General features: G+C 68.1%; 56 protein-coding genes and 2 pseudogenes (1 of these 58 running past the window's edge). 42 read left to right on the top strand and 16 right to left on the bottom strand.

From position 1 onward, the window contains the following. Together bioD and IPG63_08745 are read right to left on the bottom strand one after the other, a co-directional pair. Positions 1–411 carry the 5' portion of a dethiobiotin synthase gene (gene bioD, locus IPG63_08750; protein ID MBK6727330.1) on the bottom strand. It extends 291 nt beyond the left edge of the window, so 411 of the gene's 702 nt are visible here — the first part of the coding sequence; its start codon is at positions 409–411; its stop codon lies beyond the left edge, outside the window. Beyond that, a complete protein-coding gene (locus tag IPG63_08745; GenBank protein ID MBK6727329.1) occupies positions 408–1,151 on the bottom strand; it encodes a DUF1211 domain-containing protein in 744 nt (247 codons plus the stop codon). The genes bioD and IPG63_08745 overlap by 4 nt, the downstream gene beginning before the upstream one ends. 62 nt (positions 1,152–1,213) lie before the next feature. On the opposite strand from IPG63_08745, the gene IPG63_08740 reads away from it, so the two are divergent. From IPG63_08740 to IPG63_08730, 3 genes are all read left to right on the top strand, one after another. After that, positions 1,214–1,726: a GAF domain-containing protein gene (locus IPG63_08740; GenBank protein MBK6727328.1), complete on the top strand. Its 513-nt coding sequence runs from the start codon at positions 1,214–1,216 to the stop codon at positions 1,724–1,726. Continuing rightward, a complete protein-coding gene (locus IPG63_08735; protein ID MBK6727327.1) occupies positions 1,723–2,148 on the top strand; it encodes a TfoX/Sxy family protein in 426 nt (141 codons plus the stop codon). Before IPG63_08740 ends, IPG63_08735 begins: the two co-directional genes overlap by 4 nt. 75 nt (positions 2,149–2,223) lie before the next feature. Next, entirely contained in the window at positions 2,224–2,874 is a 651-nt protein-coding gene (locus IPG63_08730) for a hemolysin III family protein (GenBank protein ID MBK6727326.1), read from the top strand. 147 nt (positions 2,875–3,021) lie between these two features. On the opposite strand, the gene IPG63_08725 is transcribed toward IPG63_08730, so the two are convergent. Beyond that, positions 3,022–3,783 carry a DUF3800 domain-containing protein gene (locus IPG63_08725; GenBank protein ID MBK6727325.1) on the bottom strand — a complete coding sequence of 254 codons (762 nt, stop codon included), beginning with the start codon at positions 3,781–3,783 and terminating at the stop codon, positions 3,022–3,024. Between the two features lie 147 nt (positions 3,784–3,930). On the opposite strand from IPG63_08725, the gene IPG63_08720 reads away from it, so the two are divergent. Together IPG63_08720 and IPG63_08715 are read left to right on the top strand one after the other, a co-directional pair. After that, entirely contained in the window at positions 3,931–5,334 is a 1,404-nt protein-coding gene (locus tag IPG63_08720) for an MBOAT family protein (protein ID MBK6727324.1), read from the top strand. A gap of 1 nt (position 5,335) precedes the next feature. Further along, the gene (locus IPG63_08715; protein MBK6727323.1) at positions 5,336–6,451 is read left to right on the top strand and encodes a hypothetical protein; all 1,116 of its coding nucleotides are present in this window, start codon (positions 5,336–5,338) and stop codon (positions 6,449–6,451) included. A 1-nt stretch (position 6,452) separates the two neighbouring features. Here the strand turns inward: IPG63_08715 and IPG63_08710 are convergent, their stop codons facing one another. The 4 genes from IPG63_08710 to IPG63_08695 form a co-directional block, all read right to left on the bottom strand. Next, a complete protein-coding gene (locus IPG63_08710; protein ID MBK6727322.1) occupies positions 6,453–7,037 on the bottom strand; it encodes a TIGR00730 family Rossman fold protein in 585 nt (194 codons plus the stop codon). Positions 7,038–7,086: 49 nt separating this feature from the next. Then, entirely contained in the window at positions 7,087–7,593 is a 507-nt protein-coding gene (locus IPG63_08705) for a hypothetical protein (GenBank protein ID MBK6727321.1), read from the bottom strand. Between the two features lie 92 nt (positions 7,594–7,685). Then, positions 7,686–8,054: a rhodanese-like domain-containing protein gene (locus tag IPG63_08700; GenBank protein ID MBK6727320.1), complete on the bottom strand. Its 369-nt coding sequence runs from the start codon at positions 8,052–8,054 to the stop codon at positions 7,686–7,688. Positions 8,055–8,067: 13 nt separating this feature from the next. After that, positions 8,068–8,373, bottom strand: coding sequence for a winged helix-turn-helix transcriptional regulator (locus tag IPG63_08695; protein MBK6727319.1), 306 nt, complete (start codon positions 8,371–8,373; stop codon positions 8,068–8,070). Positions 8,374–8,533: 160 nt separating this feature from the next. Between IPG63_08695 and IPG63_08690 the strand changes: the two genes are divergently transcribed. From IPG63_08690 to IPG63_08660, 7 genes and pseudogenes are all read left to right on the top strand, one after another. Continuing rightward, the gene (locus tag IPG63_08690) at positions 8,534–9,805 is read left to right on the top strand and encodes an FAD-dependent oxidoreductase (protein MBK6727318.1); all 1,272 of its coding nucleotides are present in this window, start codon (positions 8,534–8,536) and stop codon (positions 9,803–9,805) included. A gap of 33 nt (positions 9,806–9,838) precedes the next feature. After that, entirely contained in the window at positions 9,839–10,042 is a 204-nt protein-coding gene (locus tag IPG63_08685) for a DUF2892 domain-containing protein (protein ID MBK6727317.1), read from the top strand. 11 nt (positions 10,043–10,053) lie between these two features. Next, the gene (locus tag IPG63_08680; GenBank protein MBK6727316.1) at positions 10,054–11,118 is read left to right on the top strand and encodes an efflux RND transporter periplasmic adaptor subunit; all 1,065 of its coding nucleotides are present in this window, start codon (positions 10,054–10,056) and stop codon (positions 11,116–11,118) included. Beyond that, positions 11,115–14,352: pseudogene (locus IPG63_08675) on the top strand (efflux RND transporter permease subunit). Before IPG63_08680 ends, IPG63_08675 begins: the two are co-directional and overlap by 4 nt. Continuing rightward, the gene (locus tag IPG63_08670) at positions 14,349–14,963 is read left to right on the top strand and encodes a DUF3365 domain-containing protein (GenBank protein ID MBK6727315.1); all 615 of its coding nucleotides are present in this window, start codon (positions 14,349–14,351) and stop codon (positions 14,961–14,963) included. Before IPG63_08675 ends, IPG63_08670 begins: the two are co-directional and overlap by 4 nt. Further along, positions 14,960–15,331: a carboxymuconolactone decarboxylase family protein gene (locus IPG63_08665; GenBank protein ID MBK6727314.1), complete on the top strand. Its 372-nt coding sequence runs from the start codon at positions 14,960–14,962 to the stop codon at positions 15,329–15,331. Before IPG63_08670 ends, IPG63_08665 begins: the two co-directional genes overlap by 4 nt. A 19-nt stretch (positions 15,332–15,350) precedes the next feature. Continuing rightward, entirely contained in the window at positions 15,351–15,716 is a 366-nt protein-coding gene (locus IPG63_08660) for a hypothetical protein (protein ID MBK6727313.1), read from the top strand. Between the two features lie 7 nt (positions 15,717–15,723). On the opposite strand, the gene IPG63_08655 is transcribed toward IPG63_08660, so the two are convergent. The 4 genes from IPG63_08655 to IPG63_08640 are packed head-to-tail and all read right to left on the bottom strand — an operon-like array spanning position 15,724 to position 19,451. Next, entirely contained in the window at positions 15,724–16,446 is a 723-nt protein-coding gene (locus IPG63_08655; GenBank protein ID MBK6727312.1) for an ABC transporter ATP-binding protein, read from the bottom strand. Next, entirely contained in the window at positions 16,439–17,653 is a 1,215-nt protein-coding gene (locus IPG63_08650; GenBank protein ID MBK6727311.1) for an ABC transporter permease, read from the bottom strand. Before IPG63_08650 ends, IPG63_08655 begins: the two co-directional genes overlap by 8 nt. Then, positions 17,650–18,843: an efflux RND transporter periplasmic adaptor subunit gene (locus IPG63_08645; GenBank protein MBK6727310.1), complete on the bottom strand. Its 1,194-nt coding sequence runs from the start codon at positions 18,841–18,843 to the stop codon at positions 17,650–17,652. Before IPG63_08645 ends, IPG63_08650 begins: the two co-directional genes overlap by 4 nt. Next, positions 18,843–19,451, bottom strand: coding sequence for a TetR/AcrR family transcriptional regulator (locus IPG63_08640; GenBank protein ID MBK6727309.1), 609 nt, complete (start codon positions 19,449–19,451; stop codon positions 18,843–18,845). Before IPG63_08640 ends, IPG63_08645 begins: the two co-directional genes overlap by 1 nt. Positions 19,452–19,700: 249 nt before the next feature. Between IPG63_08640 and had the strand changes: the two genes are divergently transcribed. The 23 genes and pseudogenes from had to IPG63_08525 all read left to right on the top strand — a co-directional run bounded on the left by had (position 19,701) and on the right by IPG63_08525 (position 46,812). Then, the gene (gene had / locus IPG63_08635) at positions 19,701–20,738 is read left to right on the top strand and encodes a 6-hydroxycyclohex-1-ene-1-carbonyl-CoA dehydrogenase (GenBank protein MBK6727308.1); all 1,038 of its coding nucleotides are present in this window, start codon (positions 19,701–19,703) and stop codon (positions 20,736–20,738) included. 21 nt (positions 20,739–20,759) lie between these two features. Then, on the top strand, positions 20,760–21,839 hold the full coding sequence (gene oah / locus IPG63_08630; protein MBK6727307.1) for a 6-oxocyclohex-1-ene-1-carbonyl-CoA hydratase: 1,080 nt from the start codon (positions 20,760–20,762) through the stop codon (positions 21,837–21,839). A 3-nt stretch (positions 21,840–21,842) separates the two neighbouring features. Continuing rightward, positions 21,843–22,619: an enoyl-CoA hydratase/isomerase family protein gene (locus IPG63_08625; GenBank protein MBK6727306.1), complete on the top strand. Its 777-nt coding sequence runs from the start codon at positions 21,843–21,845 to the stop codon at positions 22,617–22,619. Between the two features lies 1 nt (position 22,620). Next, positions 22,621–23,277: a TetR/AcrR family transcriptional regulator gene (locus IPG63_08620; protein MBK6727305.1), complete on the top strand. Its 657-nt coding sequence runs from the start codon at positions 22,621–22,623 to the stop codon at positions 23,275–23,277. 2 nt (positions 23,278–23,279) lie between these two features. Beyond that, entirely contained in the window at positions 23,280–24,440 is a 1,161-nt protein-coding gene (gene bcrC / locus IPG63_08615) for a benzoyl-CoA reductase subunit C (protein ID MBK6727304.1), read from the top strand. Then, the gene (gene bcrB, locus IPG63_08610; protein ID MBK6727303.1) at positions 24,437–25,708 is read left to right on the top strand and encodes a benzoyl-CoA reductase subunit B; all 1,272 of its coding nucleotides are present in this window, start codon (positions 24,437–24,439) and stop codon (positions 25,706–25,708) included. Before bcrC ends, bcrB begins: the two co-directional genes overlap by 4 nt. Positions 25,709–25,718: 10 nt before the next feature. Continuing rightward, positions 25,719–27,107, top strand: a complete 1,389-nt coding sequence (locus IPG63_08605; protein MBK6727302.1) for a benzoyl-CoA reductase subunit A — start codon at positions 25,719–25,721, stop codon at positions 27,105–27,107. A 10-nt stretch (positions 27,108–27,117) separates the two neighbouring features. Then, entirely contained in the window at positions 27,118–27,969 is an 852-nt protein-coding gene (gene bcrD, locus IPG63_08600) for a benzoyl-CoA reductase subunit D (protein ID MBK6727301.1), read from the top strand. Then, complete coding sequence (locus IPG63_08595; protein MBK6727300.1) at positions 27,969–29,726, top strand: AMP-binding protein; 1,758 nt, start codon at positions 27,969–27,971, stop codon at positions 29,724–29,726. Before bcrD ends, IPG63_08595 begins: the two co-directional genes overlap by 1 nt. Then, on the top strand, positions 29,723–30,646 hold the full coding sequence (locus IPG63_08590; GenBank protein MBK6727299.1) for a 2-dehydropantoate 2-reductase: 924 nt from the start codon (positions 29,723–29,725) through the stop codon (positions 30,644–30,646). The genes IPG63_08595 and IPG63_08590 overlap by 4 nt, the downstream gene beginning before the upstream one ends. After that, complete coding sequence (locus IPG63_08585) at positions 30,646–32,652, top strand: enoyl-CoA hydratase/isomerase family protein (GenBank protein MBK6727298.1); 2,007 nt, start codon at positions 30,646–30,648, stop codon at positions 32,650–32,652. Before IPG63_08590 ends, IPG63_08585 begins: the two co-directional genes overlap by 1 nt. Before the next feature lie 12 nt (positions 32,653–32,664). After that, a complete protein-coding gene (locus tag IPG63_08580) occupies positions 32,665–33,927 on the top strand; it encodes a thiolase family protein (GenBank protein ID MBK6727297.1) in 1,263 nt (420 codons plus the stop codon). Next, positions 33,921–34,673 carry a 3-oxoacyl-ACP reductase FabG gene (gene fabG / locus IPG63_08575; GenBank protein MBK6727296.1) on the top strand — a complete coding sequence of 251 codons (753 nt, stop codon included), beginning with the start codon at positions 33,921–33,923 and terminating at the stop codon, positions 34,671–34,673. Before IPG63_08580 ends, fabG begins: the two co-directional genes overlap by 7 nt. 2 nt (positions 34,674–34,675) lie before the next feature. After that, on the top strand, positions 34,676–35,842 hold the full coding sequence (locus IPG63_08570; GenBank protein MBK6727295.1) for a thiolase family protein: 1,167 nt from the start codon (positions 34,676–34,678) through the stop codon (positions 35,840–35,842). Beyond that, a complete protein-coding gene (locus IPG63_08565; protein ID MBK6727294.1) occupies positions 35,839–36,321 on the top strand; it encodes a (2Fe-2S)-binding protein in 483 nt (160 codons plus the stop codon). Before IPG63_08570 ends, IPG63_08565 begins: the two co-directional genes overlap by 4 nt. Then, positions 36,318–38,702, top strand: a complete 2,385-nt coding sequence (locus IPG63_08560) for a molybdopterin-dependent oxidoreductase (GenBank protein MBK6727293.1) — start codon at positions 36,318–36,320, stop codon at positions 38,700–38,702. The genes IPG63_08565 and IPG63_08560 overlap by 4 nt, the downstream gene beginning before the upstream one ends. After that, positions 38,699–39,709: an FAD binding domain-containing protein gene (locus tag IPG63_08555; protein ID MBK6727292.1), complete on the top strand. Its 1,011-nt coding sequence runs from the start codon at positions 38,699–38,701 to the stop codon at positions 39,707–39,709. The genes IPG63_08560 and IPG63_08555 overlap by 4 nt, the downstream gene beginning before the upstream one ends. Continuing rightward, positions 39,700–40,884 (top strand): 2-hydroxyacyl-CoA dehydratase, encoded by a 1,185-nt coding sequence (locus IPG63_08550; protein ID MBK6727291.1) that lies wholly within the window; start codon positions 39,700–39,702, stop codon positions 40,882–40,884. The genes IPG63_08555 and IPG63_08550 overlap by 10 nt, the downstream gene beginning before the upstream one ends. Further along, entirely contained in the window at positions 40,881–41,786 is a 906-nt protein-coding gene (locus IPG63_08545) for an ATPase (GenBank protein MBK6727290.1), read from the top strand. Before IPG63_08550 ends, IPG63_08545 begins: the two co-directional genes overlap by 4 nt. Then, positions 41,764–42,051 (top strand): YfhL family 4Fe-4S dicluster ferredoxin, encoded by a 288-nt coding sequence (locus IPG63_08540; GenBank protein ID MBK6727289.1) that lies wholly within the window; start codon positions 41,764–41,766, stop codon positions 42,049–42,051. Before IPG63_08545 ends, IPG63_08540 begins: the two co-directional genes overlap by 23 nt. A 13-nt stretch (positions 42,052–42,064) precedes the next feature. After that, positions 42,065–43,904 (top strand): annotated as a pseudogene (locus tag IPG63_08535) (2-oxoacid:acceptor oxidoreductase subunit alpha). Continuing rightward, entirely contained in the window at positions 43,901–44,857 is a 957-nt protein-coding gene (locus IPG63_08530) for a 2-oxoacid:ferredoxin oxidoreductase subunit beta (GenBank protein MBK6727288.1), read from the top strand. The pseudogene IPG63_08535 and the gene IPG63_08530 overlap by 4 nt, the downstream one beginning before the upstream one ends. A gap of 413 nt (positions 44,858–45,270) precedes the next feature. After that, positions 45,271–46,812 carry an FG-GAP repeat protein gene (locus IPG63_08525; GenBank protein ID MBK6727287.1) on the top strand — a complete coding sequence of 514 codons (1,542 nt, stop codon included), beginning with the start codon at positions 45,271–45,273 and terminating at the stop codon, positions 46,810–46,812. Between the two features lie 82 nt (positions 46,813–46,894). Here the strand turns inward: IPG63_08525 and IPG63_08520 are convergent, their stop codons facing one another. Then, complete coding sequence (locus IPG63_08520; GenBank protein MBK6727286.1) at positions 46,895–47,308, bottom strand: type II toxin-antitoxin system VapC family toxin; 414 nt, start codon at positions 47,306–47,308, stop codon at positions 46,895–46,897. Between the two features lie 11 nt (positions 47,309–47,319). Then, positions 47,320–47,547: a type II toxin-antitoxin system Phd/YefM family antitoxin gene (locus IPG63_08515; GenBank protein ID MBK6727285.1), complete on the bottom strand. Its 228-nt coding sequence runs from the start codon at positions 47,545–47,547 to the stop codon at positions 47,320–47,322. 251 nt (positions 47,548–47,798) lie between these two features. On the opposite strand from IPG63_08515, the gene IPG63_08510 reads away from it, so the two are divergent. The 7 genes from IPG63_08510 to IPG63_08480 all read left to right on the top strand — a co-directional run bounded on the left by IPG63_08510 (position 47,799) and on the right by IPG63_08480 (position 53,961). Then, positions 47,799–48,848: an ABC transporter substrate-binding protein gene (locus tag IPG63_08510; protein ID MBK6727284.1), complete on the top strand. Its 1,050-nt coding sequence runs from the start codon at positions 47,799–47,801 to the stop codon at positions 48,846–48,848. Then, positions 48,845–51,100 (top strand): PAS domain-containing protein, encoded by a 2,256-nt coding sequence (locus tag IPG63_08505; GenBank protein ID MBK6727283.1) that lies wholly within the window; start codon positions 48,845–48,847, stop codon positions 51,098–51,100. Before IPG63_08510 ends, IPG63_08505 begins: the two co-directional genes overlap by 4 nt. A gap of 42 nt (positions 51,101–51,142) precedes the next feature. Beyond that, a complete protein-coding gene (locus IPG63_08500) occupies positions 51,143–51,583 on the top strand; it encodes an acyl-CoA thioesterase (GenBank protein MBK6727282.1) in 441 nt (146 codons plus the stop codon). A 63-nt stretch (positions 51,584–51,646) separates the two neighbouring features. Next, positions 51,647–52,552, top strand: coding sequence for a hypothetical protein (locus tag IPG63_08495; GenBank protein MBK6727281.1), 906 nt, complete (start codon positions 51,647–51,649; stop codon positions 52,550–52,552). Between the two features lie 117 nt (positions 52,553–52,669). After that, positions 52,670–52,948, top strand: coding sequence for a prevent-host-death protein (locus tag IPG63_08490; protein ID MBK6727280.1), 279 nt, complete (start codon positions 52,670–52,672; stop codon positions 52,946–52,948). A 10-nt stretch (positions 52,949–52,958) separates the two neighbouring features. Further along, positions 52,959–53,327, top strand: a complete 369-nt coding sequence (locus IPG63_08485) for a PIN domain-containing protein (GenBank protein MBK6727279.1) — start codon at positions 52,959–52,961, stop codon at positions 53,325–53,327. Positions 53,328–53,367: 40 nt separating this feature from the next. Beyond that, positions 53,368–53,961: a nucleotidyltransferase family protein gene (locus IPG63_08480; GenBank protein MBK6727278.1), complete on the top strand. Its 594-nt coding sequence runs from the start codon at positions 53,368–53,370 to the stop codon at positions 53,959–53,961. Between the two features lie 1,848 nt (positions 53,962–55,809). Here IPG63_08480 and IPG63_08475 read toward each other — a convergent pair. From IPG63_08475 to IPG63_08465, 3 genes are all read right to left on the bottom strand, one after another. Then, on the bottom strand, positions 55,810–56,202 hold the full coding sequence (locus tag IPG63_08475) for an EAL domain-containing protein (protein MBK6727277.1): 393 nt from the start codon (positions 56,200–56,202) through the stop codon (positions 55,810–55,812). 338 nt (positions 56,203–56,540) lie between these two features. Beyond that, complete coding sequence (locus tag IPG63_08470) at positions 56,541–56,708, bottom strand: hypothetical protein (protein ID MBK6727276.1); 168 nt, start codon at positions 56,706–56,708, stop codon at positions 56,541–56,543. After that, positions 56,705–56,875: a diguanylate cyclase gene (locus tag IPG63_08465; protein ID MBK6727275.1), complete on the bottom strand. Its 171-nt coding sequence runs from the start codon at positions 56,873–56,875 to the stop codon at positions 56,705–56,707. The genes IPG63_08470 and IPG63_08465 overlap by 4 nt, the downstream gene beginning before the upstream one ends. Between the last annotated feature and the right edge of the window lie 73 nt (positions 56,876–56,948).

Genomic DNA, 56,948 nt, shown 5'->3' with positions numbered 1-56,948 from the left:
CAGATCGGCCTGCATCAGGTGGTCGGAGTACGGGATCGCCCAGCCGCCGGCACCCTCGACCACGATCGCATGCGCGCCGAGCGCCAGTGCCTGGTACGCGGCCAGCAGTGGCGGCAGTTCGATCTCGCGCCCGGCATGCGCTGCGGCCAGGTGCGGAGCAATCGGTTCGGGCAGCGCGTACGGGTTCATCAATGCAAGATCGGGCGTCGGCGTGGTCGAATACGCGCGCAGTCGCTCCGCGTCCTCGCTCACCCACTCCTCGCCCCGACGCACGCAGCCGCTCGCTACCGGCTTGTAGCCGAAAGCCTTGAGCGCGCGGCGACGGATCGCGAGCAACAGCGCACAGCTGACGTGGGTCTTGCCGACGCCGGTGTCGGTGCCGGTGATGAAGCACGAAACCGCGGCGCTCATCGGGGCGGCAACCCTTCCCTGGTCCGCCAATGCCGATGTCCCCAGAGACTCAGCGGGTAGATCAGGAACATCAGGCAATAGGCCATGCCGGGCAGAGAGATCATCCAGCCTCGCTGAAGCACCGGACCGATCAGCAAACTGAGTGCGAACGAAAGCACCGACACCGCGATCGTGATACCCCACAGCAGCATCATCAGTCTCGTGTAAACGCGCTCGTTGGCATCCAGTCCGATTTGCTCCCGCATCTTCCAGGCGTGCCGATACAGGAGCAGCACGACCAAAGACAGGGAGCCGTATGCCACCGCGTAGCTACCGAACATCCATCGCAGATCGTCCACACTGTCGATCACGAATTCAGTCGGCAGCGCACCTGCGGAAATGAAATGAAAAAGGCCACCAAACAACATGCGCAGCGGGTAGACATAGACCAAGACCAGGAACACCAGCAGCAAGGACAGGGTCGTCGAACGACCGTCGTCGAGCCCGTACCAGCGGCTCCAGCGTTCATGTGCGCGCCAGAAACCAGCGAGCAACACGAAACTTGCGGCGAATGCGGGAATGCCTTTGTATGCCGTGACCAACTCCTCGGCACTGCGCGGCAGTCCGTCGAAGGAAATCACCAGCAGTGTCACTGCGAATGCGAACGCCGCATCGACAAACGCCTCGAGCCGCGTCACCTGCGCGCCACGCTCACGAAAACCCTGGGCATTGCGTGGAAGGGAGGATGGGTCGGCGGGCATGCGCAGAGCTTAACCTGCGGCCTGATAAACTGCGCCCCCTCTCACCTGTCGGACCCCGCGCGATGTTTGAAATCTCCTCCGCCGACGGCAGCGACAAACCCGGTGCCTACCGCGAGCTGCTGGAACAAGCGCGCGCAATGATGACGGGCGAGCCGGATCGCATCGCCAATGCCGCGAACTTCTCGGCGCTGCTGTTCCACGCGCTGCCGAACCTGAACTGGTGCGGCTTCTATTTCTTCGATGGCACCGAACTGGTGGTCGGCCCGTTCCAGGGCAAGCCGGCCTGCGTGCGCATCGCGCTCGGCAAGGGTGTCTGCGGCACCGCGGCCTCGACGCGCACGACGCAGCGGGTGGCCGACGTGCACGCGTTCCCCGGGCACATCGCCTGCGACGCCGCCTCCGCATCCGAGATCGTGGTGCCGATGTTCGACGGCCATGGTCACCTGATCGGCGTGTTCGATGTCGACAGCCCGCTGCCAAACCGCTTCGACGAGGCCGACCAGCGCGGCATGGAAGCCCTGGTCGAGGCCTGGATCGAGCACAACGACCCGACCCGCTTCGAGGCCGCCGCATGAGCAGCAAGATCCGCAACGTCGGGCCGAAGTCGGCGGCATGGCTGCGTCAGGTCGGCATCAAGACCGACGACGAGGTGCGAGCCATCGGCTCGCTGGAGGCCTTCATGAAGGTCAAGCGCGCCGGCTTCAAGCCCAGCCTGAACCTGCTCTACGCGCTCGAGGGCGCGGTGCTCGACTGCCACTGGACCGCACTGACCGCCGAACGCAAGGGCGAACTGGTGGCCGAGGCGACAGCACGTGATGCCGGCCTGCCGAAGAAGAACTTCACCTGGTGGCGACAGGCCCACGCCGGCGCCGGCCCGGTGTCCGAGAACGACACCGGCGATCGTCCGGCGCGCGAGGAGCGCGAAGACGACCACGGCGTGCAGGAACTCGGCACGCCCGGGTTTGGCGGGGACGGCGGGCTGGACTCCCATGACTGAGTTGTGGGTTGTCATCGCGGCCAGAGGCCGCTCCCACTGGGCCGGAGGCCGCTCCCACGGGGCCGGAGAGAAGATGTGACGGCGCACGCCCACACCCTGCGCGAGGAGTTCGCGAATGCGCTGACGCACGGGCTGGGCGTGGTCGCGGCACTGTGCGGCTCGTCGGTGCTGATCACGCTCGCCGCGATCCACGGCGACGGCTGGCAACTCGGCAGCGCGATCGTATACGGCATCACCCTGACCCTGCTCTACGCTGCGTCGACGCTGTACCACGCCATCCCGCACCCGAAGGCGAAGGCGCGGCTCAAGGTCTTCGACCACTGCGCGATCTATCTGCTGATCGCCGGCACCTACACCCCGATCGTGCTGATCAGCCTGCGCGCCAGCTGGGGCTGGTGGATGTTCGGAACGATCTGGACGCTGGCCATGCTCGGCGTGATCTTCAAGCTGTTTTTCACCGGCCGCTTCAAGCTGGCCTCGACACTGATCTACGTGGGCATGGGCTGGCTGGTCATCGTCGCGATCAAGCCGATCTTCCAGAACCTCGACAACTGGACGCTCGGCTGGCTGTTCGCCGGCGGCCTGTTCTACACCGGCGGCACCTGGTTCTACATGCACCAGCGCCTGCGTTACGCGCATGCAATCTGGCACGTGTTCGTGTTGCTCGGCAGCCTCAGCCACTACATCGCGGTGATGTCGCTGGTGCTGCGGCCGGCGCCGCACTGAGGCCTGCCAATACAGCACGAGAATTTAGGATTGCGACAGAAAATGCGTTGCTTCCATATGTACATCTGGTAGGGTGGCGTTGGCTCTGAGCGGCAGCCAGTCTGCCTAGTAGGAACCACCCGGGGCGCGAAAGCGCCCCTTTTCCTTTCAGAGCCTCACGATGCCTCGCGCGTCGCGAGGAGACGCCTTGAGGCACAAAACAGGACCCAGGCGATCAATCCAATTTGCGGCGCCCTTCTTGCGCATGTAGGAGTTGGGGGCAACGGACTGATAGGCAAGAAAGCAGCAAAGGTCCGCCGCCTGTACCAACAAGGAGTCTCGCGAGTCCCTGAAAACAGGATCTTCGACGATCTTCACGAGTTTAATTCTCCTGGTTGCACCACCGAACCGGCTTGGGATCGGGTTGAAGTGCCTCATGCGACGTTGAAGGCTACGAATGATCTTCGAAGGCTGCCCGTCTGGGAGCACTATGCCTCGATCATCCGCATTGGCCGGACCCGGAAAATTCCTGTGGGTCATGGTGTTTTCGAATCGCTGCAAGAGGGCCTGCCAAGCGGCCTCCAACACATCAAAGCTCGCGTGCTTCTCCTGCTTGCTTAAGATGATGTTGATAATGCTCAACTCGTGCGCCGAGGCAATTTCCTCCGCAAAATGCCTGAGGATGGTGAGTCGATCATTTCTGGGGATGCGCTTCAGCGCACCCGGATTGTTGATGAAGTGCGCGGCATGAATCTCCTCGCGCATCTTCAACCCGAACTTGTCGCGCATCCTGCGCCGAAACCCCACAAGCCTCTCCAGCACTGGGCGCCAACTGAGTTCATGAATGACCAAGCCGGACAACGCGAAGTAGTCTGTTGGTGATCCACTCATCCCTGGGTCGCCGCTCTCATCCACGTACATCAAGTACATGTCCGCCCTCTCGTTCTTGCGCTGAATCCGAGAATACATCCGGCTTCAACTTTCGAAGTTCACCCTGAAACCCTATCGAAGCAAGCCCGGTGCTGGCGCCTGGCGCCGCTCCGCTGCGAGAATGCGGACTTTGTCCGACCGTTGGCAATGAACTTCAACTCTTGGGCGTTCGTGCTGTTCTTCGTCGTGGTCTATGCCGCGACCGCGCCGCTGCGCCGCTATTCGACCGCACACAAGTGGCTGCTGCTGCTCGCGAGCTGGTACTTCTACGCCTCGTGGAATTGGCAGTTCCTTGGACTGATCCTGTTCTCGACCGTGTTCGACTGGTGGATCGGACTGCACTTCGCGAGCACCACGCACCGGCGTCGCCTGATCGCGTTCAGCGTGATCGCCAATCTCGGCGTGCTCGCTTTCTTCAAGTACGCGAACTTCCTGATCGCGAGCGCCAACGGCCTGGCCGCAACCGCTGGCAGCCCGTGCTCGCTGACGCCGCTCGACATCCTGCTGCCGGTGGGCATTTCGTTCTACACGTTCCAGAGCATGAGCTACACCATCGACGTGTACCGCGGCACCCTGCCGCCACGCCGCAGCCTGCTCGATTACGCATTGTTCGTCGCCTTCTTCCCGCAACTGGTGGCCGGACCGATCGTGCGCGCCAGCGAGTTCTTCGAGGAGCTTGACCATCCCAAGCACATCGCGCACAAGGAACTCGCGTACGCGCTGATCCTGATCGCGTTCGGCTTCGTCAAGAAGGTGGTGTTCGCCGACTCGCTCGCCGCCGCCGGCGATCCGATCTGGAACGACCTGGCGGGCGCCGAGCCGGGTGCCGTGCTGCTGGCGATCTACGCTTTCGCTTTCCAGATCTACTTCGACTTCTCCGGCTACACCGACATCGCCATCGGCATCGCGCTGCTGCTCGGCTTTCGTTTCCCGGCCAACTTCAACTACCCCTACGTCGCGACCAGCCTGCAGGAGTTCTGGCGGCGCTGGCACATGACGCTGTCGCGTTGGCTGCGCGACTACCTCTACATCTCGCTCGGCGGCAACCGGCTCGGACCGACACGCACCCAGGTGAACCTGATGCTGACCATGCTGCTCGGCGGCCTCTGGCACGGGGCGAGCTGGAACTTCGTGATCTGGGGCGGCATCCACGGCTTGTGGCTGGCGCTCGAACGCGCGCTGCTGGCACGCATCCCGGGCTGGCAATCGGAGTTCGTCGGCATGCGCCTGTTGCGCTGGGCGGTCACCTTCCATCTGGTCTGTTTCGCCTGGATCTTCTTCCGCGCACCGGACCTGGCTTCGAGCCTGTTGGTCCTCGACAAGCTCGGGTCACTGGCCTCCACCGGTGGCGTGCCCCCCACGCTTGCCGTGCTGGCGTCGGCATTGCTGCTGTTCACGGCCCTGCACTGGCTCGGAGCGCGCTTCGCGCTGAAGCGGCGGCTCGGCGACGCGCCGCTGCTGGTCCATGGCGCCGCCACCCTCGCCTGCCTGTTGCTGCTGGTGCTGTTCACGCCGCAGTACTCGGCTCCCTTCATCTACTTTCAGTTCTGACATGCGCCCGTTGCTGCTGCGTCTGCTCGTTCCGGTGATCGGCCTGCTGCTGGTCGAAGCCGCGTTCCGCTTCGGCGCCTGGGATCGACTGCTGCCGCCGCAGAGCCATGCCGGGACCAGCGTGCGCATGCGCGACGCGGTCGCCGCGTTTCCCGATCGCATCGACTTCGTCACGCTCGGCAGTTCGCGCGCGCAATATGGCCTGGATCACGCCGCCATTGCCGCGGCGGCAGATGCGCACGGGCACCGCCATGCCAACCTGAGCATGCCCGGCTCGCACTGGCTGACGATCTTCGAGCAGGCGCGCTGGCTGCGACGCGAGCGCCCGGAAGTTCAGAGCGCGGTCATCGCGCTGTCGGCGGCGGACATGGTCTGGCGCAGCAACGGCAGCTACGAGCTAGCGATCGTGCAGCCGTTGCGCTCGCCCTGGTCGATCGACGACGAGGTCCGTACGCACTTCGTTGCCGGTCAGCTCGACACCTACGGCGTCTACTCGGCGCTGTTCGCGCATCGCCAGGCGGTGCAGTTCGCGCTGCACTCGCCCGGCGAACTGCGCCGCACCCTCGGCTGGTTCCGCGAGCATGGCCGCCACCCGCTGTTCGACGGACCACGCATCCAGCACGACCTGTGCGGCTTGCCCATCGATACCGTCGCCGCCTGTGCCGCGGCCAGCGCCGCGCGACCGGAACTGCAGACGCCGATCGACCAATGCAAGTCGCTGCTGCCCAGCGTCGGCGCCTCGCCGGATTTCAGTTTTCCCGACGGCGCTCCCCTGACCGAGGAACGGCGCGCGCTGCTGGAACTTCGTCAGGCGCAGATCCGCGCCATGGGCTGGCCGCAGCCGCCGGTGATCGTGCTGATGCCGATCACGCACCTGTGGCGCAAGGAATTGATGGCCAAGGGCTCGATCGACTGGTCGCATCGGGTGCTGGATCCGCTGGCTGCTTCCGGCGAGATCGTGCTCATCGACCTGAGCACTGCTCTGGACCAGGGCGACGCAACGCGCTGCGAGATGTTCTGGGATCTCTACCACCAGAACGAGGCCGGCGCGAAGGCACTGACGCAGCAATTGTTGCCACAGATCGAACGCGCGCTCTACGTGTCGCGGGCCGACTGACTCAGCCCGGCTTCAGGGCCGCGAACGAGCGCGCATCCTCGGGCCAGGACTCGGTGTTGCGGATCGCCGGCAGCACCTCGTCCACGTCATCGACGAATTGCCACATCGCGGCATGCGCTTCGCCCATCATGCGTTCGCGAATGGTGTGGTCGAGGAAGCTGCGCAGGCCGTCGTAGAAGCCGCGCGTATTCACGAACAGGATCGGGTTGAGATACAAGCCGAGGCGCTTGAGCGTGATCGCCTCGAAGACTTCTTCGAGCGTGCCGCAACCGCCGGGCAGCGCGATCACCGCGTCCGAACCGGTCAGCAGCTTGTGCTTGCGTTCGCGCATGTCCTCGACCACCTCCAGCGAGGCCACGCCCGGGTGCTGCCATTCGATCTCGGTCATGAAGCGCGGGATGATGCCGACGATGCGACCACCGCGCGACAACGCGCCGTCGGCGAGTGCGCCCATCGAGCCCATGCCGCCACCGCCGTAGACCGTGGTGCAGCCGGCATCGGCGAGCAAGACGCCGAGGCGCTGCGCCTGCGCGTGATACACGGGGTCGCATTGCGCGCTGGAAGCGCAGTAGACGCAGATACGCATGGTCGGCTCCATTCCGGGCTGCGCACCATACGCAGCTGCGCGTCCGCCATCAATGGCAGCGTGTGCGCGGTGCGCTTCGCAGACAGGCGAATGCCGGCAGCGGGGCATGCGCGCGCGCCGGTTGCATGCGGCATTCGGCCAGCACCCGCACCAGCGAATCGAAGGCCCCGGACAGCGACTGGTACAGATCGGCGAGCGAGGCGCGCATCGCCGCCGCCAGTTCCTCGTAGGCGTGACGACCGAGCGCGGCGTAGTACTGCGGCGTCACCAGGCGCCGCTCGGCCAGCGCCGGATAGAAGCCGGCAATCAGCAGGCAGCGGTCGCCGACCGCGCGCAGGTGCTGGCCGCGCACCGACCCGACCTGATCCAGCCCCTCGAGCAGGGCCAGCGCCATCGGTTGCGAGTCGATGGCGGGATCACGCAAGTGCTCGATCAGGGTGAACACCAGGTAGCTCTCGAGGGTTTCGTCGAGCGGTTGCTGCGCGCGTTGCTCGCCTTCGCGGACCAGATCCCGAAACAGTTCGACACGTGGCTTGTCGGTGATGATGGCGCTCATGACACCCTCCTCGGACCTGTCCTGGATGACGCAAGCGCTGTGCCCAAAGCGCGCCTGCTGCGCGCCGCGCGGGTCAAGCTATGTGTCGCGATTCAGCCGCGGCGCTCGAGCGGCAGGCCGGCGCCAACCCAGGCCATCAAGCCACCCTGCAGGTTCATCGCGCGTTCGCCGAGTTCGCGCCCGAGGCGCGCGCAGGCACTGCCGGAACGCGCGCCACTGCGACAGATGATCAACAGCTCGCCCTGGTCGGCGGCAATGCCGGCCGCCTGCAGCGCGCCGAGTCCTTCGCGCTCGATGCGCGACAGCGGCACGTTCAGTGCGCTTGCGATGCTGCCATGCGCGAACTCGTCGGCCTCGCGCACATCAATCACGCGCGCACCGGCGTTGATGCGGCGCACCGCTTCCTGCGGCGACACCGCCGCAGCACCGATTCCGAACAGGGCCTTGAACTGCGAAAACATTCTCAACGACTCCTCAGTTGCAAATGCGGGCACGCGCGCCGCTCGGGCAATACACGTCGTGCAGGGTTCGGATCACTTCCAGCGCCGGGCCCGGGGCCAGGCGATAGAACACCGTCTGCGCCTCCTTGCGCGTCGCTACCAGACCCTCGTCGCGCAGCCGCGCCAGGTGTTGCGACAGCGCCGACTGGCTCAGCTCGACCTCGCGGTTGATTTCGCCGACCGAGCGCTCGCCCTCGACCAGCAGGCACAGCACGCGCAGCCGCTGCGGGTGCGCCATCGCCTTCAGCAACTCGGTCGCGCGTTCGGCCTGCGCGGCCATGGCCGCGGCCATGGGCGGCGGCTGGTTCGTACGCTTGCGCGATGTGCTCACCGATGGTCCCCGCTCACTGGCCGCCGAAACTCCGGCGCTTGCATTCTAGATTAGCGATCACTACATTAGCAACGCCTAATGTTTGGGCGCTCACAGAACGGAGCAGGCCATGAAGCGGATCATCGTGTTGGGCGCCGGCATTGGCGGGATGAGCGTGGCGTATGAACTGCGCGGCGCACTGGGCAAGGACCGCGCCGCGATCACCGTGGTCGGCGAGGGCAACCAGTTCAGCTTCACGCCGTCCAATCCCTGGGTCGCGGTCGGTTGGCGCAAACCGGCTGATGTCCAGGTGGACGCGCCGAAGTACCTCGCCAGGAAGCACATCGACTTCGAGGCCGCCGGTGCCGAGCGCGTGATCCCGGAATCGAACCAGGTGCTGCTGCGCGACGGCCGCACGCTCGACTACGACTACCTGGTGATCACCACCGGCCCGCGCCTGGCCTTCGACGAAGTGCCGGGGCTCGGGCCGGCCGCGCACACGCAATCGATCTGCACCACCGAGCACGCGCACACGGCATGGGCGGCGTATCAGGAGTTCCTGAAGAATCCTGGCCCGGTCGTGATCGGCGCGGCGCCCGGTGTCAGCTGTTTCGGCCCGGCCTACGAGTTCGCGATGATTCTCGATGCCGACCTGCGCAAGCGCAAGCTGCGCGACCGCGTGCCGATGACCTACGTGACCAGCGAGCCCTACATCGGCCACATGGGCCTCGGCGGCGTCGGCGATTCCAAGGGCCTGCTCGAGTCCGAGCTGCGCCAGCGCCACATCAAGTGGATCACCAACGCCAAGATCACCGAGATCACCGCGAGCGAAGTGAAGGCCACCGAGCTCGACGACCGCGGCCAGGTGCTGCGCGAGCACATGCTGCCGCAGCGCTTCGCGATGGTGATGCCGCCGTTCACCGGCGTCGATGCCGTGCGCGCCGCCAAGGACCTGTGCAATCCGCGCGGCTTCGTGCTGATCGACGCGCACCAGCGCAACCCCAAGTTCGGCAACGTCTATTCGGCCGGCGTCTGTGTCGCGATCCCGCCGGTGGAAGCGACTCCGGTGCCGACCGGCGCACCCAAGACCGGTTTCATGATCGAGTCGATGGTCAGCGCCATCGTCGCAAACATCCAGGCCGACATCGAGGGCCGCGCGGTCGAAGCCAAGGCGACCTGGAACGCGATCTGCCTGGCCGACATGGGCGACACCGGCGCCGCCTTCGTCGCCATTCCGCAGATTCCGCCGCGCAACGTCACCTGGGCCAAGGTCGGCAAATGGGTGCACCTGGCCAAGATCGCGTTCGAGAAATACTTCCTCGCCAAGATGCGCTCCGGCAACACCGAGCCGATCTACGAGAAGTACGTGTTGAAAGCGCTCGGCATCGAGCGCCTGAAGTAAACCCGTTTCCACCCTTGCTTGAGGAGAAAACCCATGAACGTCGATCGCGCCATGTTTGCGTTTGCCGGCTCGATGATCCTGATCAGCGTACTGCTGACGCACTTCGTCTCGCCGTGGTGGCTGCTGCTGACCACCTTCGTCGGCCTCAACCTGCTGCAGTCGGCGTTCACCGGCTTCTGCCCGGCCGCGATCGTGTTCCGCAAGCTCGGCCTGCAGGCCGGTTGCGCGTTCAAGTGAGCGACAATCGCATGCGCATCGCGCCGTTCCTCGCCGCGGCCGCGGCCCTGCTGCTCGCCGCCTGCGGCCACGACGCCGGCAAGCCACGCACGGTGGCGCCGGTGACGTTTGCGACCGCGGTGGCGGCGACGCAGTCGGCGACGCAGGAACGCGTCTGGGACGGTGTCGTCGATGCCGTGCACAAGGCCACGCTATCGGCGCAAACCGGCGGGCGCGTGACCGAGCTGCCGTTCGACGTTAATGACTACGTCCAGGTCGGCGACGTGATCGTGCGCTTCACCGATGTCGAACAGCAGTCCGGGCGACGCCAGGCCGAGGCCGCGCTGCGAGCCGCCGAAGCGAATGCGCGCGAAGCCGAACTCGCCTTCGACCGCGCCCAGGAGCTGATCGCGAAAAAGCTGGTGGCGCAGGCCGCCTACGACCAGGCGGTGGCACGGCACGACGCCGCCAAGGCTGCGCTCGAAGCCGCGCGCGCAGCCTTGCGCCAGGCCGGCGAACAGGTCGACTACACGGTGATCCGTGCGCCCTACAGCGGCATCCTGACCGAACGGCACGTGCAGGTCGGCGAAACCGTGCGCCCTGGGCAGCCGCTGGTCTCGGGGCTGTCGCTGGCACAGCTGCGCGTCGAGGTCGAGATTCCGCAGGGCGACATGGCCGCGATCCGCGAGCACCGCCATGCCGCGATCCTGCTCGACGACGGCCGCCGCATCGAGGCGCGCGAGTTGATCCTGTTTCCCTACGCCGATGCCACCACGCACAGCTTCCGCGTGCGCCTGGAACTGTCCGAAGTCGAGACCGGGCTGCAGCCGGGCATGACGGTGAAGGCCGCGTTCGCGATCGGCAGCGCCGAGCGCCTGCTGATTCCGGCCGCCGCGCTCGTGCGCCGCAGCGAAGTCACCGCGGTGTACGTGGTCGATGCGCGCAACCGTGTAGCGCTCCGTCAACTGCGCCTTGGCCATCGCTTCGGCGACCAGATCGAGGTGCTGGCCGGGCTCGTGGCCGGCGAGCGCTACGCCCGCGATCCGCTGGCGGCGCTCGCGCACCTCGGCGTCGCGGCCGCGGAGTCGGCACCGTGAGCGATGCCGGCAAGTCCCTGGGCATTTCCGGAAGGCTGGCGCAGCAATTCGTCGCCAATCCGCTGACGCCGGTGCTGGCGATCGCCGGCCTGCTGCTCGGCCTGGTTGCGGTACTGATCACGCCGCAGGAAGAAGAGCCGCAAATCGACGTGACCATGGCCAACGTCGTGGTGCCCTTCGCCGGCGCAGCGGCGGCGGATGTCGAGAACCTGGTCAGCTATCCGCTGGAGCAGGTGCTGTCCGAGATCGAGGGCGTCAAGCACGTCTACTCGGTGTCACGACCGGGTCTCGCCGTGCTCACGGTCGAGTTCCAGGTCGGCGTGCCGCGCCAGGACGCGCTGGTGCGTCTGTACAACCAGGTCTATTCGAACCAGGACTGGGCGCCGGCACAGCTTGGCGTCGGCCAGCCGCTGGTGCGGCCGATGGGCATCGACGATGTGCCGGCGATGACCCTGACCCTGTCCACCAACGACCCGCAGCGCGGCGCCACCGAACTGGCCGCGGTCGCGCATACGCTGGAAACCGAACTCAAGCGCGTGCCCGGAACGCGCGACGTGTACACGATCGGCGCACCCGAGCGCGTGGTGACGGTCGAGCTCGATGCGACGCGGCTGGCCGCCTACGGCATGACGCCGCAGGACCTCGCCGGCGCCCTCGCCAGCGCGAACTTCGTGCGTCAGGCCGGCGAGCGCGTGGCGCCGGGGCGCAATGTCCCGGTCACTGCCGGCACCTGGCTCGGCGACGCCGATGAGGTGGCGAGTCTGGTGGTCGGACTGCGCGACGGTCGACCGCTGCTGTTGTCCGAGGTCGCGCGCATCGAACGCGGCGCCGATCTGCCACGCAGTCTGGTCTGGCACGCTGCCGCCGGGCCGACGCCGGGGACGCTGGCGCTGGCGCCGGCGCTGACCATCGCCATCGCCAAGAAGCCGGGCGCGAATGCCTCCGACATCACCCGCGCCATCCTCGCCCGCGTCGAAACCTTGAAGCGCAGCCACATTCCCGCCGGCATCGCCATCAACACCACCCGCGACTACGGCCACACCGCGCACGACAAGGCGATGAAGCTGATCCAGAAACTGGTGTTCGCGACGATGCTGGTGGTGGCGCTGGTGCTGTTCGCGCTCGGCTGGCGCGAAGCGGTGGTGGTCGGCAGCGCGGTGGTACTGACTCTGGCCCTGACCTTGTTCGCGAGCTGGGCGATGGGCTTCACCATCAACCGCGTGTCGCTGTTCGCGCTGATCTTCGCCATCGGCATCCTGGTTGACGACGCCATCGTGATCGTCGAGAACATTCATCGCCACATGCTGCTCGGCGGTCGCAAACTGCTCGACGCGATCCCGCCGGCGGTGGACGAGGTCGGCGCACCGACCATCCTCGCCACCTTCACGGTGATCGCGGCGCTGCTGCCGATGGCCTTCGTCTCCGGGCTGATGGGCCCGTACATGCGACCGATCCCGGTGAATGCTTCAGCCGGCATGCTGATCTCGCTGCTGATCGCGCTCACGGTGACGCCGTGGCTCGCCTACAAGCTGCTGTCGCGGCACCTGCCGGCAGCGGGCGGCGCACACGCCGATGCCGGCAACGCTGCCGCGACGAAACTATCGCGCCTGTTCCGGCGCGCGTTCACGCCGTTCCTGGAGCGCGAGCGCGGCGCGCGTCGGCGCCTGTGGCTGTTTGCCGGCATGGTCGCCGCGGTCGGCTTCGCGGCCCTGCTCGCGGTGCTGCAACTGGTGGTGCTGAAGATGCTGCCGCTCGACAACAAGTCCGAGTTCCAGGTGGTGGTCGATCTGCCCGAAGGCACGCCATTGGAACGCACCAATGCGCTGCTCGTCGAACTCGCGCAGGAGCTGGTCGAGGTCGCCGAGGTGCGGCACGTGCAGGGCCACGCCGGCACTGCCGCCGCGGTCAACTTCAACGGCCTGGTGCGCCAGTACTACCTGCGCAGCGGCGCCACCGTCGGCGACCTGCAGGTGAACCTGGTCGACAAGCAGGATCGCTCGCGCAAGAGCCACGACATCGCACGCGCGGTGCGCCCGCAGCTGGCCGCGATCGGCAAGCGCTACGGTGCCTCGATCAAGATCAGCGAAGTGCCGCCGGGGCCGCCGGTGATGGCGCCGCTGGTCGCCGAACTGTACGGGCCCGACGCCGAGCGCACCCGCGCCATCGCGCGCGAGCTGCAGGCAAAGTTCGCGGCCACCGAGGGCATCGTCGATATCGACACCTCGATGGAAGCAGACGCGACGCGCGAGCAGATCGTGGTCGACCGCGAACGTGCGGCGCGGCTCGGTGTCACCCAGGCGCAGATCGCCGAAGCGCTGGCACTGGCAGTGTCCGGCGTCGATGCCGGCTTCCTGCGCGACGGTGCCTCCAAGGTGCCGGTGCCGATCCGCCTGCGCCTGCCCGCCGGCGACCAGGCCAGCCTGGCGCAGCTGCTTGCGATCCGCGTGCGTGGCGGCGACGGGCGGCTGGTGCCGCTGTCGGAAATGGTGCGCGTCGAGCAGCAGCCGTGGGAGCAGACCCTGTACCACAAGGATCTGGCGCCGGTGGTCTATGTCACTGCGGATGAAGCCGGGGCACTGGACTCGCCGCTGTATGGCATGTTCCGCGTCGTCGCGCAGCTCGACGCCGGCACGCTCGCCGGCGCGAAGCTCGACCAGTACTTCTTTGCGCAGCCGAGCGATACCTCGCTTCGCGGTGAAGTGGGACGGCGAATGGCAGATCACCTTCGAGACCTTCCGCGACATGGGCATCGCCTATGCCGCCGGGATGGTGCTGATCTACCTGCTGGTGGTGGCGCAGTTCCGCAGCTACGTGGTGCCGCTGATCATCATGGCGCCGATCCCGTTGACGGCGATCGGCGTGATGCCCGGACACGCTTTGCTCGGTGCGCAATTCACCGCGACCTCGATGATCGGCATGATCGCGCTCGCCGGCATCATCGTGCGCAACTCGATCCTGCTGGTCGATTTCATCAACCACGCACGCGCGCAAGGCATGGCGCTGGCCGACGCGGTGATCGAAGCCTGCGCGGTGCGCGCGCAGCCGATCGCGCTGACCGCGGTGGCGGCGATGGGTGGTGCCGTGTTCATCCTCGACGACCCGATCTTCAACGGCCTGGCGATCAGCCTGATCTTCGGCATCCTGGTCTCGACCGTGCTGACCCTGGTCGTGATCCCGCTGCTCTATTACACCCTGCTCGTCCGCAGGGAGCCCCCACCGGAGAAGACTGCATGAAGTCGATATCGATGCTCGCGTGGACCTTGGCGCTGGCGCTCCTGCCCGGAGCTGGCCGCGCCGCGGCAGGCGACGCCGCAACAACCCCCGACGCCGACACCGCACGCGCGCAGGCAGCGATGGCCGAGCTCGGCCAGTCCCTGCGCACGGCCTTGCAGGCCAAGGTCGCGCAGGACGGCGCGGTGGCCGCGGTCGCGTTCTGCCATGACCGCGCGCCGCTCATCGCCGCCGAGATCGCCTCGAAGCACGGCGTGCGCGTCGGACGCACCAGCCTGAAGCAGCGCAGCCCGGCCAACACCCCAAGCACCTGGCAGCGCGCCGTGCTCGACGGCTTCGCCGCCCAGGTCGCGCAGGGCAAGGACCCGGCCACACTCAGCCATCGCAGCGAGGACGGACCGACCCTGCGCGTGGCCAAGGCGCTGAAGGTCGAGGCACCTTGTCTCGCCTGTCACGGCCCCAGGGAAACGATCGCCCCGGAAGTCGCAAGGGCGATCGCGGCGGCGTATCCGAAGGATCTCGCCACCGGATTTCGCGAAGGCGACCTGCGCGGCCTGATCTGGGCCGAGGTCGAACGATCGTCGCAACCCGTTCAACCCCTGGAATCGAAATGAGCCAGTCTTACCCGCAACTGACCGAAGACCTCAATGCCGCCATCGGCGAACTGCGAAGCGGCGCCGCCGGCACCATGCGCGCCTTCAGCACGCTGGCGCGCGAGGCACTCGCGCCGGGTGCGCTCGACGTCAAGACCAAGGAACTGATCGCGATCGGCATCGCCATCGCTACCCGCTGCGACGGCTGTGTCGGCTTCCACGCCAAGGCCGCCGTGCGTGCCGGCGCCACCCGCCAGGAAGTGCTGGAAACCGTGGCCATGGGCATCTACATGGGCGCCGGCCCCTCGATGATCTACGCCGCCGAAACCCTGCGCGCGTTTGACGAGTTCAGTGCGGCCGCCCCGCCGGCAGGCACCGTGCGTGAGTGAGCCCGGCACCGCCACCATCATGCGCACCGCAGCCGCGATGATCGCGGTGCTGTTCGGGCTGGCCACGCTGGGCGCTGGCGCATCGGTGCTGGCCGGGGTCGATCCGGGGTATCGGGTATTCCGACCCCTGCTGCTGTTCAACACGGCGATGGGCCTGGCCTATGTCGGCGCTGGCCTGGCGATGCACTGGCGGCCGCAGTCGGGCGCGAACGCGGCGATCGTGATCGCGGCGCTGAACCTGCTGGTGCTGGCGGCGATCGCCGTACTGCATGCGCAGGAGGGACCGGTCGCCGTCGACAGCGTGCGTGCGATGACGCTGCGCGCGGGCGTCTGGGTCGTGCTGGCGCTGCTGATGCGTTTCGCCAATCGCGATTCCACGCGCTGAGGCCGGGTCAGTCGAGCGCGCGACCGGCGCCGGCTTCCTCGTGGGTGCGGCCGTCGCGGATGTGGTAGATGCGCTTGAACGTGGGGATGATTTTTTCGTCGTGGGTGACGACGATGATCGCGGTTGCGAACTGTTGCGCCATGCGGTTGAGGATGCGCATCACCGCGAGCGCGCGTTCGCTGTCGAGCGGCGCCGTCGGTTCGTCGGCGAGGATCACCGGTGGCCGGCTGACCAGCGCGCGCGCGATCGCGACCCGTTGCTGTTCGCCGCCCGACAGCTGCGACGGCATCGCCTTGGCGCGATGCGCGACGTCGAGCGCCTCCAGCAGTTCCAGCGCCATGCGCCGCGACTCGGCGTTGCTGCGCCCGGCCAGCATCGGCAGCAGCGCGACATTGTCGGTCACGTCGAGGAACGGAATCAGGTACGGCGCCTGGAAGATGAAGCCGATCTTGTCGCGCCGCAGCGCACGCAGGTCGGGGATGCGCCAGCCGTCGTCGTAGATCGTCTCGCCGCCGAGAGTCATGCGCCCGGCAGTGGGCTCGATGACGGCGCCGAGGCACTTCAGCAAGGTGCTCTTGCCGGAGCCGGAGGGTCCGATCAGGCCCACGACTTCGCCCGCCGCCACCGTCATGTCGACGCCCTTGAGCGCGTCGACCGCAGTGTCGCCCTGGCCGTAGCGCTTGCGCAGGCCCTCGATGTGGATGCCGCGTTGGCGGTCGAGTTCAGCCACCGATCGCCTCCGCCGGATCGACCTTGAGTGCAGCCTGGATGGCGAGCGCACTGGCGACGATGCAGATCAGCAGCACCGCGATGAATCCGCGCAACGCGTCGCCGGGTTCGAGCAACACGTACTTCGGAAAATATGGCGCCCACACCGTGGCGCTGATCTTGCCGACGACGAAGCCGATCACGCCGAGGCCGAGCGCCTGTTGCAGGATCATCGCGGCGATGGTGCGGTCGCGGGCGCCGATCAGCTTCAGCACGGCAATCTCGCGGATCTTGTCCATGGTCAGGGTGTAGATGATGAAAGCGACGATGGCGGCGCTGACCACCGCCAGGATCACCAGGAACATGCTGATCTGTTTCGCCGAGGTGGCGATGAGTTTGGCGATCAGGATTTCCTGCATCTGCGCGCGCGTGTACACGGTGAACCGCTTCCAGCGCCGGATCGGTGCGGCCACGGCCTCCGGATCGGCACCGGCCTCGACCTGCACCAGCACCGCGTTGACCGAAGCGTTGACGGATTGCGTGGCGAGCACGGCATCGAGCAGCCCGGGCACGCCCGGCCGGTTCAGCGCCGGGTTCTGCGCAGTGCGCTCGCGGCTGCGCAGGATGGCGTCGTTGTCCTTCAGGAACTGCGCCGCCTGCGCGTCCTTGATCGGCACGAACAGCATCGGGTCGCCGCCGGAGGACACCATGCGTCGGGTCAGACCAACCACGGTGTAGTCGTTGCGGCGAATGCGAACACGGTCGCCGAGCTGGAAGCGCGTGGCGACATCGGCCACCGCCTCGTAGTGGCTGCGCGTGAGGTGACGCCCGGCCACCAGATATCCCGGATGGCCGGGCTGGCCGACACCGTCGGCGCTGATGCCGACGACCATCGCGCGCACCTCGCGCGGCGGCGTCGGCGCGACCGTGCGCACCTGCATGGTCAGGTAGGTGACGTTGGCGACGCGCGCCACGCCCTGCAAGTTGCGGATGCTGCGCCAGGTGTCGTCGGGCAGGCTGGAGGATTCCGCGTACGGACCGAGCGTGTCCTGTTGCACCACCCAGAGGTCGGCGCCGCTGTTGTCGAGCAGCACCTTGGCGTCGTCGACCATGCCGCGATAGACCCCGGCCATGGTCAGCGTGACGCCAACCAGCAGGCCGAGCCCGACGCCGGTGAAGGCGAACTTGCCCCAGGCATGCAGGATGTCGCGACCGGCCAGGCTGATCATGGCGCCGATGCAAGCAGGCGCTCGACGATGCGGATGCGACTGCCGGCGGCGAGCGCGCGCTGGCTGTGCACGACCACGGTCTCGCCGCCGCGCAGTCCGGCGCGGACTTGCACCATGCCTTCGAGGTCGCTGTCGCCGATGGTCACCGCTTGGTGACGCAGGTGGCCGTTCTCGACCAGCCAGACGCCCAGTCGCCCGTCGACGCGCTGCAGGCTGGCGTTCGCAATCACCGGCCCGACCGCGGTCGGCGCCAGCGCGACCGTCACCTCGGCCAGTTCGCCGAGCGGTGGCAGCGGTTGCGGCGTGGTCTTGAACGCGAGCTTGACCAGCACCTCCTCGGTGACTGCATCGGCTACTGGCTCGATGCGTACCACCTGTGCCGCGATCGGCTGCGTGCCGAGCGAACGCAGCACGACCTCGGCATCCAGCCCGGCACGCAGGCCAGCCGCGCGCTGCTGGTCGAAGCGCGCGTGTACCCAGACCTGGTCCGGCTCGACGATCTCGACCACGGACTGTCCGGCGACGACGGTGCTGCCGACATCAACCTCGCGTCGCGTGACCAGACCGGCCACCGGCGCGATCAGCCTCAGGTTTCCGCGCATCGCGCGCAGCGCCGCGAGTTCCGCGACCAGGCGCTCCTGTTCGCGCGCAGCGGCATCGCCCGCGGCAACAGCGGCGGTCCAGGCGGCAGTCGCGGCAGCGAGTTCGCCCCGGCGCGTATCGACGACTTCGGCGCTGACCAGGCGCCGCGCCTGCAATTCCTCGTAGCGCTGCGCCTGCTGGCGCGCGAGTTCGCGCCGCGCCGCGGCCTCTCCGACTTGTGCAACGGTGGCGCGCGCGGCCGCGGCGGCGCGCGCGGCGGCGGCGGTCTGCGCCTGCACGCGGTCGTCCAGATCGACTGGATCGATTTCGCCCAGCATCTGCCCCGCGATGACGTGGTCGCCCGGCTGCACCTCGATGCGCGCCAGCCGCCCGGGCGCGAGCGCGCCGATGCGGTGCGTGTAACGCGCCTCGACCAGGCCGATGCCGAAGCGCGACGGCTGCAGCGCACGCAGCTCGACTTTCGCGATCGTGACCGACACCGGCGCCAGCGGTCCCGAGCGCAGGGCCACCCAAGCGAACAGCGCCAGCGTGGCCAGGACCAAGGCGCCGATCCCCAGCGCGCGCCGACGTTGGCGCAGCCAGTTCATCATGGCTGCCTCCGCAGGCTGCGCTCGTAGAGCACGAACAGCGCCGGCGCCTGCGTCTGCAAGCGCCCGGGCTCCCCCGCGAGCAGCGATTGCATCACCAGTCCCTGGATCATGCCGATGAACAGCACGGCCGCGGCCTTGGTGTCGACCTCGTCGGCCACTTCGCCTTGCGCTTGCGCCTGTTCGAGCAGCACGCGCACGCGCTCGCCGTAGCGGCCGAGCATCGCTGCGGCGACGCGCTTGGCCGGGGTCGGCGCCGCGCGCTGCAGTTCGCCGAACATCATCCGCGGGACGCCGGGATGCTCGGCGACGAAGGCGACGTGTTGCAGGAACATCCCACGCAATGCGGCGAGCGGCGTCGGCGCTGCGGCGGCGGCACGCTCCAGGCGCGCATCGAGACGGTCGGCGACCCATTCCATCACCGACTGCCAGATCGCTTCCTTGCTCGGAAAATGCCGGAACAGCGCGCCTTGGGTCACGTTCATGCGCTTGGCGATCGCTGCCGTGGTGATCTCGCCCGGATTGGACTCGGCCGCAAGCGCAAGCACGGTGTCCACGGTTGCGGCACGGCGTTCGTCAGCGGGCAGGTAGGCAGCAGGTTCGACCATGAGGTTCGCTCGCGAAGATAGTGAGTAGTTACTATCTTATGATCGCCACCGCCGTCCAACAAGCCGCCGCCAGCATCGTTGACGTTTTCCGTGCGCCGTGGTCGTCCGCGGCGGACCAACGGGGCGCCGAATCGGGCTTGACCGGCGTCGGGGCCGGGGCGTATGTTTCGCGTCCACGGCCGAACGAACGTTCGGTCCGCAACCGACGACGGCGAGGAAGGGCGCATGGGCGGGATCGCGGCTTGGGGCATGTTTTTCGTCGCCGGTGGGCAGCCACTGGAGCGGCGCGAATTCGAGATTCCGGCGCCGGGCGCGGGCGACGTCGTGGTGCAGGTCGCCGGGTGCGGGCTGTGCCATACCGACCTCGGCTTCCTCGGCGGCGCGGTCAAGACCAAGCACGAACTGCCGCTGGTCCTCGGCCACGAGATTTCCGGCACCGTGATTGCGGCCGGCGAGGGCTGCGCGCAACTGCTCGGACGCAAGGTGGTGGTGCCGGCGGTGCTGCCGTGTGGCGACTGCGATCTGTGCCGCGCCGGGCGCGACAACATCTGCCAGCGCCAGCGCATGCCGGGCAACGATTTCAACGGCGGCTTCGCCAGCCACCTGGCGGTGCCGGCACGCTTCCTGTGCGCGCTGCCGGACGACCTCGGCGGCTTCCCGCTGGCCGAACTCAGCGTCGTCGCCGATGCCATCACCACCCCCTACCAATCGGTACTGCGCAGCGGGCTTGCCGCCGGCGAAGTCGCGATCGTGGTCGGTGTCGGCGGTGTCGGCTTGTACTTGGTGCAGCACGCGCGCAACCGCGGCGCGCACGTGGTTGCGATCGACATCGATGTCGGCCGCCTCGCCGCCGCCAGCGCGCAGGGCGCAGAACTGGCGGTCGATGCCAAGGCCATCGAGGAGCGCGATCTGCGCAAGCACATCCGCGAGTTCTGCAAGGCGCGCGGTTATGCCGACACGCGCTGGCGCGTGTTCGAGACTTCCGGCACCGCCGCCGGCCAGCGCAGCGCGTATTCGCTGCTCAGCTTCGCCGGCACGCTCGGCGTGGTCGGCTTCACCATGGACAAGACCGAGCTGCGCCTGTCCAACATCATGGCCTTCGACGCCGACGTGTTCGGCAACTGGGGCTGCCGACCCGCGCACTACCCGGCGGTGGTCGCCGACGTGCTCGCCGGTCGCATCGAGGTGCGCCGCAACGTGCGCCAGTTCGCGCTGACCGAAATCAATGCCGTGATTGCCGATGCCAACGCGCACCGCCTCGACGCGCGCGCCGTACTCGTTCCCTGATTCCTCTTGCCCGAGCCCACGATGAAAAACCACCACCTGCTCGACAGCTACAGCTACCGCGACATCCTCGTCGAGAAGCGGCCCTTGCGCGACGCCAACGGCCAGCCGGTCGAAGGCCTGTACAACGCCTGGATCCTGCTCAATAACCCGAGCCAGCTGAACTCCTACACGACGCAGGCGGTGAAGGAACTGATCCTCGCCTTCCGCGAGGCCTCGTGCGATCGCAGCGTGGTCGCGGTGGTGTTCTCGGCGGTCGGCGACAAGGCCTTCTGCACTGGCGGCAACACCAAGGAGTACGCCGAGTACTACGCCGGCAACCCGCAGGAATACAAGCAGTACATGCGCCTGTTCAACGACATGGTCACGACCATCCTGTTGTGCGACAAGCCGGTGATCAATCGCGTCAACGGCATGCGCATCGGCGGCGGCCAGGAAATCGGCATGGCCTGCGACTTCACCCTCGCCGCCGACACCGCACGCTTCGGCCAGGCCGGCCCCAAGCACGGCTCGGCCCCGGACGGCGGGTCGACCGACTTCCTGCACCTGTTCGTCGGCATGACCCGCGCGATGGAGTCCTGCACCCTGTGCGAGCACTGGTCGGCGCACACCGCCGCGGCCATCGGACTGGTCAACAAGATCGTGCCGGTGCTGCGCAAGCCCGACGGCAACTTCATGTCCAACCCGATGGTCTCGCTGGACGCGCACGATGCCTGGGGCAACCCGGCCTACGGCGCGTTCAAGAGCGGTGCCGCACGCGAATCCGCGAAGGCGGCCATGGCCGAGTGCAGCACCGACTTCGCCCTGCTCGACGCCGAAGTCGAGGCGATGGCCTACAAGCTGTCGCTGACCATGCCCGACTGCCTCGCCAAGACCATCGAGTCGGTGCGCAAGAAGAAGCTTGAACACTGGCAGCGCAACTGCGAGACCAACCGCTCGTGGCTGGCGCTGAACATGATGACCGAGGCGCGCGCCGGTTTCCGCGCCTTCAACGAAGGCCCGAAGCACCAACGCGAAGTCGACTTCCACGAACTGCGCCGTGCACTCGCCGCCGCGCAACCGTGGGACGACGCGATGCTCGCACGCATCCTGCCCACGGCCTGAGCGATGGACCTGCTCAAGCTCGCGCTCAACGAACACCACGACGGCCAGGTGCTGGAAGTGGCGCTGCACGCGCCCAAGGCCAACATCCTCGACGCCGCGATGATGGCCGAGCTACGCACCGTGCTTGCCGCCGAACGCGCGCCGTCGAAGCGCAAGGCGATCGTGCTCGGCGGCAGCGGCGCGCACTTCTGCTACGGCGCCAGCGTGCCCGAGCATGAGGCCAGCCAGGTCGGCGCGATGCTGCCGCAGTTCCATGCCCTGATCGACGACCTGCTGTCGCACCCGCTGCCGGTGCTGGCGCGGGTGTCCGGCTTCTGCCTCGGCGGCGGCTTCGAGCTGGCACTCGCCTGCAGCCTGATGTTCGCCGACGACACAGCGCGCTTCGCGGTGCCGGAGATCCAGCTCGGCGTGTTCCCGCCGGTGGCGGCGGTGCTGCTGCCACAACTCGGCGCCGGCGCGCTCGGCACACGAATGGTGCTGTCCGGGGAAACAGTGGATGCCGCCGAGCTCGATCGTCGCGGCCTGCTCGCGGCGCGCAGCGCCAGCGGCGAACTCGCCGGCACGATCGACGCCTGGATCGCGCAACACCTGCTGCCGCGCAGCGCCTCCAGCCTGCGCCTCGCGCACCGCGCCGTGCGCGCGCCGCTGCTCGCCCACTACCGCCAGCACATCGGCGCCGCCGAACGCCTGTACCTCGACGATCTCATGGCCACGCACGACGCCAACGAAGGCATCGCCGCCTTCCTCGCCAAGCGCGCACCGGTCTGGACGGACGCCTGAAATGGACGCCGTGACCGCCTGCACCAACAGCAGCTGCCCGGACGACATCGTCGCCGAGTGCGCCGCGCTGATGGCGCGCGAGGGCTACCACGGCACCAGCATGCGCGACCTCGCGCGCGGCACCGGGCGCAGTCTGTCCGGCCTGTACCACCACTTTCGCAGCAAGGAAGAGTTGCTCTACCTGATCAACCAGCGCGGCTTCTCCTCGCTGCTCGCCAACGCCGCCGGCCTGCGCGACGCCTACCGCACGCAGCCGCCGCGCAGTCGCGAAGCGCGCGCCGCCAGCGCCGCGCTGCTGTGTGACCTGATCGGCGCCCACCTCGGCTACTTCGGCAGCCACCTCAACGAGATGCGCGTGCTCACCTTCGGCACCCAGGCGATGAGCTCGGCGCATGGCGATGCGATCCGCGCACTCAAGCAGCGCTACGCCGAGATCGTGCAGTTCGCGGTCGGCGAGTACATCGCCGCGCGCCGCGCGCCGGCGGCCAACGACGAGATCGAGCGCAAGAGCTACCTGCTGTTCGGGATGATGAACTGGATCTTCGGCTGGTACTCGTTTGACGAACACGGCTCGGTCGAGGCGCTGGCCGAGGAGATCTACCTGACCTTCACCAAAGGCTGCGCGGCGCCACGCGCGACCACCACCCAGGACGCATGAGCATGGGCACCCAGGACATCATCGACCGCTGCGAACGCATCTACCGCGACCTCGACTTCGGCTACGTGCACGAATGGAAGGCGCGCACCGGCGGCAAGGCGGTCGGCTTCATGCCGGTGTACGTGCCGCGCGAGCTGATCCACGCCGCCGGCATCCTCCCGGTCGGCATCATGGGCGGCGGCGACGACGTCGAGATCATCCGCGGCGACGCCTACTTCCAGTCCTACATCTGCCACATCCCGCGCTCGACCGTCGAACTCGGCCTCGCCGGCAAGCTCGACGTGCTCGACGGCATGCTGTTCCCGGCGATCTGCGACGTCATCCGCAACCTCTCCGGCATGTGGCAGATGATGTTCGCGCACAAGTACGTGCGCTACCTCGACTTCCCGCAGACCTTCAACGACGCCGGCCGCGAGTTCTACCGCGCCGAGATGGCCGAGCTGCTGGTCGACCTGGAGGCGCTGTCCGGCATCCAGGCGACGCCGGAGCGGCTGAACGCATCGATCGCGCTGTACAACGCCAACCGCCGCGCGCTCGCCGAGCTCTACGACCTGCGCAGCGCCGAGCCGCAGCGGGTGCCGACCAGCGAGCTGTACCTGCTGCTGCGCGCCGGCAACGTGCTCGAAGTGTCGGAGCACACCGCGATGCTGCAGCAATACCTCGCCGCCGCGCGCGTTAGCCAGCGCCCGCTGCGCGACAACGTGCGCGTCGTCGCCAGCGGCCTGTTCTGCGAACAGCCGCCGCTGTCGATGGTGCGCGCGATGGAGAACAGCGGCTGCTACATCGTCGATGACGACTGGGTGCTCGGCGCGCGCTACCAGCTGCACGACACCGCGACCGGCGCCAACCCGCTCGGCGCCATCGTCGATGCCTACATGAGCGACACCGTCGCCACCGCCACGCGCTACGTCGAAGGCGATGACAAGGGCGCGTTCCTGGTCGAACAGGTGCGCAGCCGCCATGCCGAGGGCGTGATCTTCGCCGCCGCGAGCTTCTGCGACCCGGCCCTGCTCGACCGGCCGATGGGACAGAAGGCGCTGGCCGATGCCGGCATTCCCTACACCGCATTCACCTATTCCGAAAACACCGGCCAGGTCCAGGTCATCAAGGAACAGGCCGGCACCTTTGCCGATTCGATCAAGCTCTGGGGAGCCGTGGCATGAACGCCGAAGTCCAGAAAGAAGAAAGCATGGTGCTGCAGAAGAAGATGATCGGCGAGCACTTCGAGACACTGTCGAAGGCCGGCGAGAGCGGGCGCAAGGTGGTCTACACCTTCGTCCCCGGCAACCTCAACGAGCTGATCCTCGCCTTCGACCTGCTGCCGGTGCACCCCGAGGTGAACGCGCTGCAGTCGGGCATGCGCAAGCTCTCCGGCGACTACATCCAGGAAGCCGAGAAGCAGGGCCACTCCGAGGATGTCTGCACCTACGTCAAGTGCGACATCGGCATGCTCAAGAAGGGCAACATCGGCCCGACCGGCGAGAAGCTGCCGCCGCCCGACCTGCTGCTGCTGAGCTACACCGGCTGCTTCACCTTCATGAAGTGGTTTGAGCTGCTCAAGCAGGAATATGGCTGCCCGGTGGTGATGCTGCAGGTGCCCTACCAGGCCGAAGGCAAGATCACCGCGAGCCAGCGCGAGTTCGTCGCGCGCCAGCTGCGCGACGTGGTGGTACCGGCGCTGGAGCAAGTGTCCGGCAAGAAACTCGACGAGGACCGCCTCAAGGAACTGCTGGCCAGCTCGGCGCGCGCCGAGGACGACTTGGTCTACGTCTGGGAATCGGCCAAGCACAAGCCATCACCGATCGATGCCTACTTCGGTGGCGTCTACTACATCGGCCCGATCTTCACCGCCTTCCGCGGCCTGCCCTCGTGCGAGGCCTACTACCGCGAGCTGCGCCGCGAGGTTGACTACCGCATCGCCCACGGCATGGGCCCGACCACGCCCGAGGGCGAACTGCGCCAGCAGAAATACCGCATCGTGGTCGAAGGTCCGCCGAACTGGACCAGCTTCCGCGACTTCTGGAAGATCTTCCACGACGAAGGCGTGGTCATGGTCGCCTCGACCTACACCAAGGTCGGCGGTCTCTACGAGCAGGGCTTCCGCCACGACCCGGCGCGGCCGTTCGAGACGCTGGCCGAGTACTGCCTCGGCTGCTACACCAATCGCAACCTGCCGGCGCGCGTCGACATCATCGCCAAGTACGTCGAGGAATACGAGGCCGACGGCATCCTGTTCAATTCGATCAAGAGCTGCAACTCGTTCTCGGCCGGGCAGCTGATGATGCTGCGCGAACTGGAGAAGCGCACCGGCAAGGCCGGCGCCTTCATCGAGAGCGACCTGGTCGACCCGCGCTACTTCAGCGCCGCCAACATCAAGAACCGCCTCGAATCCTACTTCCAGATGCTGGAAGCCAAGCGCCAAGCCGCATAAGGAGAATCCCATGGACTGCTGCTACATCGGCATCGACCTCGGCTCGACCACGACCAAGGCGGTGTTCCTCGACGAACACGAACGCATCATGGGCCGCGGCATCACCAACTCGCGCAGCAACTATGCGCTCGCCTGCCAGGTGGCGCGCGAGGAAGCCGAGATCAACGCCCGCTTCGGCCTGCTGCGCAAGAAGCTCGAAGCCAGCACCAGCATCGGCGCGCTGGCCGAGCCGCTGATGGCGGTGCTGGCCTGCAACTACGCACTCGCCCAGCATCTGGAACAGCTGAAGGCGCTGCACGCCGAGTGCCAGGAAGTGGCGCACGCGCATGCGCTGCCGCAACCCGAACTGGCCAACGTCGGGCTGGCGCTTGATCGCATCTTCAGTGCACTGGCGACCCAGGCCGAGCTCGACTTCCACCCCGGCAGCACCGCCGCCAGCGACTTCTTCCGCGACCTCGCGACCAGCCAGTACCTGAAGCAGGCGACCGCGGTGACTCGCGAACTGCCGGTGTCGTTCGACCGCCTGGTCGGTCTGTTCGACGCCGCCATCATCCGCGTCGAGAACCACAGCTTCGCCGGGCTCTACCGCGAGTACCTGGAATTCGCGACCGCGCGCGCCACCGCCGACGCGCGCTTCGCGCCGTTCGCCGCCGAGATCGCCGCCGCGGTCAAGGAAACCGCGGAGCTGCGCTTCACCGTGCTGAACATCGTCGGCACCGGCTACGGCCGCCTGACGCTGCCGTTCGCGCGCGAGCAGATCCGTTCCGAGATTCTCTGCCATGGCCTCGGCGCGCACTACATGTTCCCGGACACGCGCACCGTGCTCGACATCGGCGGTCAGGACACGAAAGCGATTCAGGTCGACGGCGACGGCATCGTCACCGGCTTCCAGATGAACGACCGCTGCGCCGCTGGCTGCGGCCGCTACCTCGGCTACATCGCCGACGAGATGAGCATCGGCGTGCACGAACTCGGGCCGCTGGCGCTGCAGTCGAAGAAGCCGGTCAAGATCAACTCGACCTGCACCGTGTTCGCCGGCGCCGAGCTGCGCGAGCTGATGTCCCTCGGCGAAAAGCGCGAGGACATCCTCGCCGGCCTGCATCGCGCCATCGTGCTGCGCGCGATGTCGCTGCTCGCGCGTTCCGGTGGCGTCGACTCCGAATTCACCTTCACCGGGGGCGTCGCACGCAACCAGGCAGTCACCTCGTCGCTGGAGAAACTGGTGTTCGAGAACTACGGAAAGATGAAGATCAACATCAGCACCGACAGCATCTTCACCGGCGCCGTCGGCGCGGCGCTGTTCGCCAAGCGCGACCCCAAGGGCGTGATGGCCGACCTCGAGGTCAGCCAGCTCGCCAAGAACCCCGACTGCGGCATCGCCGCAACCTGCAGCGCCTGAGGAGACCGCCATGTTCCATACCGTCGGCATCGATGTCGGTTGTGATTCGGTCAAGACCGCGCTGGTCGCGTTCGACGACGATGGCAGCAACCCGCGCCTGCTGTTCAAGGACCTCGACAAGATCCGCAAGCGCAACGTCAAGGAAGTGGTGCGCCAGGGCTTCGAGCGCGCGCTCGTGCGCCACGGCCTGGCCGAACCCGACGTCGCCTACATCGCCTCCACCGGCGAGGGCGAGCTGGTCGATTTCCGTCGCGGCCACTTCTTCTCGATGACCGCGCACGCGCGCGGCGCGATCTTCCTCGACCCCGACGTGCGCGCCGTGGTCGATGCCGGCGCGCTGCACGCCAAGGCGATGGTGGTCGACGAGCGCTCGAAGGTGATGGCCTACCGCATGACCTCGCAGTGCGCTTCCGGCTCCGGACAGTTCCTGGAAAACATCGCGCGCTATCTCGGCGTGGCCATCGACGATGTCGGACCGTTGTCGCTCGCCGGCAGCTCGCCCGAGCAGGTCTCCGGCATCTGCGCGGTGCTGGCCGAGACCGACGTGATCAACATGGTCAGCCGTGGCATCAGCACCGCCAACATCCTGCGCGGCATCCACCTGTCGATGGCCAAGCGTCTGATCGGGCTGATGCGCATGATCAAGACCTCCGGCGATGTGCTGATCACCGGCGGGCTGGCGCGCAATTCCGGCTTCGTCGCGGCGATGCAGGAACTCGCGAACCAGGACAAGCGCCTCAAGGCGACGATCAAGACCCACCCGGACTCGGTGCACGCCGGCGCCATCGGTGCCGCGCTGTGGGCCGGCTATCGCCACCTGCGCCTCGAAGGCCAGCCGGTGGCGCAGACCGAGGCCGCCTGATGGACGCGCCGAACGCCGACGCCCTGCCGATCCTGCGCAATGCGCAAGCGCTCGGCGCGGTCGTGCAAAACGTCGGCAGCCTGGCGCTCGACAACGCCGCGCGCCACGGCGCCGCTCCGGCGTTCGCCGAACGCGTCAACGGGCCGTACCTGCATCGCAGCTGGCAACAGTTCGGCGCCGACCTGCTGCGCTTCAGTGCCTGGCTCGGGCAACCGGAGCGGGTCGCGTTCGTGGCCGGCAACAATTATCTGCGCCACGTCGCCGAGCTCGGCACGATGGCCGCGGGCAGCATCAGCGTGCCGGTGTTCGCCGGCTACCCGGCGGCGCTGATGGGCGAGTTGCTGAAGTTCTCCGACGTGGAGTTGCTGGTCACCGACCAGCCGGACAAGGTGCTGGCGCTCGATCCGGCGGTCCTGCCGCGGCGACTGCTGCTGCTCGCCGAACCGCGTCCCTACGACGCCACCGCCTACCTCGCCGCCGGCGGTCGCATCGATCGCGTCGGCGATGTGCTCGCCGCCGAGGCCGATGCGGCGCCTCTGGCCGAGGTCGAGCGCAGGCTGCGCGCAATCGCTGCCGATCGCGTCTGCCTGATCATGTACACCTCGGGCACCAGCGGTTTTCCCAAGGGCGTGCAGCTCACCCACCACAACCTGCTCAGCCAGCAGCAGGCGCTGGCGCAGTGCTGGCAGCCGCAACCCGGGCTGCGCATGCTCTGCTACCTGCCCTGGCACCACAGCTTCGGCGGACTGTTCGAGCGCTTCTTCGCGGTCGCCTTCGGCGGCTGCCTGGCGCTCGATGACGGCTGCGGCAAGGACGTCGATCGCCTACTCGCGAACTTCGCCGAGATCCGCCCGCACCTGTTCTTCAGCGTGCCCAAGATCTACCAGGAGATCGCCGCGCGCGTGCAGGCCAGCGCCGAGATCGAGCGCGCGTTCTTCCATCCCGAACTCAAGTTCGTGTTCACCGCTGCGGCACCGCTGCCGCTGAGCGCTTCCGAGGTATTCCGCGCCCACGGCGTGCCGGTGGTCGAAGGCTGGGGCCTGACCGAGACCTCGCCTTGCTGCACGCTGACGCCGTTCCGGCTCGACCGCACCCCGGGCGTGGTCGGGCTGCCGATCCCGGGCGTCGAAGTGGCACTCGCCGCCGACGGCGAGATCCTGGTGCGCGGCGCCAACGTCATGCGCGGCTACTTCCGCAACCCGGAGGCCACCGCCGCGGCGTTCACCGACGATGGCTGGTTCAAGACCGGCGACATCGGCGAATTCGGCCCCGAGGGCGTGCGCATCTGTTCGCGCAAGGAGCGCATGTTCAAGCTCAGCAACGGCGAAAAGGTGTTTCCGGCGCAGATCGAGGCGCGCATCCACGCCCGCTGCCAGTTCGTGAAATACGCCTACGTGTTCGGTTCCGGACAACGCACGCCGCACCTGCTGGTGTTCCCGAACCAGCAGGCGTTCGAGGGTTGCGGCAGCGGCGATGGCTGCGTCCACCCGAACGATTCCGGCCAGCTCGCGCACTGCCTGTCGAACTGCATGGCCGAGATCAACGCGCGCCCGGCCGCGGGCTTCGAGACCATCCGCCGCGCGCTGGTGGTCGGGCGCGAGCTCTCGATCGAGGACAACGAACTGACCCCATCATTCAAGCTGATCCCGAAGAAGATCGAGGAACGCTACGCCGACTGCATCGAGGCGATGGAGCAGGGTCGCTACGACACCCTGCCGCCGGACGTGTTCGTGCTCAACCTGGAGGTGCGCAAGTGAGCATCCATTACGGCGTCGTCGGCACCGGACCGGTCGGGCGCGTGTTTGCCGGCCTGCTGCGCCAGACCGGGCATCGCGTCACCGTGCTCGCGCACCGTGCCCAGACCCAGCAGATCCTGCAGCGCCGACCGATCGTGGTGAAAGGCAAGCTCGAAGCCTACGCCCAGCTTGAGGAAGTGGTACTGGAGAGCGGCGAGTTCGTGCGCGCCGAGCCCGACGTAGTGCTGATCTGCACCAAGAGCGTGGACAGCGAACACGTGCTGCGCACCCTGCGCGAGCACGATCCGAAGCCGGGCACGCTGTTCGTGTCCTGCCAGAACGGCATCGGCACCGAGCGCGTGATCGAGGACGTGTTCGGGCGCGAGCATGCGCTGCGCATCGTGCTCAATATGGGCTGCGACGTGTCCTGCGGCAACGAGGTGATCGTCACCTTCTGCACCACCCACGTCATGGGCCGCTCGCCGCACGTGGACCCGGCTCGCACCGAGGCGATCGCCGGCGATCTCAAGGAATCCGGCCTGCCGCTGGTGCTGCGCGACGACTGGCGCGAGGACGTGTTCAAGAAGGCGCTGCTCAACGCCTCGCTCGGCAGCCTGTGCGCGGTGACGCGCCACTGCATGGGCTGCGTCATGGGCCAGCCGGAGGCACGCGCGATGGTCGAGGACATGCTGCGCGAAGGCATGGACATCTGCCGCGCCGAGGGCGTCGAACTCGGCCCCGATTTCCTCGGCTTCGCGATGCACTACCTCGATCAGGGCGGCGAGCACCGGCCTTCGATCCTGGTCGACGTCGAGAAGGGCAAGGTCACCGAAAACGAATTCCACTGCGGCGAGCTGGCACGGCTTGCACGCAAGCATGGCGTCGCGGCACCGACGATCCACTTCGTCGACAAGGTGCTGCGCTGCACGGAGAGTTTCTGATGCACGAGTTCCGCAACGTTGCCGTGGTCGGCGCCGGCACCATGGGTGCGGCGATCGCGCAGCATTTCCTGATGAAGGGCCTCAACGTGCACCTGGCCGATATGAACCAGGCCGGGCTGACGCGTGGCGAGGGCCTGGTCGCGGCCTCGCTCGATGAAGCGGTGACGCGCCGCCTGCTCGATGCCGAGGGCCGCGCTGCCACGCTTTTGCGCCTGCATCCAACCACCGACCTGGCCGAGCTTGCCGACGTCGATCTGGTGGTCGAGGCGGTGTTCGAGGACCTGGAGGTGAAGCGCGCGTTGTTCGCGAAGCTGGAAGGGTTCGTGCGTGCGGATTGCGTGCTGGCGACCAACACCTCGTCGTTTCGCGTCGGTGATGTCGCTGCCGGCCTCGTGCATCCGGGCCGCGTGCTCGGCACGCACTACTTCTATCACGCCGCCAAGAACAAGCTGGTCGAGCTGATCGCGGGCGAACACACCGCGCCTGATCTGCTGGCGGAAGTCGAAGCGTTCTACGCCGGACTCGGCAAGACGCCGATCCGCACCGCGGATGCACCCGGCTTCGCCGTCAACCGCTTCTTCGTGCCCTGGCTCAACGAAGCCGTGCGCGTGTATGCGGAAGGACTCGGCAGCATCGCCGGCATCGACGCCGTTGCGCGCGAGGTGTTCGGCGTCGGCATGGGGCCGTTCGCGCTGATGAACGCCACCGGCGTGCCGATCGCGCAACATGCGGCCGAAGGCCTGGCCGCCAAGCTCGGGCCGTTCTACGCGCCGGCGCCGCAGCTGATCGCGCAAGTCGCGAGCCGCACCGACTGGGACCTCGCCGATCCGCTGATTCCGCTCGGCGGCAGCGAGCAGCCGGACCGCATTCGCAGCCGCCTGATCGGCGCCGCGCTCGGCTGCGCCTCGGCGCTGGTCAGCGAAGGCGTGTGCAGCGCCACCGACACCGACCTCGGCGCGCGCTCCGGCCTGCGCTGGCCGCGCGGTCCGTTCGAGTTGATGGCGGCGATCGGCCAGGATGCGGTCGCGGCCATGGTCGCCGAGCTGTTCTCCGGCTACGCGATGAAGCTGCCGGCGGTGCCCTTCGCCAGTGGGCCGATCACGCTCGACTGGGTGCAAACCGAAACGCACGGCGACAGCGGCGTGATCGTGTTCAACCTGCCTGATCGCATGAACGCGCTCGGCGAGACGGTGATGGCGCAGCTCGACGCCGCCTGGTCGAAGCTCGATGCCGACCCGGCGGTGCGCCGCGTGTTCGTTTGCGGTCGCGGCAAGGCCTTCGTCGCCGGCGCCGACATCAAGTTCTTTCTCGACGCCATCGACGGCAAGGACCTCGATCGCATCCACGCCTTCACCGTGCGCGGCCAGCAGACGCTGAACAAAATCGCCGCCTCGGCCAAACCGACGCTGGCGCTGCTCGACGGCCTCGCCTTCGGTGGTGGCCTCGAACTCGCGCTCGCCTGCCGCCATCGGCTGGGCACCCGCAACACGCTGCTGGCGCTGCCCGAGACCGGCATCGGCATCTACCCCGGGCTCGGCGGCACGCAGCGCAGCGCGCGCCTGCTCGGCGTCGGCGTGGCCAAGTCGCTGATCGCCACCGGGCGCCGGCTCGATGCCGGCAAGGCGCTGGAACTCGGGCTGATCGACGCCGTCATCGACGCACCGCGACGCTTCGCCGAACTGGCGCAGCTGCCGCTGCCGACGCCGCAGTCCGGGCGCAAACCGCAGCCGGAACTCGAAGCCGCGTTCGCCGATTACCACGGCGAGCTCGACGCGAACACGCTGGCACGGCCGGCACTCGCACCTTTCGCGCGTGAACTCGCGCGCAAGGCACCGATCGCGCTCGCCACCGCGATGCAGCTCGTGGACCGCGGCCATGCGCTCGCACTCGACGCCGCACTGCAACTCGAACTCGACGGCCTGCACGCGATCTTCGCCACGGCCGATGCCCGCGCCGGGCTCGCCAGCGTGCTCGACGGCTCGCGCCCGAGCTACACCGGACACTGACAGGACTCCCGCATGACCGCTTCCGCTCAAGGCTTCCGCAACGCGCACGGCATCGGCGCCCGCTTCGACGATGTCTACCTGCTCGCCGGCGCGCGCACGCCCTTTGGCAAATTCTGCGGCGCGCTCTCGACGCTGTCGCCGACCGACCTCGGCATCCACGCCGCGCGCGCGGCGATCGCTGCGGCCGGCGTCGATGCCGGCGCGATCGACCAGAGCATCGTCGCCAACATCGGCCAAGCCAGCGCCGACGCCTTCTTCCTGCCGCGCCACGTCGGTCTTTACGCCGGCGCTCCCGAAGCCAGCACCGCGCTGCTGGTGCAACGCATCTGCGGCTCCGGGCTGGAGGTGCTGGCGCAGGCTGCGGAACAGATCGCGCTTCGCAAGGCGGAGCTGGTGCTCGGCGTCGGCACCGACACCATGAGTCGCTTCCCGCTCGCCTCGTACACGGCGCGCCAGGGCTTCGCGCTCGGCAAGCCAGAGTTCACCGACCTGCTGTGGGAGGCGCTGGACGACACCGCCGCGGTGCCAATGGGCCGCACCGCCGACAACCTCGCCGAACGCTACGGCCTCAGCCGCAGCGAAGTCGATGGCTTCGCCCACCAGAGCCAGATGCGCTGCGCCGCGGCGCGTGCCGCCGGCTGGTACGAAGGCGAACTCGCGGCGGTCCCGGGTCAAGGCAGCTTCGAGACGGCCACGCTCAAGCCGCGCCGCTTCCGCTGCAAGGACAAGGCCGGGCTCGCCGCCGACGAGCATCCGCGTGCGACCACGCCGGAAGCACTGGCGAAATTGCCGCACGTGTTCAGCGAAGCCGGTCCGACCACCGCCGGTTCCGCCTCGGGCATCGTCGATGGTGCCGCCGCGCTGTTGGTCGCGTCCGGCGACTTCGTGCGCGCGCATGGCCTCAAGCCGATCGCGCGTCTGCTCGGTCATGCCTCCGCCGGCGTCGCGCCGGCGTACATGGGCATCGGCCCGGCACCGTCGATCCGTTCGCTGCTCGCGGCCAGCGGGCTGACGCTCGCCAACATCGGCCGCTTCGAGATCAACGAGGCCTTCGCCGCGCAGTGCCTCGCGGTTGCGCGCGAACTCGGCATCGACGAAGCGCGGCTTAACGTCAACGGCGGCGCCATCGCCATCGGCCACCCGCTCGGCGCGACCGGCGTGCGCTTGGCGCTGACGCTTTCGCGCACCCTGGCCCGCGACGATGCCGGCTTCGGCATCGCCTCGGCCTGCATTGGCGGAGGCCAGGGCACCGCCCTGCTGCTGGAACGATGCTGAGCCGCTACCACCAGCGCGTCGCGCTCGTCACCGGCGCCGGCCGCGGCATCGGCGCCGCGATCGCGCGCCGTCTGCACGACGAGGGCGCGAGCGTGGTGCTGGCCGACCGCGATGGCGATGCCGCCGCCGTGCTGGCCGCGGACCTGGGCGGCGAGCGCGTGCTCGCGGTCGCGGTCGATGTCACCGCACGTGCCGAACTCGACGCACTGATGGCGCGCATCAAGAGCGATCTCGGCGGTCTCGATCTGCTCGTCAACAACGCCGGCATCATCCGCGACGGCTTTCTTGCCAAGCTCAGCGAGGCCGACTGGGACGCGGTGCTCGCGGTGAACCTCAAGGGTCCGTTCCTGTGCTGCCAGGCGGCCCTGCCGTTGCTGCGCGAGCGCGCCGGAGCCGCGATCGTGAACATCGCCTCGCGCTCCTGGCTCGGCAATCCCGGCCAGAGCAACTATTCCGCGAGCAAGGGCGGCGTGGTCAGCCTGACGCGAACCCTGGCGCTCGAGCTCGCGCGCTTTGGGCTGCGCGTCAATGCCGTCGCGCCGGGCCTGATCGACACGCCGATGACGCAGGCGATGCCGACCGATGCGCGCGAGCGTCTGCTGCGCATGCAGCCGACCGGGCAGATGGGCACGCCCGCCGACATCGCCGCTGCGGTCGCCTTTCTCGGCTCAGCCGATGCCGCGTTCATCAGCGGCCAGGTGCTGCACGTCGACGGCGGCAAGAGCTGCGGCCTGCTCGGACTCTGACCATGACCGCGCTGCCGCCGCCCGCATCGTCCGCGACCGCCCGCATCGTCGCGGCGCGGCGCACGCCGATCGGGCGCAGCCACGCCGACAAGGGCGCGCTGCGCGGACTGCGCGCCGACGAACTGCTGGCGCGGCTGATCCTTGAGCTGACGCGCGCGCTGCCCGATTCCGGTGCCATCGACGATGTGCTGGTCGGCTGCGTCGGCCAGCACCTGGAGCAGGGCAAGAACATCGCGCGCCTCGCCAGCCTGCTCGCGGGCCTGCCGGCGAACGTGCCCGGTGTCACCTTCAATCGCCTGTGCGCCTCCAGCCTGGAGGCCTTCAACACCGCGGCGCTGCGCATCGGCTGTGGCCAGGACCAGCTGCTGCTGGCAGGCGGCGTCGAGCACATGCAGCACGTGCCGATGCAGGCGGCGATCGACTACCACACCGCGTTGCTGGCGCGACCGCCGTTCCCGTTCAACAACATGGGCCTCGCCGCCGAGTGGCTGGCGACGCGCGATGGCATCACCCGCGACGAGCAGGACCAGTGGGCGCTCGCCAGCCACCAGCGCGCCTGCGCAGCACAGGCCGCAGGGCGCTTCGACCGCGAGCTGCTGGCGCTCGATGACGGCGGTGCGCGCATCGAGCGCGACCAACTGCCACGCGCCGAGGCCAGCCTGGCGTCGCTGGCGGAATTGAAACCGGCATTCCGCGAGGGCGGCACGGTGACTGCCGGCAATGCCTCGCCGCTGTCCGATGGCGCCAGCCTGACCCTGCTCGCCTCCGGCACCGCCTGCGCGCAGCATGGGCTCACCGCGCGCGCCGAAGTGCTCGGCAGCATCGTCGTGGGACTGCCGCCGGAGGCGATGGGCGATGGCCCGGTGCTCGCGATCCGCAAGCTGCTTGCGCGCTTCGGGCTGACGGTCGGCGACATCGACCGCTTCGAGATCAACGAGGCTTTCGCCGCCCAAGTCGTGTCCAACCGGCGCGCGCTCGAAATCGACGCCGCGCGCCTGAACCCCGACGGCGGTGCGATCGCGCTCGGGCATCCGCTCGGCGCCACCGGCACGCGCCTGATCAGCACCTTGCTGCATGGCCTCGAAGCCGACGACGGCGAACTCGGCATCGCCGCGCTCTGCGTCGGCCATGGCCAGGGCGTCGCCACCCTGATCCGGAGACTGCGATGAACCCCGCACCGCGCCTGCTGCGCCTGAACATCAACGGCCAATGCCACACGCGCGCGGTGGCACCGGCAATCACCCTGCTCGACTACCTGCGCGAGGAACTCGGCCTCACCGGCAGCAAGCGCGGTTGCGACCTCGGCGAATGCGGCTGCTGCGCGGTGCTGGTGGATGGCCAGCCGATGCTGTCTTGCCTGCTGCCGGCGGCGGACCTGGAAGCGAGTGCGATCACCACCATCGAGGGCATCGGCTGCGGCAACACCCTGCACCCGCTGCAGGAGGCGATGATCGAGCACGGCGCCATCCAGTGCGGCTACTGCACGCCGGCGATGGTGGTGAACGGCGTCGCGCTGTTCGAGCGCGAGCCGCATCCGGACGAACACGCGATGCAGACCGCGATCGCCGCGACCACCTGCCGCTGCACCGGCTACAACGCCATCCGCAACGCCTACCGCGCGGTCGCCGCGGGCGGGGAGACACGATGAAGCCGTCTCGCATCGTCGGCCAGCCGCAACCGCAGATCGACGCGCGCGACAAGGTCACCGGCCGCGCCCGCTACACCGACGACCTGCGCCTGGCGAACCCGCTCAGCGCCGCGATCCTGCGCTCGCCGCACGCGAGCGCGCGCATCCGCGCCATCGACACCACGCGCGCCGCCGCACTGCCCGGCGTGCGTGCGCTGCTCACCGGCGCCGACTTCGAGCGCACCTTTGGCGTGCTGCCGATCAGCAAGGACGAACCGGCACTGGCGCGCGAGCGCGTGCGCTACGTCGGTGAGCCGGTGGCGGCGGTGGCGGCGGAGAGCGCGGCGATCGCCGAGCAAGCGCTGGCACTGATCGTGGTCGACTACGAACCGACGCCGCCGGTGCTCGACGCGCGCCACGCGCTCAAGCCCACCGACGACCCGTTGCACCCGGAACTCAAGCGCGAGAACAACCTGCACAAGCAGGTCGAACAGCGCTTCGGCGATCCCGAGGCGGCGTTCGCCGCGGCGCCGATCGTGATCGAGAAACGCTTCCGCTATGCCGCCGTCACCCACGCCTTCACCGAACCGCATGCGGTGCAGGTCGAGATCGACGGCCGCGGCAACCTGACCGTGTACAGCGCCACCCAGGTGCCGCATTACGTGCACCTGGCGATGGCCGAGGTGCTCGGCCTCGATGAGCACCGCGTGCGCGTGGTCAAGCCGCACCTGGGCGGCGGCTTCGGCGGCAAGAGCGATCCGTTCCCGCACGAGATGATCGCCGCCAAGCTGGCGCTGGTCAGCGGTCGCAACGTGCGCCTGCGCTTCTCGCGCGAAGACGTGTTCTTCAGCCACCACGGCCGTCACCCGACCGAACTGACGATGAAGCTCGGCTTCGATCCGGCGCAGGGCATCACCGCGCTGACCGGCGACATCCTGATCGACGGCGGCGCTTACGGCAGCTTCGGCGTGGTCACCACCTACTACAACGGCGTGCTGCTGCAAGGCCCCTACCCGGTACCGAACTTCGCCTTTCGCTGCCGCCGCCTGTACACCAACAAGCCGATGTGCGGCGCCATGCGCGGCCACGGCGGGGTCAATCCGCGCTTCGCCTCCGAGGTGCTGATGGACATGGCGCTGACCGAGGCCGGGCTCGATCCGTGCCAGGCGCGCATCGACCTGCTGCATCGCGAGAACACGCTCACCGTCAACGAGTTCCGCATCACTTCGGTCGGGCTCAAGCGCGGCCTCGAAGAAGCGATGCGCCGCTCCGGCTGGCGCGACAAGTACGGCAAGCTGCCGCATGGCCGCGGCATCGGTGTCGCCTGCGGCTTCTTCATCAGCGGCAGCGCGCTGCCGATCCACTGGAACGAGCGCCCCGGCAGCACGGCGCGGATGACGCTCGAGTTCGACGGCGCCATTACCGTGTACTCGGGCGCCTCCGACATCGGCCAGGGCAGCGACACCGTGCTCGCGATGATGGCCGCCGAAGTGCTCGGCGTGGATCTCGACCAGGTCAAAGTGGTCGCCGCCGACACCCGCCTGACCCCGGTCGATCTCGGCAGCTACAGCTCGCGCGTCACCTTCATGGCCGGCAACGCCGCGCGCAATGCCGCGATCCGCATGCGTCGACTGCTGGTCGCCGGCGCCTGCCGCAAACTCGGCCTGGCCGAGCCCGAGTATCCGAAGCCGGAGCCGCCCGCGGACTTCTTCCGCCAGGGCCAGCGCGCGCCGGATTTCGATGCCGACTACCTCGGCGCCAATCCCGACTACCGCGATGGCTTCGAGTTCGGCGGCGGTCGCATTCGCCATCTGGCCAGCGGTGCGGACATTGCGTGGCTCGATGCGGTGCACGCAGCCATCGAAGGCCCGGGCATCCTGCAGACGGTCGGCAACTACCGCGCGCCGAAGCTCGGCGGCACGTTCAAGGGCGCCGGCGCCGGGTTGTCCCCGGCCTACAGCTTCACCGCGTTCATCGTCGAGGTCACGGTCGACCCGGAGACCGGCCACGTCCGCGTCGACAAGGCCACCTGCGCGCACGACTGCGGCTTCGCGCTGAACCCGTTGGCGGTGCGCGGGCAGATCGAGGGCTGCTTCCACATGGGCATGGGCCAGGCCTTGATGGAGGAAGTGCTGCACGAGGGCGGCGCGGTGCAAAACGCCGGCTTCCTCGAATACAAGATTCCCTCGACCTTCGAGGAACCCGAGATCGACATCGTGCTCAACGAGAGCGAGGACAACGAAGGCCCGTTCGGCGCCAAGGAGGCCGGCGAGGGCCCGCTGGCGCCGGTGATTCCGGCGATCGCGAATGCGATCTTCGACGCCGTCGGCGTGCGCCTGCAGGAACTGCCGATGCGCCCGGACCGCGTGCTGGCGGCGCTGCGCAAGGCGGGTGCGCGATGAACGCCGGCCTGCACTTCGAATTCGAACGCCCGCAGTCACTGGCCGAACTCGGCGCGCGCCTGGCGCAGCTGTCCGCATCCGGCGCCGACTTCGTGCTCGCCGCCGGCGCCACCGACCTGATGCCGCAACTCAAGCTCGGCCTGCGAACGCCCGAACGCATGATCTCGCTCGGCGGCCTACCGGAATTGCACGGCATCGCCATCCATGGCGATGGCCGCTGCCGCATCGGCGCGCTGACCCGCCTCGCCACGCTTGCCGCGGACGCGCGCCTGCAGGCGCTGCATCCGGCCTTGACCGCAGCAGTCGCGCGCGTGGCGAGCGCACCGATCCGCAGCCGCGCCACGCTCGGCGGCAACGTGCTGGTCGACAACCGCTGCAGCTTCATCAACCAGAGCGCGTTGAACCGCGCCGCCCACGCGCCCTGCTTCAAGGCGGGTGGCGAGGTCTGCCACATCGTCAAGTCGGCACAGCGCGGCCAGTTGCCGCAGTGCCAGGCGCGCTTCGTTTCCGACAGCGTGCCGGTGCTGCTGCTGCTCGACGCCGAGTTGCAGCTGTGGTCGCCGCGCGGTGAACGTCGCGTGGCGCTGGCCGGCTTCCACCATGACGACGGCATCGAACGCCACGACCTCGCCGGCGATGAGGTGCTGGTGGCGATCGAGCTGCCGGCGCCCACTGGGTGGCGCATCGACTACGCCAAGCTCGCGGTGCGCGCCAACCTCGACTTTCCCTCGCTCGGGGTCGCGCTCGGGCTACGCGCCGTCGACGGCGACGCGCTGGGCGATCTCGCCGTGTCGCTCACCGGCATCGGCACCCATCCCGGCCACTGGCGTTATCGTCGCGCCGATTTCGCTTCGGCCGCAGCAATGCTCGATGCCGCGGTGGCCGCAGCGCGCGACTTCAGCGCCAGCTATGACCAGGACTTCTTCCCGCGCGACTATCGCAAGCGCATGATCGAGGTCTTCATCCGCCGGGCCGCCGCCCGGCTCGGAGGTGCGGCATGGACGTGAAGCAAGTGATGCGCGACTACTTCGTCGATCTCGGCGAAGCCGCGAAAGATCCGGCGCGCAAGGTCGCTTGGTGTACCTCGGTCGGGCCCGCCGAGATCCTGCGCGCGCTCGGCTTCGAGGTGTACTTCCCGGAGAACCACGGCGCACTGCTCGGCGCCACGCGCGTCTGCGGCGACACCATCCCGGTCGCCAACGCGCAGGGCTATTCGCCCGAGATCTGCAGCTATCTGACTTCCGACATCGGCGCCGCGCTCAAGGGCATCACGCCGCTGACCAAGGCCTATGGTCTCAGCGAGGTGCCGCGCCCGGACGTGCTGGTGTACTGCACCAACCAGTGCAAGGACGTGATGCACTGGTTCGCCTGGTACGCACGGCGCTGGAACGTGCCGCTGCTCGGCATCCATCCGCCCAACCATCTGCCGGAAGTGTTGCCGGAACAGGTCGCCGATGTCGCCGCGCAGTACCGGCGCATGATCGGTCAGTTGGAGACCATCGCCGGACGCAAGCTCGATCCCGAGGCGCTGCGCAGCGCGCTCGCGCATTCCAAGGAAGCCACCGACCTGTGGGCGCAGGTGCTCGACAGCGCGAAGGCGCGCCCGGCGCCGCTGAACTTCTTCGATGGCGCGATTTTCATGGGCCCGATCGTGGTGCTGCGCGGCACGCCGATCGCCACCGACTACTACCGCAGCCTGCTCGCCGAGCTGCAGGCACGTATCGCCGCAGGCCACGCCGCGGTGCCGCGCGAGCGCCTGCGCATCTACTGGGAAGGGATGCCGGTGTGGGGCCGCCTGCGCCACCTGTCCGACCTGTTCGCCAAGCAGCGCGCGGCGGTGGTCGCATCGACCTACTGCAACTCGTGGATCTTCGCCGATTTCGATCCGGACGAACCGCTGGAGAGCATGGCGCGCGCCTACCTGAAGATCTTCATCAACCGCGACGACGCCTACAAGGAGGCGTACATCGAGCGCCTGGTGCGCGAGTTCGTGATCGACGGTGTCGTCTTCCACGCCGCGCGCACCTGCCCGAACAACAGCAACAGCTCCTACAACCTGCCGCAACGCCTTGCCGCGAGAGGCATCCGCAGCGTGGTCGTCGACGGCGACCTGTGCGACCTGCGCTGCTTCTCCGACGAGCAGAGCACGACGCTGATCGAAGCCTTCCTGGAGACGCTGTGAGCACGCTGCTCGAACGCGATCGCATCGCCGCCGAAGCCCCGGTGCGCACCGAGGTGTTCTGGGGCGTCGATTGCGGCAGCGCCGAAATCAAGGTGGCCGCGCTCGACGCCGAAGGCCGGCTGCTGACCACGCGCAAGCGCCGCACCCTGTTCCCGCTCGGCGAGCACGTGCATCGCGCGCTCGCCGGCAGCGACGACGAGCTGTCGCCATTCGTCGAAGCCGACCGCGCCGCGTCGCCCGCGCCCGGGCAGGCGCCGCGCCTGCGCCCCGGACACCGGCTGTACGCGACCGGCTACGGCCGCAACCACATCGCCTTCGTCGATGGCCAGCTCACCGAGATCAAGGCGCACTACCTCGGCGTGCAGCACCAGCTGCAGCTCAGCGAGGACTACACCATCATCGACATCGGCGGCCAGGACGCCAAGGTGATCGGCGCCACCCCGAGCCGGGTCGGCCAGTTCGCGATCAACCGCAAGTGCGCGGCCGGCACCGGCGCCTACATCGAGGAACTGGCGCACCGCCTGGAGGTGCCGATGTCGGACCTGCCCAAGCTCGCCGCTGGGCACGACCAGGAGCTCACCCTCAACAGCTACTGCACGGTGTTCTCCGGGCAGGAAGTGATCAAGCTGCTGATGCACGGCGAGCGGGTCGAGAACCTGGTGCACGCGCTCTACCGCTCGGTGGTCAAGCGCGTGCTGGAAATGACCGCGATCGATACCGCCACCCTGGTGTTCTCGGGCGGCGTGCTCGCCCACCACCCGATCCTGATTCCGCTGTTCGCGGAACGCTTCGCGTCGGTGCGCACCCATCTCGCTCCCAACGCGCAGTTCTGCGGCGCGCTCGGAGCGGCCATCCATGGCATGAACGAGGAGAAACAACATGGCCTACCGCATCACCCGTGACTGCAATCTGTGCGATGCCTGCGTCACCGAATGCCCGAACGAGGCGATCACCGCCGGTCGCGATGTGTACGTGATCGACCCGGCCAAGTGCACCGAGTGCGTCGGCTTTTTCGACGAAGCGCAGTGCGCCGCAGTATGTCCGCAGGAATGCTGCGAGCCCGATCCCGATCGCGTCGAGCCGGAAGCGCTGCTCATCGAACGCGCGCGCCAGCTGCACCCGGACGAAGACTTCTCCGGCGACCTGCCCTCGCGCCACCGCAACTGAGACCCATGCCGCCATGAACCACGCCGAGGCCGAAGCCGCCCTGCTCGATCCGGATCTGTCGCAGGTTCAGACCCTGGACGAGATCACCGTCAAGTTCGCCGGCGACTCCGGCGATGGCATCCAGCTTGCCGGGCAGCAGTTCGCGCAGCTCGCGAGCGCGGCCGGTGAACTGGTGCGCACGCTGCCCGATTTTCCGGCCGAGATCCGTTCGCCGGCCGGCACGCTGGGCGGCGTTTCCGGCTTCCAGGTGCGCACCGGCGGCAGCGGCATTCACACGCCCGGCGACCGCATCGACCTGCTGGTGGCGATGAATCCGGCGGCACTGCGCAGCAACCTCGGCGCGCTCGCGGAGAACGCGATGCTGATCGTCAACGAGACCGCGTTCACTGCGCCCATCGCTGCGCGGCTATCGCGTGTTCCCGGTGCAGATCGGCAAGCTCAGCCGCGGCGCGCTGCGCGGGCTGGCGATGTCGGGCAAGGAGATGGATCGCAGCAAGAACTTCTTCGCGCTCGGTCTGATCTGCTGGCTGTTCCCGCGGCCGAAGGCAGCGGTGCACGGTTGGATCGAACATCGCTTCGCGGCCACGCCGGAACTGGCCACCGCCAACCGCCGCGCCTTCGACGCCGGCTGGAACTACGGCGAGACCGCCGAGTTCTTCGTCAGCCCGCTGCGCGTGGCCGCGCACGAGCGCCTGCGCGAGGCCGGCGTCTATCGCTTCGTCACCGGCAATGCCGCGCTCGCCAAGGGCCTGGTCGCAGCAGCGCGGCGCGCCGGCCTGCACCTGTTTCTCGGCGGCTATCCGATCACGCCGGCGACCGAAGTGATGCAGGAACTCAGCCGCCTGCGTGATCCCGATGTGCGCATGTTCCAGGCCGAAGACGAGATCGCCGCGATCGGCAGCGCCATCGGTGCCGCCTTCGCCGGTTCACTGGCAGCGACCAGCACTTCGGGTCCGGGCATGGCGCTGATGGGCGAGTTCCTCGACCTCGCGGTGATCGCCGAGCTGCCGCTGGTAGTGATCAACGTGCAGCGCGCCGGTCCGTCCACCGGCATCCCGACCAAGACCGAACAGTCCGACCTGATGCAGGCGCTGTACGGGCGCCACGGCGAATCACCGCTGCCGGTGCTGGCCGCGGCGACGCCGGCCGACTGCTTCGACACCGTGGTCGAGGCGAGCCGCATCGCTTTGCGTTCGATGACCCCGGTGATCGTGCTCAGCGATCTGTCGCTATCGAGCAGCGCCGAGGTCTGGCGCGAACCCGAGGCCGCCGAACTGGCGCCGTTCACGCTGCATCGGCACCAGCACAGCGAGGGCTTCAAGCCCTATGCGCGCGATCCGGAAACGCTGGCGCGCTCCTGGGCGGTGCCGGGCACGCCAGGTTTGGAACACGTCATCGGCGGGTTGGAGAAAGCCGGCGACAGCGGCGCCGTCTGCTACGAGCCGGAGAACCACGAAACCATGGTGCGGCTGCGCCAGGACAAGATCGCGCGCATCGCCAACGACTACGCGCCCTGCGTGCTGCACGGCGATGCCGATGCCGAGCTGCTGCTGCTCGGTTGGGGCAGCACCTTCGGCGCCATCCGCGAAGCCTGCGACCAGTTGCTCGGCGAAGGCCACCGCGTCGCCAGCCTGCACCTGCGTCACCTCAATCCATTGCCGAACGATCTCGGCGCGTTGCTGCGTCGGCATGCGCGCGTGGTCGTGATCGAGAACAACACCGGGCAGTTGTGGCAGCAGCTGCGCGCCGAGTACCTGATCGACCTGCAGCGCCTGAACAAGGTGCAGGGCACCTCGTTCCAGGTGTCGGAAATCGTCGCCCATGCCATCGCCCTGCTGGAGTCGCGCGCATGAACACGCCCATCCTCTCCGACCGACCGATCAGCGCCGACGCCGAGGACGCCGCCGACGACGCACGCGCGCGCTTCCTGAGCAGCGCCACGCCGCGCTGGTGTCCGGGCTGCGGCTGCTTCGCGGTGCTGAAATCGCTGACCGCGACCTACGCCCGCCTCGGCATCGCGCGCGAGAACTTCGTCACCGTCTCCGGCATCGGCTGCACCTCGCGGCTGCCGTACTACACCAACACCTACGGCTTCCACACCCTGCACGGGCGCGGGCCGACGGTGGCGACCGGGGTCAAGCTGGCCAACCCGGATCTGTCGGTGTGGCTGATCTCCGGCGACGGCGACGCGCTCGCGATCGGCGGCAACCACACCCTGCACCTGCTGCGGCGCAATCCCGACATCAAGATGCTGCTGCTCAACAACCAGATCTACGGCCTGACCAAGGGCCAGGCCAGCCCGACCAGCCCGACCGGGCTCAAGACCAAGTCGACGCCGTTTGGCGTCGCCGACCATCCGATCAATCCGGTCAACCTCGCACTCGCCGCCGGCGCCACCTTCGTCGCGCGCGTGCCCGACACCAGCAACGCGATGATGGAAGAAGTCTTCGCCGCCGCGCACGCGCACCGCGGCGTCGCCTTCGTCGAAGTGCTGCTCAACTGCGTCACCTTCCACGACGGCGCCTACGAGGCCATCACCGCCAAGGCCACGCGCGACGACTTCAGCGTGCGCCTCAGCGCCGGCGAACCCCTGCGCTTCGGCCGCGACCGCAACCGCCTGCTGGTACGCAGCCACGACCGCATCGTCGCCATCGACCACGCCGAGAGCGAGCCACTGCCCGACCACGCCATCCGCCACGACCCAACCAACACCGCCCTCGCCCAGCAACTCGCCCAGATGACCCTGCCCGACCTGCCCTGCGCGCTCGGCATCTTCCGCCAGGTCGAGGAGGCGGTGTTCGGGTAGGCAAAGCACCCAGTCCGTCCAAGCCGAAAGCGGTCCCGCATCGGCTACCTGCCCTACACCTATCCCCATCCCCTGCGCAGCATGACGTTCGCCGCCGGCTTCGAATCCGGCCCGACCGGTGCCTGGCGAAACTGAGCAGCGCGGCAGGAATGGGCAGCGCGTGCCAGCATGGCTGACCCAACACGGACGGCACGATGGGCAATGCAGCGATGCGAAGTGAAGACTTCCATTGCCCATTTGCGTAACACGGCGATAAGGCTGCACGGCGCGACGATGCGCTGCGTCGCCTCAACCGGTCGCTGCGGTGAGCGACGGCTTATCCCCTGGAGGCGAACATGCACGCAGCGCAGACGATACGCGGTGAAGATCAGAGCCAGCGTTCAAGCGGTCTCGGTTCGAGCCTGAGCCGATGCGTGTTCCTTTTCTTCGGCAGCATCGGCGTCGCCTGCGCGCAGACGCCGCCTGCCGTGGTGTTGCTGTCCTCGCTGGGCGGAAGCCAGGGCTGGGCGCTGGACGGACCTGAATTCCTGGCGCGCGCGGGCGCGGCCATCGACGGCAACTGCGATCTCAACGCGGATGGCATTCGCGACTTGCTGATTGGCGCCACCGGTGCCGGTCCCAGCGATCAGGGGATGGCCTTCGTCGTGTTCGGGTCGCCCACCGGCGCCGCACCGCCCACGAGTCTGAACAGCGCGGGCCTGCGCATGACCGGCGAAACCAGCGGCGATGCCGCCGGTGCCAGCGTTGCCTGCGCCGGTGATGTAAACGGCGACGACGTCGACGATGTGCTGATTGGCGCGCCGTTCGCCGACGCGCCGAGCGTGGCCAATACCGGCGCAGCCTATTTGGTATTTGGCAGCGAGAGCCTGCCGTCCGCGATCAGTCTCGACGATGCCGACGTACGCATCCACGGCATGTTCAACACGCAGAAGATCGGCGCGGTGCTGGCCGGCGGCGGCGATATCAACGGGGATCGCTATGCCGACATCGTGCTGACCGCGCCCAATTTCAGCGCCGGAGCCGGCAACCCCGGGCAGGCCTACGTGATTTTCGGCAGCAACAGCCTGCCTCCGGTGTTTGCGCTCAGCACGCTCAACGGCAGCAACGGGTTTGCGGTGGCCAGCACGGAAGTGTCGACGGTATCGCTGGGCACGGCGGCAGCGATCGGTCCAATCAATGGCGACAATTTTCCGGATGTGGTGCTGGGCGCACCGGGCGCTTCTCCGGGTGGCGTCGCCAGTGCCGGCAGTGCGTTCGTCGTGTATGGGCACAGTGGCGCATATCCACTGCAGACCGGACTGAACACGCTCAATGGCAGCAACGGCTTTGCCATCCACAGCGCGGTCGCCGGCGACAAGGCCGGAGGCAGCCTGAGCTTCGTACCGGACTTCAATGGCGATGCGCGTCCCGATCTGGTGATCGGTGCGCCGGGCGCGGCCAATGGTACGAGCCGCATCGGAAACGGCTACGTGGTTTTTGGTGCCGCGAGTTTTTCGCCCGGCTTCAATCTGAGCGGACTCAACGGTGGCAATGGTCTGGCATTCACCAGCGCCGCCGCGGGAGATGTGCTGGGTGAGAGCGTGGCAGGCCTGCACGACATCAATGGCGATGGTCTGGGAGAGGTCATCTTCGGTGCGCCCGGCGCCGATTTCGGCCTCGTGGACTCCGGCGGCGCCTATGTCGTCTTCGGTCGCAGCAGCGGTCTGCCGGCGAACTTCGCACTGTCTTCGCTTACTGGCAGCAATGGCTTTCGCATCCAGGGCGCGACTACGGATGATTTTGCGGGCCAGACGGTCTGCCGTGCCGGCGATATCAACCAGGACGGCATCGCCGATCTGTTCGTCGGCTCGCCCGAGGCAGACCCCAACAACACCATGTCCGCAGGGCGCGTGTACGCACTGTTCGGCAACGACTTCGTCAGCAACGACCCGTTGTTCAAGGACGGCTTTGAGTGAATTCGGGTCCTCGTAACCCTCGCGCGGTAGACGAAGCACATGATCTTCCGCCAGGTCGAGGAAGCGGTGTTGCGGCAGGGGCTCAGACCACTTCCACGCGCAGACCCGCGCGGCGCGCGGCTTCGCATTGCCGCTCATCCGCGGAGACGAAAACGTCGGCCTTCAGCGCAACCGCGCTGCCGATGTGGATGGCATCCATGCCGCGCAGGACATTGCTTTCCAAGCTGACAATGGACTGGGCCAGCACTTCGGGGGTGAGATCGCAGACCGCCGCATCCTCGATATCGGCCAGCAGTAGCGACTTGAGCGTTCGGTACTGGGTCGCGTCGATCGAGCCTTCCCTGCGCAGCCTGCAGAAGGCCGAGACGATCTCCGCCAACGCGATGCCGGAAAGACCGATCTCGCTGGCGCGATCGCACCACGCCACTACCTCGTCGGTGCCGACTTCGAGGACGTAGCGTTTCACGAAGGCGGAGCTGTCGAAAAAGACGCGCACTCGGAGGATCCCTACAAACTGCCGTTGCGGTCTTCCAGAATCAGGCGACTGACCGACACGCCCCGCAGCACCAGCGGTTGCGCCTTGCGCCGCTTCCAAGATGGCAGATCGGCGACGACTGGCACGATGTCGGCAATGGCCTTGCCATTGCGCAATACCCGCACGGACTCACCCGATTCGACGATATCGAAATAGGCCTTGGCGTGGTTTCGTACTTCGGTAAAGGTGGCTTGTTTCACGCGAACCCCGCAGTGTACAGATTGGTGTGATTATGCATGTCCATTTCCGGCCACGCCAACTCCAGCCCTCCCCATGGACATGGACCTACCCGCCGCATCGTTGAGTCCTTCGGGTCTGAACCAGCCAGCGCCGCTTCCAGCGTAGTCACGGGTGGCGTCCGAGTCAGCGCGGATTGCCGCACAGGCTCGATCACCGCCATGCACACGGCTTTCACATGGCCTACCATCGGCCGCAACTGCAGGGGAACCCGATGCTCAGGTCCGTCGCCCGATCCGGTTGGTGCTGGCTCATCGCGGCCTGCCTGTGCGCACTTGCCGGCGCGGCGGTGGCGTCGCATGCGACGGCGCCGGTGCGAATTGCGACCTTTCACTGGATCGCGGATGCACCGACCAAGGTGGCGGCCGGGGCGGGTCTGTTCGAGGCCGGGGTCAGCGCCGCCTCGCCGGAGACGGTTGCGGTCGAATACGTCGACTCCGGCGTCGATGCGATGCAGGCACTGACCGAGGGGCGAGTTGCGTTCGCGCTGGCGGCAGCGCAGCCGGTGGCGCGGGCGATGTGGTTGCAGCCCCCTGGGCAGGACGCGAATTTCGTGGTGCTGGCCTCGCTCGCTGTGGTGCCGCGCGCGCACATGCTGATCGCCGACCGCGAGCGCGGCATTCATGGCCCCGCCGATCTGGCCGGGCGGCGTATCGGCGTGCAGCGCTACAGCTCGGCGCACTACGCCTGGTCGCAGTTCGCGCAGCTTGAGGGCATCGCCGAGGATGCCGTCGAGTTCGTGTCCATCGGCATGTCCGAGCAGGTGGACGCGCTCACTTCCGGGCGTGTGGACGCGGTGATCACCTGGGAACCCTGGGGCGCGCGCCTGCTGCACGCGATGGGCGAGCGCGCCTATGTGTTGCCCGCGCGCGAGGCCTACGTCGCCACCTGGCTGCTGCTCGGCCGTCGCGACGTGGTCGAGCACAATCCGGCGCTGGCCGATCGGGTGCTGCGCGCCTATGCCCAGGCGATCGCGATGATCCGCGCGCAGCCGCTGTGGGCGCGAGCGCTGCATGCGCAGGCGCTCGATGTCGAAGAGAAGGAACTGGCGGCGATGGAGGCCGGCGTGATCTGGCACTTGCAGCTCGGCTGGTCGGCACTGGCCGGGCTGGACGGCGCGCTCGACTGGCTCGCGACGATGCCGGAGTTCGCCGACCGGCCACGACCGCGACTGCCCGACTACATCGAAGCCGGCCCGCTGCAACGCGTCGCCCCGGAAAGCGTCGCACTGCCGCCCTACCTCTATCGGAAACCCGCACCATGAGCGCCTGGCCTGCGCCCGGCCTGCGACGGCTCGCGCTGATCAGCGCGCTCGCCGCTGCGTTCTGCGTGGTCCTGCTCGGCGTACTCGGCGCCCGCGACTGGCAACGCGCACGCAGCGCCATGTCCGAAGCGGCGCAGATGCTGCGCCTGAGCGGCGAGAGCGAACAGATGCGACTGGGCGCCAACTACGTCACCTTGCTCCAGCCCGACGCGACCATCGCACGCGAGGTTGCCGCCGACGCCCTGCGTCTCGCCAGAGAACTGGCTGCCGACGACAGCACCGAGGCGCAGTTGGCCACCCGCCACCTGCGCGAGATCGCCACCGTGTTCGAGACCATCGCGGCAGGGCGTCTCGACCTTCGGGGCGAAGATGCGCGCGTGCTGCGCCTGCGCCAGGACGTGGCGCGCGAACTGCGCATCCATTTCGCGATGATCAACGACAGCCTCGCCACCCTGGTGCGCGAACGGCAACAGCAATGGAGCGCGGTGCAGCGCGAGGCCGGCGGCAGTTTCCTGGCCCTGGCGCTGCTGCTTGGCGTGGCCGGGGCGTGGGCGTTCGCACTCGTCTACCGACGCCTGAGCGAACCGATCCGGGCGATCGAACGCGGCATCGAACGCTTCGCCGGCGGCGAGCTCGACGCCCGCATCGCGCCCACCCATGACGACGAGCTCGGACGCTTGGCCGGCGCCTTCAACCGCATGGCCGGACAGCATGAACGCGATGTGCGTTTGCTCACCGAGAGCGAGCAGCGGCTGCGCCTGTTGGCGACGGCGGTCACCGATTCGGTCTGGGACCTCGACCTCGCCACCCGCGCCCTGGTCTGGGACGAGCGCTTCAGCAAGCTTACTGGCCATCCCCACGACGATCCGGAAGCGAGCTTCGCCGGCTGGCTGGAGATGCTGCATCCGGACGACCACGCGCGCGTCAGCGACAGTCTGGAGACGGTGATCGACAGCGACCGCGACTATTGGGAAGCACGCTATCGCCTCAAACATGCCGACGGCCGCTGGTTGCACGTGCTCGACCGCGGCCTGGTGCTGCGCGATGCCAGTGGCAAAGCCCTGCGCATGATCGGCGGCATCGCCGACATCAGCACCCAAGTGGTGGCCGAGCAGCGCTTGCGCGAAGGCCAGCGGCTGGAGTCGATCGGCCAGCTCACCGGCGGCGTCGCGCACGACTTCAACAACCTGCTCACCGTCATCCTCGGCAACGCCGAAACCCTGCAAGACCGGCTGCGCGACGATCCGGCGCGTGCCGAACTGGCAGGCATGATCGGCGAAGCCGCGCACCGCGCCGCCGAGTTGACACGGCAACTGCTCGCCTTCGCGCGCAAGCAGCCGCTGCAACCGGCCACGGTCGACGTCAACCGCCGCCTCGCCGAGCTCGAACCCCTGCTGCGACGCACGCTCGGCGAGCACGTGCGGATCGAGCTGTCGCGCGGCGGCGGTCTCTGGCAAGCGCTGGTCGACCCCGCGCAACTCGACAGCGCCGTGCTCAACCTGTGCCTGAATGCGCGCGACGCCATGCCGCAGGGCGGGCGCCTGACCCTCGAGACCGCGAACGCGACGCTCGATGCCGACTACGCCGCGGCCAATCCGGAAGTGCAGCCCGGCCAGTACGTGCTGATCGCGGTCTCCGACACCGGCAGCGGCATTGCTGCAGAACACCTGGGGCGCGTGTTCGAGCCGTTCTTCACGACCAAGGACAAGGGCAAGGGCACCGGCCTCGGGCTGTCGATGGTCTACGGCTTCGTCAAGCAGTCGGGCGGGCACATCAAGGTTTATTCCGAGCCCGGCCAGGGCGCGACCGTGCGCTTGTACCTGCCGCGCGTGGTCGGCGAAGCGGCCGTCGAAGTGCCGCGAGTCGAGGCGATGCCGCGCGGTCGAGGCGAAGTGGTGCTGGTGGTCGAGGACGAGGCGATGGTGCTGCGCCACGCCGTCGAACAACTGGAACTGCTCGGCTACCGGCCGCTGTTCGCCGCCGATCCGAAACTGGCCCTGGAGTTGCTGCAGGCACACGCCGACATCGCGTTGCTGTTCACCGACATCGTCATGCCCGGCATGAATGGCCGCGAGCTGGCCGATCGCGCGCGCGTGCTGCGCCCGGGGCTGAAGGTGCTCTACACCTCCGGCTACACCGAAAACGCCATCGTCCACCACGGCCGCCTCGACCCCGGCGTGCGCCTGCTGCCCAAGCCCTGGCGCCGCGGCGAGCTGGCGCGGCGGATGCGCGATGCGCTCGACGAAGCCTGACGCCCCCGCCAGCAGCACCAGCGCGCCCGCTAAACTCTCGGCATGGACAGCCTCTACATCCACCGCGCCCCGGTGCGCTTCACCCATACCGACCCGGCCGGGTACGTGTTCTTCCCGCGCTTCTTCGAAATGTTCCAGGCTGCGGTCGAGGACTGGTTCACGCACTGCCTCGGGCTGAACTACGCCGAGCAGATCCTGACCCACGGCGTCGGTTTCCCGACCGCGCACACCGAATGCGACTTCAAGCGTCCGTGTCGGCTCGGCGAGGTGCTGGAGCTGACCGTCGTACTCGAAAAACTCGGCCGCAGTTCGTTCACGCTGCGCTTCGACGGCCGCGTCGGCGGCGAACTGCGCCTCACCGCGCGCTCGGTGCTGGTCGCGATCGAGATGGTGCACGGCCGCCCGCGCAGCATCGGCGCGCAGTTGCGCGAACAGTTGCAGCGCTACCTGGAGCTCTGTCCGCCGCCGCAGCCCGCTGCATAGCGCGCTCGGAGGCGCACGGCGAGGGCGTATGCTTGCGCGCATCCACTTCGCAGCGGAGGCGACATGCCCGAGATCCGCAAGTGCGTCCGCAACCTCTGCGTGTTCGCGCTATGCCTGTGCGGCGGCAGCGCGCAGGCCGCGAGCGAGCCGCAGATTTTTCTCGACGGGCTGGAGACGCCGCCGACCCTGGTCGTGTACTACGTCTCCGGCGAAGGCGCGCACGGCATCTACCGCGGACGGCGCGTCGATGGCGGCTGGCAGCGCGGCGAACAAGTGCTGCTCGACGGCGTCTTCGACGGCGACGCGGTGGACCCGGACGTGCTGCGTGAGCCCGACGGCAGCTTTCGTCTGTATTACTTCCGCGGCCACTTCGTGACCCCGCCGCCACCGCTGCCGGAACCATCGCGGTTCTACAGTGCACACTCCAGCGACGGCCTGAACTTCAGCATCGACGGCGAAGTGTTCGCGCTCGACAACAGCACCGACCCGAGCGTGGTGCGCCTGCCCGATGGCCGTCGTTTGCTGGCGGTGGCACAGAACAACGCCGGCGTGCCGGCCGTGCGTTTCGCAATCAGCAGCGGCGACGGCCCGTTCACTCTGCTGGCGAGCCGCATCGACGGCGCCGGCATTCCCGAACTCGCCGTGCTCGCCGACGGTTCGCTGCGGCTCTGCTACAACGCCCCCGGCGGTATCGCCAGCCGCCGCTCCTTCGACGCCGGCAACAGCTGGCAACCGGAAGCGGGGCTGCGCCTCGCGGTCGCCGAACCGATCGCCGACCCGAGCCTGCTACGGCGTGCCGAAGGCGGCTGGTGGATGTTCTACAAGGCATTCAACGGCAGCGGCACGCCGGGACCGGCCGGCCACAAGGTGCAACTCGCGCTCGCGCTCGACGGCGATACCTTCCTGCCGTTCAGCGCGGTCTTCGACTTCGCCAGCGTCCCCGACGGCGCGCTGCAGCCGGCGCCCTGAGCGCGACCCCGCGAGCGCGGCAGCGAAGACCGAGGCGGTTCCGGGCGGGAGACGGCCACCGTCACGCACTTTCCTCCCGTAGCCGTTTTGGCTACGCTGGCCGCCGAGGTGATCCCCATGCGATGCGTTTCCCTGCGCGACTTCCGTACGCGCGGCACCAAGGCGCTGGAAGGCGCCGCCGACGAAACCGTCCTGCTCTCGGGCCAACAAGGACCGGCCTATTTCCTGGTGCCCGCGCTCGGCGATATCGCACTCGAAGACCGCGACCTGCGCCGCGCCTTGGCACGCGCCGCGCTGCGTGCCAGTTGGCGGGAAGCGGAAGCATCGGGACTCGCTGCCATCACCGACCGCGAGATCGACGCCGAGATCGAAGCCGCGCGCGTCGCGGCGAAGTGACCGGGCGCGCGTGCGCCTGGCGGTGTTCGATACCAACGTGATCGTCTCGGCCGGCATCCGTGCCGCAGGGCCGCCGGCGCGACTGGTCATGGATTGGGTGCTCGAAGGCCAGCTGCAACTGGCGACTTGCCCGGCAGTCACCGCGGAATATCGCCGCGTGCTCGCGCGCCCGAAGTTCCATCGCTATGGCTTTCCACCCATCTGGGTCGAGGTGCTGATCCAGGACAGCCTGCAGCTTCAGGATCCTTGGCATGGCCATTGGCGCTGCCCGATCCGGACGACGCGGTGTTCCTGGCGCTGGCCGAACGGGCGGGCGCAGTGCTGGTCACCGGCAATTCCGCCGACTATCCCGCTGACCGCTGCGCGCGCGTGGTGGTGATGAATCCGGCCGATTATCTACGGGCTCTGGAGGCCGCGTCGTGAGCACCCACCTCGCCACCCTGGTCCTTGCGGCCGGCGCAGGTTCGCGCTTTGGCGGGGCGAAGTTGCTGGCGGAGGTGGATGGCGAGCCGATGTTGCGACACGCGACGCGACTTGCCGCAGCACTGACGCCAGGCGCGGCCTTCGTGGTGCTGGGTTGCGAGAGCGAGCGTTTGCGTGTGGCACTGCCCGCCGACGTGCACGCCATCGACCATGAGGCTTGGGCGGAGGGCCTCGGCAGCAGCCTCGCCGCCGGCATCCGCGCCCTGCCGACGAACATCGATGGCGCGCTGGTGCTGCTCGCCGACCAGGTCGCGCTCACCGCGGCATCCTTGCAACCCTTGCTCGCACTCTGGCAAATCGCACCCGAGCGCGTCGTCTGCGCGCATTACCGCGGCAGCCCCGGCGTACCCGCCATCTTCCCGCGCCGCCTGTTCGCCGAACTCGCCACCCTGCACGGCGACCGCGGCGCGAACCCGCTGCTGCTGCGCGAATCCGACACGACTACGCAACTACCGCTACCCGAAGCCGCCATCGACATCGACACCCCCACCGACCTCCACGCCGCCTACCGCGCCACCTCGCGGGGTTAGGGTCCGGGTGGTCGAGCAGGCTTGCGGCTACGTCGGCGCGAAAGCCCACGCCCTGCCACAGAGACGTGACCTTGACAGCGCGCTGCCAGCCCAGCCGTACGCGGTAACCCAGACCGCAGAGCTTCTGGAATCCCTCATCACCATGGCGCTGCACCCCCGACTTCCCTCGCTCGCCCCACACGGTTCCCGCACCGCATACGCGCTGGTTCGAGCGGCAGCTATCAAGCTGGTTCGCCGCCCCGTTGGCGGGCTTCGTGAAGTACCAGGCGGGCGCGCTGGAGCTTTCGCGTCTGGCCAGACGAGTCCGGCGATGAGGGCTTCAGTGTTCAGGGACAAGGGCGAGGGCTCCTCCCGGTGGCTGGTGCTGTCCGCCGTTGTCACTCGGTCCGAGCATGATTCCGAGGTGGTGAAGCTCATGGACGCCGTGCGCGCTTTATTGGGCCGGTTTGGCGTCAGCAGCTTCACTTCGGTCAAGCTGCAGCACGCGCAGAAGGTGGCCTACGCGCGGGAGATCGGGAAAGGTCGAATGCGGACGGTCAGTGTATTGATCCATTGCCGTCCATCCTCGATCCGGAAACCTTCCAGGCGCAGAAGCATCAGCTGTATCGGTATGCCAGCCGCCTGCTGCTTGAGCGCGTTTCCTGGCTATGCCGCGACCACCCGTCTCAGGGATCGAGGCGACGGCTTTGCCGAGATCATCTTCTCAAATCGCGGCCAGATGTCTTACGAGGACTTGCGGGACTACCTGGTCAGGTTGTGCGACAGCCCCACGCGGGAGTCAATATCGATTGGTCCGCAGTCGATCCGACCAGGGTGCGTGCCGTGCAACACTCGCAGATGGCCGGTCTGGAGGCGGATGCCGTGGCCTCCGGCGCCTTCGCCGCCGTCAACCCCCAACCAGTTCGGCGACACCGAGCCTCGCTACCTGAACTGAAATGATGCGGGTGGCTACCGGCACCAGCACAACAAGCTGGTCGGCTACGGACTGAAGTTCTGGTCTGGCGACATCGCCGCATCTGGAAACGAAAGACCCCCGGCTGCGTGAGCTGACCGAGGGTCTTGAGTAGTGTGGCACCTAGTTCGAGGATCCCACCCGTGCGGGCTGCCGCTGCAACCAACGACCTCTTACAGGTCTTGCACTGCTTGCCTGCCGTCGCAGTGTCTCTTCGACGGAGCCTGGCGTCAAGGCGAAGGCGAAAAAGGGCTGCGTGCCCAGAGAGGTGTCCCCAACCAAGCAAACCCGCCATCGAAGCTGCCTGACGGCGCCTGCGCCGAACATCGACAACGCGAAGTCCGACCCCTGCCGACTCCGACGTTTACCTGCGCCACCCCCGCGGGGTTAGGTGCGGGTGGTCGAGCAGGGCTTCGAGGGTGTGGGCGAGGGCTTCGCTTTGTTGCTCGATCGCGGCCAGACCCGAGGCGCGCTGGCCTCGCCGCGGCGGGCGCGGCGAGCCACGCGTCGCCCTGGCGGTGGATGTCGCGATGCAGTTCGATCGCGCGCTGCAGTTCGGGATGGTCTCGCGCTCGTCGGGCTGCGCGCCAGCCATTGCTCGACAGCGGGCGTGGCGCGCTCGACCTGGGACGAGACTGCAACCGGGCACCACGCACGCTGCCTGCAGCGAGCGCAGCCGGGCGCGGTGCCCGGATCAGCAGCGCCAGGGTCGGGATCGCCTCGCGCCGGATCGGCGCGTGGCGTTGCTAGCGCGGGTCCGGGCGCCGAGGTGGCGATCCAGTCCGCGATCGCTCCCCGGGCGGCATCGGCCGCGCGATGGCATAGCCCTGGGCCATTTCGCAAACCCATGCGCAGCAGGATCTCGCCCTGTCCAGCGATTCCACGCCCTCGGCGAATCACCTCGCGCGAAGGCGCGCCAGGCCCCCACGCTGTCGAGGATGGCCAGGTTGTCGGCGTCGTCGAGCAGGGTCGCCGACGAAGCTGCAGTCGATCTTGAGCTGGCGCACCGGGCGGCGCTTCAGGTAGGACAGCGAGGAATAGCCGGTGCCAAAGTCATCGAGCGCGAAGTGCACGCCGATGCGGTGGCAGTCGTAGATCAGCGCGCGGTGCGACGAGGTCGGCGAGCGCGCTGGTCTCCAGTACTTCCAGTTCCAGGTCCTCGGGCTGCAGCCCCGGATGGCGCGGCTAGCAGCGCCGACAGGCCGGCGGCGAACTGCGGCTGGTCCAGCTGCGCGGCGCTGACGTTGACGCTGACCGGCAGGTGCAGGTCCCTGTCGGCGCCAGGACAGCGCCTGGCCGCGGCCATCCCAGCACGCATTGGCCGAGCGCGAGCCCGCGCGCATCGGCCCCTCGAGTTGCGGTGGAAACCGTCCGGCAGCCGCGGTTCGCCGCCCGGCACCGTCCAGCGCAACAACGCCTCGACGCCGAGCACTTCGCCGCTGCGAAGGGTGACCTTGGGCTGGTAGTACAGACGGAACTCGTCGCGCTCGAGCGCGCGGCGCACCTGTTCGATCACGAAACGGCTGCGCAACACGCGATCTTGCTCGGCGTCGAACAGGTGGTAGCGGCCCTGCCGATTGCTTGGCCGCGTACATGGCCTGGTCGGCGTGGCGCACCAGCGTCCGGTTCAACGTCGTATCCGCCTGCGGGTAGAGGTGACGATGCTCGCCGACACCAGCAGCTGCAACTCGCCGATCTCCACCGGACGCGACACCACCTCGACCAGCCGGTCGAGCAGGGGCAGGCTCTGGTTCTGGCCATCGAGCTCGGGCATGACCGCGACGAACTCGGTCACCGCCGAGCCGTGCGAGCGTCGCCGGCGCGCAGGCCGCCCAGGAGGCGCTGCGCCAGCTCGACCAGCACGCGGTCGCCGGTCCCGTGGCCCTGGGCGTCGTTGATTTCTTGAAGCCGTCGAGATCCAGGTAGGCCACCGCCAGCGTCGTGCCGAAGGCGGCATGTCAAAACGCCAGATATTGTCGGCGGAGCACAGGCGGCGCGCGCGGTTAGCAGCCCGGTGAGCTATCGTTCGTGCAGG

The organism is Lysobacterales bacterium, assembly GCA_016703225.1.
Lineage (GTDB): Bacteria > Pseudomonadota > Gammaproteobacteria > Xanthomonadales > Ahniellaceae > JADKHK01.
Note: the sequence above shows the minus strand (reverse complement) of the source record. Positions and strands in the feature narration are given on the sequence as shown.

Bases quoted from the DNA above. Each gene is read 5' to 3' on its own strand.
- IPG63_08745 (MBK6727329.1), bottom strand. From the start codon at position 1,151: ATGCCCGCCGACCCATCCTCCCTTCCACGCAATGCCCAGGGTTTTCGT.
- IPG63_08740 (MBK6727328.1), top strand. From the start codon at position 1,214: ATGTTTGAAATCTCCTCCGCCGACGGCAGCGACAAACCCGGTGCCTAC.
- IPG63_08735 (MBK6727327.1), top strand. From the start codon at position 1,723: ATGAGCAGCAAGATCCGCAACGTCGGGCCGAAGTCGGCGGCATGGCTG.
- IPG63_08725 (MBK6727325.1), bottom strand. From the start codon at position 3,783: ATGTACTTGATGTACGTGGATGAGAGCGGCGACCCAGGGATGAGTGGA.
- IPG63_08720 (MBK6727324.1), top strand. From the start codon at position 3,931: ATGAACTTCAACTCTTGGGCGTTCGTGCTGTTCTTCGTCGTGGTCTAT.
- IPG63_08715 (MBK6727323.1), top strand. From the start codon at position 5,336: ATGCGCCCGTTGCTGCTGCGTCTGCTCGTTCCGGTGATCGGCCTGCTG.
- IPG63_08710 (MBK6727322.1), bottom strand. From the start codon at position 7,037: ATGCGTATCTGCGTCTACTGCGCTTCCAGCGCGCAATGCGACCCCGTG.
- IPG63_08705 (MBK6727321.1), bottom strand. From the start codon at position 7,593: ATGAGCGCCATCATCACCGACAAGCCACGTGTCGAACTGTTTCGGGAT.
- IPG63_08700 (MBK6727320.1), bottom strand. From the start codon at position 8,054: ATGTTTTCGCAGTTCAAGGCCCTGTTCGGAATCGGTGCTGCGGCGGTG.
- IPG63_08695 (MBK6727319.1), bottom strand. From the start codon at position 8,373: ATGGCCGCGCAGGCCGAACGCGCGACCGAGTTGCTGAAGGCGATGGCG.
- IPG63_08690 (MBK6727318.1), top strand. From the start codon at position 8,534: ATGAAGCGGATCATCGTGTTGGGCGCCGGCATTGGCGGGATGAGCGTG.
- IPG63_08685 (MBK6727317.1), top strand. From the start codon at position 9,839: ATGAACGTCGATCGCGCCATGTTTGCGTTTGCCGGCTCGATGATCCTG.
- IPG63_08680 (MBK6727316.1), top strand. From the start codon at position 10,054: ATGCGCATCGCGCCGTTCCTCGCCGCGGCCGCGGCCCTGCTGCTCGCC.
- IPG63_08670 (MBK6727315.1), top strand. From the start codon at position 14,349: ATGAAGTCGATATCGATGCTCGCGTGGACCTTGGCGCTGGCGCTCCTG.
- IPG63_08665 (MBK6727314.1), top strand. From the start codon at position 14,960: ATGAGCCAGTCTTACCCGCAACTGACCGAAGACCTCAATGCCGCCATC.
- IPG63_08660 (MBK6727313.1), top strand. From the start codon at position 15,351: ATGCGCACCGCAGCCGCGATGATCGCGGTGCTGTTCGGGCTGGCCACG.
- IPG63_08650 (MBK6727311.1), bottom strand. From the start codon at position 17,653: ATGATCAGCCTGGCCGGTCGCGACATCCTGCATGCCTGGGGCAAGTTC.
- IPG63_08645 (MBK6727310.1), bottom strand. From the start codon at position 18,843: ATGAACTGGCTGCGCCAACGTCGGCGCGCGCTGGGGATCGGCGCCTTG.
- IPG63_08640 (MBK6727309.1), bottom strand. From the start codon at position 19,451: ATGGTCGAACCTGCTGCCTACCTGCCCGCTGACGAACGCCGTGCCGCA.
- had (MBK6727308.1), top strand. From the start codon at position 19,701: ATGTTTTTCGTCGCCGGTGGGCAGCCACTGGAGCGGCGCGAATTCGAG.
- oah (MBK6727307.1), top strand. From the start codon at position 20,760: ATGAAAAACCACCACCTGCTCGACAGCTACAGCTACCGCGACATCCTC.
- IPG63_08625 (MBK6727306.1), top strand. From the start codon at position 21,843: ATGGACCTGCTCAAGCTCGCGCTCAACGAACACCACGACGGCCAGGTG.
- IPG63_08620 (MBK6727305.1), top strand. From the start codon at position 22,621: ATGGACGCCGTGACCGCCTGCACCAACAGCAGCTGCCCGGACGACATC.
- bcrC (MBK6727304.1), top strand. From the start codon at position 23,280: ATGGGCACCCAGGACATCATCGACCGCTGCGAACGCATCTACCGCGAC.
- bcrB (MBK6727303.1), top strand. From the start codon at position 24,437: ATGAACGCCGAAGTCCAGAAAGAAGAAAGCATGGTGCTGCAGAAGAAG.
- IPG63_08605 (MBK6727302.1), top strand. From the start codon at position 25,719: ATGGACTGCTGCTACATCGGCATCGACCTCGGCTCGACCACGACCAAG.
- bcrD (MBK6727301.1), top strand. From the start codon at position 27,118: ATGTTCCATACCGTCGGCATCGATGTCGGTTGTGATTCGGTCAAGACC.
- IPG63_08595 (MBK6727300.1), top strand. From the start codon at position 27,969: ATGGACGCGCCGAACGCCGACGCCCTGCCGATCCTGCGCAATGCGCAA.
- IPG63_08585 (MBK6727298.1), top strand. From the start codon at position 30,646: ATGCACGAGTTCCGCAACGTTGCCGTGGTCGGCGCCGGCACCATGGGT.
- IPG63_08580 (MBK6727297.1), top strand. From the start codon at position 32,665: ATGACCGCTTCCGCTCAAGGCTTCCGCAACGCGCACGGCATCGGCGCC.
- fabG (MBK6727296.1), top strand. From the start codon at position 33,921: ATGCTGAGCCGCTACCACCAGCGCGTCGCGCTCGTCACCGGCGCCGGC.
- IPG63_08570 (MBK6727295.1), top strand. From the start codon at position 34,676: ATGACCGCGCTGCCGCCGCCCGCATCGTCCGCGACCGCCCGCATCGTC.
- IPG63_08565 (MBK6727294.1), top strand. From the start codon at position 35,839: ATGAACCCCGCACCGCGCCTGCTGCGCCTGAACATCAACGGCCAATGC.
- IPG63_08560 (MBK6727293.1), top strand. From the start codon at position 36,318: ATGAAGCCGTCTCGCATCGTCGGCCAGCCGCAACCGCAGATCGACGCG.
- IPG63_08555 (MBK6727292.1), top strand. From the start codon at position 38,699: ATGAACGCCGGCCTGCACTTCGAATTCGAACGCCCGCAGTCACTGGCC.
- IPG63_08550 (MBK6727291.1), top strand. From the start codon at position 39,700: ATGGACGTGAAGCAAGTGATGCGCGACTACTTCGTCGATCTCGGCGAA.
- IPG63_08540 (MBK6727289.1), top strand. From the start codon at position 41,764: ATGGCCTACCGCATCACCCGTGACTGCAATCTGTGCGATGCCTGCGTC.
- IPG63_08530 (MBK6727288.1), top strand. From the start codon at position 43,901: ATGAACACGCCCATCCTCTCCGACCGACCGATCAGCGCCGACGCCGAG.
- IPG63_08510 (MBK6727284.1), top strand. From the start codon at position 47,799: ATGCTCAGGTCCGTCGCCCGATCCGGTTGGTGCTGGCTCATCGCGGCC.
- IPG63_08505 (MBK6727283.1), top strand. From the start codon at position 48,845: ATGAGCGCCTGGCCTGCGCCCGGCCTGCGACGGCTCGCGCTGATCAGC.
- IPG63_08500 (MBK6727282.1), top strand. From the start codon at position 51,143: ATGGACAGCCTCTACATCCACCGCGCCCCGGTGCGCTTCACCCATACC.
- IPG63_08495 (MBK6727281.1), top strand. From the start codon at position 51,647: ATGCCCGAGATCCGCAAGTGCGTCCGCAACCTCTGCGTGTTCGCGCTA.
- IPG63_08490 (MBK6727280.1), top strand. From the start codon at position 52,670: ATGCGATGCGTTTCCCTGCGCGACTTCCGTACGCGCGGCACCAAGGCG.